This is a genomic window from Dyadobacter flavalbus (genome assembly GCF_006149045.1).
In the GTDB taxonomy this organism is placed as follows: domain Bacteria; phylum Bacteroidota; class Bacteroidia; order Cytophagales; family Spirosomataceae; genus Dyadobacter; species Dyadobacter flavalbus.
The window spans coordinates 1-57,671 of the sequence record NZ_VBSN01000022.1 but is presented as its reverse complement, the minus strand read 5'-3'; the positions used below and the strand labels follow the sequence as shown (position 1 = coordinate 57,671).

Annotated in this window: 46 protein-coding genes (1 of these 46 running past the window's edge); 13 read left to right on the top strand and 33 right to left on the bottom strand. The window is 41.9% G+C overall.

Features of this window, described 5'->3' with window-relative positions; translation table 11 throughout:
- From FEM33_RS03445 to FEM33_RS03425, 5 genes are all read right to left on the bottom strand, one after another.
- Window positions 1-138: the start of a polysaccharide pyruvyl transferase family protein gene (locus tag FEM33_RS03445; RefSeq protein ID WP_229214068.1), read on the bottom strand. It extends 1,185 nt beyond the left edge of the window; 138 of the gene's 1,323 nt are visible here — the first part of the coding sequence; its start codon is at window positions 136-138; its stop codon lies off the left edge, out of view.
- 593 nt (window positions 139-731) lie between these two features.
- Complete coding sequence (locus tag FEM33_RS03440) at window positions 732-1,526, bottom strand: LytR/AlgR family response regulator transcription factor (protein ID WP_139010713.1); 795 nt, start codon at window positions 1,524-1,526, stop codon at window positions 732-734.
- Window positions 1,527-1,964: 438 nt separating this feature from the next.
- The gene (locus FEM33_RS03435; RefSeq protein ID WP_139010712.1) at window positions 1,965-2,555 is read right to left on the bottom strand and encodes a T9SS type A sorting domain-containing protein; all 591 of its coding nucleotides are present in this window, start codon (window positions 2,553-2,555) and stop codon (window positions 1,965-1,967) included.
- Window positions 2,556-2,921: 366 nt separating this feature from the next.
- Entirely contained in the window at window positions 2,922-3,311 is a 390-nt protein-coding gene (locus FEM33_RS03430) for a hypothetical protein (protein WP_139010711.1), read from the bottom strand.
- Window positions 3,304-5,538, bottom strand: a complete 2,235-nt coding sequence (locus FEM33_RS03425; protein WP_139010710.1) for a phage head spike fiber domain-containing protein — start codon at window positions 5,536-5,538, stop codon at window positions 3,304-3,306. Before FEM33_RS03425 ends, FEM33_RS03430 begins: the two co-directional genes overlap by 8 nt.
- Before the next feature lie 789 nt (window positions 5,539-6,327).
- Here FEM33_RS03425 and FEM33_RS03420 point away from each other — a divergent pair.
- Window positions 6,328-7,677 carry a DUF5723 family protein gene (locus FEM33_RS03420; RefSeq protein WP_139010709.1) on the top strand — a complete coding sequence of 450 codons (1,350 nt, stop codon included), beginning with the start codon at window positions 6,328-6,330 and terminating at the stop codon, window positions 7,675-7,677.
- A gap of 131 nt (window positions 7,678-7,808) precedes the next feature.
- Here the strand turns inward: FEM33_RS03420 and FEM33_RS03415 are convergent, their stop codons facing one another.
- The 19 genes from FEM33_RS03415 to FEM33_RS03325 all read right to left on the bottom strand — a co-directional run bounded on the left by FEM33_RS03415 (window position 7,809) and on the right by FEM33_RS03325 (window position 33,149).
- Window positions 7,809-8,414, bottom strand: a complete 606-nt coding sequence (locus FEM33_RS03415) for a T9SS type A sorting domain-containing protein (protein ID WP_139010708.1) — start codon at window positions 8,412-8,414, stop codon at window positions 7,809-7,811.
- Between the two features lie 24 nt (window positions 8,415-8,438).
- Entirely contained in the window at window positions 8,439-10,616 is a 2,178-nt protein-coding gene (locus tag FEM33_RS03410; RefSeq protein ID WP_161597062.1) for a phage head spike fiber domain-containing protein, read from the bottom strand.
- Between the two features lie 497 nt (window positions 10,617-11,113).
- Window positions 11,114-11,914, bottom strand: a complete 801-nt coding sequence (locus tag FEM33_RS03405) for a polysaccharide lyase family 20 protein (RefSeq protein WP_139010706.1) — start codon at window positions 11,912-11,914, stop codon at window positions 11,114-11,116.
- A gap of 34 nt (window positions 11,915-11,948) precedes the next feature.
- Complete coding sequence (locus FEM33_RS03400) at window positions 11,949-13,139, bottom strand: glycosyltransferase family 4 protein (RefSeq protein ID WP_139010705.1); 1,191 nt, start codon at window positions 13,137-13,139, stop codon at window positions 11,949-11,951.
- Window positions 13,140-13,171: 32 nt separating this feature from the next.
- Window positions 13,172-14,485, bottom strand: coding sequence for a nucleotide sugar dehydrogenase (locus FEM33_RS03395; protein WP_139010704.1), 1,314 nt, complete (start codon window positions 14,483-14,485; stop codon window positions 13,172-13,174).
- Complete coding sequence (locus FEM33_RS03390) at window positions 14,482-16,440, bottom strand: alginate lyase family protein (protein WP_139010703.1); 1,959 nt, start codon at window positions 16,438-16,440, stop codon at window positions 14,482-14,484. The genes FEM33_RS03395 and FEM33_RS03390 overlap by 4 nt, the downstream gene beginning before the upstream one ends.
- 28 nt (window positions 16,441-16,468) lie before the next feature.
- Window positions 16,469-17,617, bottom strand: coding sequence for a glycosyltransferase family 4 protein (locus FEM33_RS03385; RefSeq protein WP_139010702.1), 1,149 nt, complete (start codon window positions 17,615-17,617; stop codon window positions 16,469-16,471).
- Between the two features lie 59 nt (window positions 17,618-17,676).
- Window positions 17,677-18,780: a glycosyltransferase family 4 protein gene (locus tag FEM33_RS03380; protein ID WP_161597061.1), complete on the bottom strand. Its 1,104-nt coding sequence runs from the start codon at window positions 18,778-18,780 to the stop codon at window positions 17,677-17,679.
- A gap of 143 nt (window positions 18,781-18,923) precedes the next feature.
- Entirely contained in the window at window positions 18,924-20,174 is a 1,251-nt protein-coding gene (locus FEM33_RS03375; RefSeq protein ID WP_139010700.1) for a VpsF family polysaccharide biosynthesis protein, read from the bottom strand.
- A gap of 11 nt (window positions 20,175-20,185) precedes the next feature.
- Window positions 20,186-21,292 (bottom strand): glycosyltransferase, encoded by a 1,107-nt coding sequence (locus FEM33_RS03370; RefSeq protein ID WP_139010699.1) that lies wholly within the window; start codon window positions 21,290-21,292, stop codon window positions 20,186-20,188.
- Window positions 21,293-21,339: 47 nt separating this feature from the next.
- On the bottom strand, window positions 21,340-22,203 hold the full coding sequence (locus tag FEM33_RS03365) for a glycosyltransferase family 2 protein (RefSeq protein ID WP_161597060.1): 864 nt from the start codon (window positions 22,201-22,203) through the stop codon (window positions 21,340-21,342).
- Window positions 22,204-22,241: 38 nt separating this feature from the next.
- The gene (locus tag FEM33_RS03360) at window positions 22,242-23,174 is read right to left on the bottom strand and encodes a glycosyltransferase family 2 protein (RefSeq protein WP_139010697.1); all 933 of its coding nucleotides are present in this window, start codon (window positions 23,172-23,174) and stop codon (window positions 22,242-22,244) included.
- Window positions 23,175-23,209: 35 nt separating this feature from the next.
- Window positions 23,210-24,325 (bottom strand): polysaccharide pyruvyl transferase family protein, encoded by a 1,116-nt coding sequence (locus FEM33_RS03355; RefSeq protein WP_161597059.1) that lies wholly within the window; start codon window positions 24,323-24,325, stop codon window positions 23,210-23,212.
- Complete coding sequence (locus tag FEM33_RS03350) at window positions 24,322-25,842, bottom strand: lipopolysaccharide biosynthesis protein (protein WP_139010695.1); 1,521 nt, start codon at window positions 25,840-25,842, stop codon at window positions 24,322-24,324. The genes FEM33_RS03355 and FEM33_RS03350 overlap by 4 nt, the downstream gene beginning before the upstream one ends.
- 348 nt (window positions 25,843-26,190) lie before the next feature.
- Window positions 26,191-27,195 (bottom strand): mannose-1-phosphate guanylyltransferase, encoded by a 1,005-nt coding sequence (locus tag FEM33_RS03345; RefSeq protein WP_139010694.1) that lies wholly within the window; start codon window positions 27,193-27,195, stop codon window positions 26,191-26,193.
- 27 nt (window positions 27,196-27,222) lie between these two features.
- A complete protein-coding gene (locus FEM33_RS03340; RefSeq protein ID WP_139010693.1) occupies window positions 27,223-28,545 on the bottom strand; it encodes a UDP-glucose dehydrogenase family protein in 1,323 nt (440 codons plus the stop codon).
- 359 nt (window positions 28,546-28,904) lie between these two features.
- Window positions 28,905-31,289 carry a GumC family protein gene (locus FEM33_RS03335; RefSeq protein ID WP_139010692.1) on the bottom strand — a complete coding sequence of 795 codons (2,385 nt, stop codon included), beginning with the start codon at window positions 31,287-31,289 and terminating at the stop codon, window positions 28,905-28,907.
- Window positions 31,290-31,360: 71 nt separating this feature from the next.
- Window positions 31,361-32,176, bottom strand: a complete 816-nt coding sequence (locus FEM33_RS03330) for a polysaccharide biosynthesis/export family protein (RefSeq protein ID WP_139010691.1) — start codon at window positions 32,174-32,176, stop codon at window positions 31,361-31,363.
- Between the two features lie 235 nt (window positions 32,177-32,411).
- Window positions 32,412-33,149, bottom strand: coding sequence for a tyrosine-protein phosphatase (locus tag FEM33_RS03325; RefSeq protein ID WP_139010690.1), 738 nt, complete (start codon window positions 33,147-33,149; stop codon window positions 32,412-32,414).
- A 589-nt stretch (window positions 33,150-33,738) separates the two neighbouring features.
- On the opposite strand from FEM33_RS03325, the gene FEM33_RS03320 reads away from it, so the two are divergent.
- Window positions 33,739-34,380 (top strand): 3-keto-disaccharide hydrolase, encoded by a 642-nt coding sequence (locus FEM33_RS03320; protein WP_139010689.1) that lies wholly within the window; start codon window positions 33,739-33,741, stop codon window positions 34,378-34,380.
- A gap of 551 nt (window positions 34,381-34,931) precedes the next feature.
- Here the strand turns inward: FEM33_RS03320 and FEM33_RS03315 are convergent.
- Together FEM33_RS03315 and FEM33_RS03310 are read right to left on the bottom strand one after the other, a co-directional pair.
- A complete protein-coding gene (locus FEM33_RS03315) occupies window positions 34,932-35,735 on the bottom strand; it encodes a LytR/AlgR family response regulator transcription factor (protein WP_161597057.1) in 804 nt (267 codons plus the stop codon).
- A gap of 930 nt (window positions 35,736-36,665) precedes the next feature.
- Complete coding sequence (locus tag FEM33_RS03310; protein ID WP_139010688.1) at window positions 36,666-37,598, bottom strand: AraC family transcriptional regulator; 933 nt, start codon at window positions 37,596-37,598, stop codon at window positions 36,666-36,668.
- Between the two features lie 174 nt (window positions 37,599-37,772).
- On the opposite strand from FEM33_RS03310, the gene FEM33_RS03305 reads away from it, so the two are divergent.
- The 4 genes from FEM33_RS03305 (at window position 37,773) to FEM33_RS03290 (ending at window position 42,048) form a co-directional block, all read left to right on the top strand.
- Entirely contained in the window at window positions 37,773-39,326 is a 1,554-nt protein-coding gene (locus tag FEM33_RS03305) for an aldehyde dehydrogenase family protein (RefSeq protein WP_229214067.1), read from the top strand.
- Between the two features lie 12 nt (window positions 39,327-39,338).
- On the top strand, window positions 39,339-39,713 hold the full coding sequence (locus FEM33_RS03300; protein ID WP_139010687.1) for a DUF779 domain-containing protein: 375 nt from the start codon (window positions 39,339-39,341) through the stop codon (window positions 39,711-39,713).
- A gap of 181 nt (window positions 39,714-39,894) precedes the next feature.
- Window positions 39,895-41,169: a DEAD/DEAH box helicase gene (locus FEM33_RS03295; protein WP_310588803.1), complete on the top strand. Its 1,275-nt coding sequence runs from the start codon at window positions 39,895-39,897 to the stop codon at window positions 41,167-41,169.
- 327 nt (window positions 41,170-41,496) lie between these two features.
- Entirely contained in the window at window positions 41,497-42,048 is a 552-nt protein-coding gene (locus FEM33_RS03290) for a DUF1361 domain-containing protein (protein WP_229214066.1), read from the top strand.
- 33 nt (window positions 42,049-42,081) lie between these two features.
- Here the strand turns inward: FEM33_RS03290 and FEM33_RS03285 are convergent, their stop codons facing one another.
- The gene (locus FEM33_RS03285; protein ID WP_139010685.1) at window positions 42,082-43,896 is read right to left on the bottom strand and encodes a T9SS type A sorting domain-containing protein; all 1,815 of its coding nucleotides are present in this window, start codon (window positions 43,894-43,896) and stop codon (window positions 42,082-42,084) included.
- A 151-nt stretch (window positions 43,897-44,047) separates the two neighbouring features.
- Between FEM33_RS03285 and FEM33_RS03280 the strand changes: the two genes are divergently transcribed.
- Window positions 44,048-44,749 (top strand): pseudouridine synthase, encoded by a 702-nt coding sequence (locus FEM33_RS03280; RefSeq protein WP_139010684.1) that lies wholly within the window; start codon window positions 44,048-44,050, stop codon window positions 44,747-44,749.
- A gap of 194 nt (window positions 44,750-44,943) precedes the next feature.
- On the opposite strand, the gene msrB is transcribed toward FEM33_RS03280, so the two are convergent.
- The 6 genes from msrB to FEM33_RS03250 all read right to left on the bottom strand — a co-directional run bounded on the left by msrB (window position 44,944) and on the right by FEM33_RS03250 (window position 51,120).
- Window positions 44,944-45,510, bottom strand: coding sequence for a peptide-methionine (R)-S-oxide reductase MsrB (gene msrB, locus FEM33_RS03275; RefSeq protein ID WP_139010749.1), 567 nt, complete (start codon window positions 45,508-45,510; stop codon window positions 44,944-44,946).
- Window positions 45,511-45,602: 92 nt separating this feature from the next.
- Complete coding sequence (bshB1, locus tag FEM33_RS03270; RefSeq protein WP_139010683.1) at window positions 45,603-46,331, bottom strand: bacillithiol biosynthesis deacetylase BshB1; 729 nt, start codon at window positions 46,329-46,331, stop codon at window positions 45,603-45,605.
- 5 nt (window positions 46,332-46,336) lie between these two features.
- Window positions 46,337-47,413 (bottom strand): M23 family metallopeptidase, encoded by a 1,077-nt coding sequence (locus tag FEM33_RS03265; RefSeq protein ID WP_201747692.1) that lies wholly within the window; start codon window positions 47,411-47,413, stop codon window positions 46,337-46,339.
- Window positions 47,414-47,495: 82 nt separating this feature from the next.
- Window positions 47,496-48,458, bottom strand: coding sequence for a thioredoxin-disulfide reductase (gene trxB / locus FEM33_RS03260; RefSeq protein WP_139010682.1), 963 nt, complete (start codon window positions 48,456-48,458; stop codon window positions 47,496-47,498).
- 179 nt (window positions 48,459-48,637) lie between these two features.
- Window positions 48,638-50,539 (bottom strand): OmpA family protein, encoded by a 1,902-nt coding sequence (locus FEM33_RS03255; RefSeq protein WP_139010681.1) that lies wholly within the window; start codon window positions 50,537-50,539, stop codon window positions 48,638-48,640.
- Window positions 50,539-51,120, bottom strand: coding sequence for a 7-carboxy-7-deazaguanine synthase QueE (locus FEM33_RS03250; protein WP_139010747.1), 582 nt, complete (start codon window positions 51,118-51,120; stop codon window positions 50,539-50,541). Before FEM33_RS03250 ends, FEM33_RS03255 begins: the two co-directional genes overlap by 1 nt.
- 168 nt (window positions 51,121-51,288) lie before the next feature.
- On the opposite strand from FEM33_RS03250, the gene mnmE reads away from it, so the two are divergent.
- The 6 genes from mnmE (at window position 51,289) to FEM33_RS03220 (ending at window position 57,287) form a co-directional block, all read left to right on the top strand.
- A complete protein-coding gene (mnmE, locus tag FEM33_RS03245; RefSeq protein WP_139010680.1) occupies window positions 51,289-52,656 on the top strand; it encodes a tRNA uridine-5-carboxymethylaminomethyl(34) synthesis GTPase MnmE in 1,368 nt (455 codons plus the stop codon).
- Window positions 52,657-52,924: 268 nt separating this feature from the next.
- A complete protein-coding gene (locus tag FEM33_RS26950) occupies window positions 52,925-53,290 on the top strand; it encodes a helix-turn-helix domain-containing protein (RefSeq protein WP_139010679.1) in 366 nt (121 codons plus the stop codon).
- Window positions 53,287-54,417, top strand: a complete 1,131-nt coding sequence (locus FEM33_RS03235) for a site-specific integrase (RefSeq protein ID WP_229214065.1) — start codon at window positions 53,287-53,289, stop codon at window positions 54,415-54,417. Before FEM33_RS26950 ends, FEM33_RS03235 begins: the two co-directional genes overlap by 4 nt.
- 4 nt (window positions 54,418-54,421) lie before the next feature.
- Window positions 54,422-55,591, top strand: a complete 1,170-nt coding sequence (locus FEM33_RS03230; protein ID WP_139010678.1) for a hypothetical protein — start codon at window positions 54,422-54,424, stop codon at window positions 55,589-55,591.
- Window position 55,592: 1 nt separating this feature from the next.
- On the top strand, window positions 55,593-55,970 hold the full coding sequence (locus tag FEM33_RS26945; protein WP_139010677.1) for a helix-turn-helix domain-containing protein: 378 nt from the start codon (window positions 55,593-55,595) through the stop codon (window positions 55,968-55,970).
- A 105-nt stretch (window positions 55,971-56,075) separates the two neighbouring features.
- Window positions 56,076-57,287 (top strand): VapE domain-containing protein, encoded by a 1,212-nt coding sequence (locus FEM33_RS03220; RefSeq protein WP_139010676.1) that lies wholly within the window; start codon window positions 56,076-56,078, stop codon window positions 57,285-57,287.
- The last annotated feature ends 384 nt before the right edge of the window (window positions 57,288-57,671 follow it).

Below are 57,671 nucleotides of genomic sequence, written 5' to 3'. Positions count from 1 at the left end.
GGAAACCAGCAATAAGGTCGGATTTGTCTTTTGCGTCATCTTCACGATGGAATTCGACAACAAAGCACCCGTTAAAATACCAGCATGCTGGAGAAAATTTCTGCGATCCATATTCTGTTTCTTTAAGAACAGTGTCATTCCTGTGGTTTACGTCAACTTCACTGCGTCGGAAAATTAGTGATAAAGATTGACTCAGCCGGTTATGATATTGTTAATTCGGCCCGTTTAATCCAAATCCGACATTTATTTATTATTTGGTGCAAATTCTGGTTTTATGAATTGAAATATCAATTCATGGGCAACTGGAAATTTACACAGCGCCTGAAAACATCAGGAAGATGCCAAGACTTTCTTTACATTAACTAAATTCTGAAAAATATAAGCTTGTCTAACTGTTTTCCGTATACGTTACGAACTAGTTCTAATATCTGTTCAAATCAAATCGTTTGTCATATAAACTGCAATCCCTTTTCCGGTTGCTATGACCGTATTTTTTATCCAGCCAAGCATTTGTCATCGGTTTCATGATTTGCAATCACATTTTCCTGGAATTATTTTATTGTAATTTATAACTAATTTAAGATGAATGAATTGTACAAATTCTATTATACCAAAGTAGTCAAAGTTAACGCAAAATTGGATTCTTACTAAATCAAATTTGCATAAATGCCAAAGTAAAACAAATGGTATTATTATAAGCCGGACAAATTGAACCTTGAAACGGACATTGTTTAGTGCATAACGCTATATTCCGGTACTTTGTTCAAACCTTCCACCCATTTGAGAAACTCCGAAGCATTGGCTTTGCTGATTATAACTGGTTCAGGAGTAGGAAATGAGGTTCCTACAAGCAATTTTCTGCCAAAATATTGCTGTATGCTTGTTACCGATTTCCGATGAATGATAAACTGCCTGTTTGCCCGGAAAAAATCATGCGGGTTCAGTGAATTAATTATACTATTCAATGTATCGCGGGTTTCATACTGCGTATTTTGCGTGTGTACATTTACTTGGTAATTATTGTAATATATGAAGTCCAGCTTATCCAGACTTATCGGAATGATTTTGTCCTGATAATAAACCAGCAATGAACTTTTGTACTTGTTGACGCTGGACACAGCATGGTTGAAATCCTGTTTCTGGGAAATGGTTTCCCGGCCAAATACCTGTTTGAACTGTTCGAATTTTTTCAGACTTTTCTGCAATCTGTCGCTGCTGAACGGCTTCACCAGATAATCAATTCCGTTATTTTCAAAAGCCTTAAGCGCATGTTCCTGGCCATTGGCGCAAAAAATGACTGGCGCTGCTATCGTTAGGCTGCCAAATATATCAAAGCCGGAACCGTCAGGTAACTGAATGTCGCAAAAGATGAGTTGCGGTGCTTTGTTGTTCATGATCCAGTTTCGGGCATCCCTAACCGAATTTACTGTTCCGCAAACATTAAGTTCGGAACCGATCTGCTCTATCATCCGCTTCAATGCAGCGGCATCCTGCGGCTTACTTTCAATAATCAGTACATTCGTCATATCAAGGAGGGTATTCTGCTAACAAAACCTGATTCTGTAAGGTGTCCAATCTGCATTTCGGAGCATTTCGAAAACGTTACAGGACCAAGCCTTGTTAGAACTATTTAGGATCGTTGAGTAATTATAACTTGTAAAATATTTTTCATCAATCGTTCGCCTGATTGACAATACAAAGAAAGCCAATGCAAATGGAATGTCTAAAATTATGGGGTACAATGCCTTTATTCTGGGGTATCAGGTATAACTGCTTAAACTGCAGGCAAAATGCGGTTTAGAGAGACAATCTGCTCCGTACAATTACTATGATCGGTCAAGCCTTCAAATGTGCCTATTTTGATTGTTAACCAACAAAAAAGGTCATAAAATACTTCTTACTGCAAAGAAGTACTTTATAACCTGCCTATTCAGCAAACCTGCTCGTTGCCGAATGTACTTTTATCAGTTTGTGTGCAATACTTTCAATGTCTGCGAGAAGTTGTCGCAGCTTACTTTTACAAGCAGGATGCCGGTCGAAAGCTGCGGCACATCCAGCGTGTAAGATTCGGTTGCCTGGTTTTTTGCAACCTGTTTTTTCACCAGTGAACGTCCCTGCAAATCGTAGATTTCGATGGTCGGGTTGCTGTTCATCGGGCCTGTGATCTGCGTCATTACCTTTCCTGCACGTACCGGATTGCCCAGGATCACGGCTTCCCATTCTGCCTCTACTTCGCTTTCATTGGCCTGAACGGCCGGCAAAAGAAAGGATCTGGATGTTTCCTGCTCGATGAAAACCGTCAGGTTCGTAACGCCGTCTTCGGCCGTGTAGCGGATCACGCAGGGTTCTGCCGGGATCTGAAGCCTGCCGGTTTCGTTGCTGATTTCGACAACCTGTTTTTTGCCGTCTACGACAAAAGCGTACTTGCCGTCAGCTACGGGCATCTGGATGGTCAGCGGTTTTGTTTTGGTAAATAAAGGAGCACTGAAAGAGGAGGATACAGCTGTAACAATCAATAAAACAATGAAGAGGAGGTTTTTACGTGCAGTGTTCATGTCAGTAATATTAGCAGGTGTTGTTTGATTTGATGATTCAAAATTAGGCACAAGCCCGACCTGAAAACATGACCTACATCATACTGAAAACTAACTTTGATTGACTTGTCGAAATTCTTCTTAAAGCGAAGTTTTACGCCGGGATCTTTAATCGAAAAGCAGCATTTTGGATGAAATTAAATGCTGCTCAATGCATTTTAAACGTCATAACAAGCTTAAAAAAAAGCCTGCAAGAGCTTTGGTAAGCTGTTGCAGGCAATGCGGAATGCTATTTAAATCTTGCTATGCTGTATTCTTTTAATTAAGCGTCAAACCTTGAACATCAAATAAGGAAAAGTGTAAAATAAGCGGTTGTGTATGCCTGAACTACGATTGACCTGTAATGTCAAAAGATGTTTCGGATAAACCGGGTACCAAACGTAACTGTTGCGTATCTTCATCGGTATGAACAGTCAGATTTGTTTTTCCGTCAGCAGCAAGATATGTTATCTCGCATGAATGTACAGGCGTAAAAAGCTGGCCTTCTCCGTCAACAATATCCACGATTTGCTTTTTGCCATCTACATAAAAAATGTATTTACCCTTACCGGAATGCATTTGTAAAGACAGCGGCTTTGTATATGAGTCCATTTCTGCATCGCCGGAATCACGTAATTTAAATCCTGCCAGCACAGTTGTAAGACCTAAGGAAGCAAACTGAATGAAATTTCTGCGTTTGATATCCATATTAGTAAAGTTTTGATTATGATTATACAATTAACAGCGGGTTTGTAATGCGTGATTCAAGCGATGAAGTATACTGAACTTCCATATTTGCATATTCAACAACTAATTTTCTTGGCATGGGCGATCTGTAAATGCCAAATTTCCAGTACGGGCCGGTTGCATCAGGGTATCCGATTCCTACGTTGTCAATGTTCAACAGTTCCTTCCCGTCTTTCCACCATTGCAGCTGGCCTTTTGTAGGAGAGAAGCGTATGCGCATCACATTTTTGTGCCAGATTCCGCGCGTAAATTGCGTGGTTCCTCTCAGTACTGATTTCGGACTTCTTGTATGCGGGTTGTCCAGGGTTGCGCATGTGTAAACATTGGCAGTATCCATGTCAGTAAGTCTGATTCCAAGTACCGGCGGCGAGCTGATGTCACCCGGATCTTCGCTGGCATGAAACTGGCCGATATAACAGAAATCGGACGGTGCCAGAACCAAGGGTTCTCCGGGTTCTATTCTGATAGCAAATGAAAGCCAGACATCCCTGTCGTACGGCATCTGGTAATTTTTCAGATAAAATTCCGAGCGCTCTCTGTACTGATTGGTGTAATCACCCGTCCAGACTTCACCTGCATTTACTTCCATTCGGTAAACCGGTGACGATTTATTTATAGCTTTCTGAAGTGACCACTGTTTGTTCGGCGTCTGGGTATTGTACAGTTTATCAAACATCGTAATCATTGACCCGCTAACGCCTACGGAGGCATATTGTTCAGGAAACAGGGTATGCGCCGTTTCTTCATGAAGGTCGTTTATTTCACTTGGTTCGTAAAAGTTGATAACCTGAATCTCATTTTCGGATGGCAGCACTTCATAGCTGGCAGTAACCTGTTTTACCCAGCTGCCGCCGTTTTTCCTTTGTATAAAAACATCAAATGAATCGCCTGAACTCGGTTTGGAAAGCGTAACTACATCTGCTTTGCGTGTTACAGGTGTTGCGCCCGTCCGGATATAGCTTGTTGCAGTCTCGCTGTTTTCAAGCTGTATGCCCCAGATCAGAATCCCGCTCGAACCGTCACCGGCATAGGATTGTTTGCCATTGCTTATTTCAAGGCCGATAACCGTAGAGGTGTTTGAGGAAGAAGCAATAAAAGTTGCGGAACATCTGAACCAGCCTTTTCCTGCATTCTCTATTGCTGAATCAATATATACACTGCTTTTGTTACCGATAATTCCGTTGGCAATATCAAAGTGGATTGTCAGGCCATTTACATTGAAATAAGCCCACTGACGTTCAGCTGCTTTGAAAAAGACACTTAAAGTATAAGTTCTACCGGCTGCGGTAGCTATGGTCGGATTCGGGACAATGTAGTGCGAACTGGTGGAAGTGTTTTCTCTTAACTTGTAGCCATTTGTTGCGCCATCCGGTGATTTCGTAGTTGCTGCTGCAATGGTGGCAGATTGTTTACGCCAGGCTGCAACTTCAAACTGTTGTGAGTACGGCACCAGATTGGTTCCGGCAGGCTCGATCAAGGCACCTACAAGCGTCGGAGTAGATTCGGCAAGACTGTAATTGTACCTCAGGCCCATATATGGAGCATCCAATGTAGGGGTATAAGTTGTCATGTCACGCCCAGGTTCCATCTGAGCGCCCCATGCGTAGATATATTTATCAGGACTTCCCGCATAGCCGATGGTGTTGTTGTCATTCAACAAATAAATATGGAAACCAGAAACAACACCAAGGTCGGGCATGGCCGTTATTTGAAGTCTCCACCAGCCGTTCCCGCTATCAGTTGCCTTGTAATTTACCAGATTGGAGCTTCTGGATATGAAAACGCCGGTTGCAAGATTAAACTTTACCGTCGGGTTGCCGCCCGTATAGGTTGTGGCATTTGAAAAACTGAGCTGTACCCGGCTCCGGGTTCCGGCCTTAAGATAAACACTGACCGTGACAGGCTGGCCTTGAGGCACATTCAGGTTTCGTGAAATCCGGTGCTCTCCGTTGGCAGTTGTTTCTGCAATCTTGTTTGCAGTAGCAGTTCCGTCAACTGCCATGACATCACTCGTTATAGAAGGCGTAACCCGTACATTAACCCACGGAATTTTACTGCAGTTCTGACTCTGCGCAAGCCAGTTTATGCCGGATTGGGCAAAGTGCAAATAACCGTCAGAGCCATAATAGGAAGCTTCACTTTCTCTTAAAAAAGAAATGTTGCTGTTAAAAGTGGATGGCTCTTCTCTAAAATCGAAAATTTGAATAGGTGTCGACATTTTCAATACATTTAGGGAATAAACTTTAAATAAATTCAAACAGGTATCGAAAAGAGCTTAGAGTAAATTAAATTTTATAGAACCTCTGTTAGTTTTATATAGTATAAATTTTACAAAATCTTTACGTATTTATTTGCCTTTAAATATTAATTAAAGCTATATAACAAAAGTTAATATTCAAAATATATTTTACAAACTAGTATTACAAAGGAATTGTTTCTGCTTTATCAGTCTTGATTATTTTGAATATGTATTTAGTTAAATTGTTGTTGAAAAAGGCCTGTATATGTGCTTAAAGCTAAGCCGTGCAAGCTATAATTACCTAACTGGAGGATCGGGCCTGTAAATAGGTGAAAGGATAAACTGAAATGAAGTAATCGAGTATAAGATTGTAGTATATATGCTACAAAAATGCGTGTTTGCAGCTTTGCTGATAAGGAGTTTACAAGTCTAACCGCATTTTAATATCAGAGAGGAAGTATTCGGTTACTTTTGCATTAAAACATAGGGGAACGCTTTTGAGAATGCATGCAATCTGGTATAAAGCAGTTCAGCAAATTGTAACTGCCGGGTCTTTGATTCAGATTGATAATCAAATGCACATTACGGGAATGTTAAACTATATTCCGGACTATGACAATTCTGTGAAATTGCAAGGTTTGGAGACAGATTTTTTCCATAACTTACAAATACGCTGTACATTGCTTCCGGGCAGAAGAAAGCAGCGCCGGTATTAAGGAGGCACTGGAACCTATGTTGAAAACCTTTATCAAACATCTGTAATCTTTCATGAAAAGATTGTACTTCTTTTTCTTAATGCTTGCAGGCAGCAGTTCATTTGCTCAGTTCAGCACGACAGAATTCAACCGGTATGAATTAACCAATACTTTCTATAATCCTGCTGTCCTGCAAGTTCCTGAATCACACAAATGGTCTGCACATTATGCGTCTTTGTATTTCAGGTCTTCTGCCAATACAGCCAGATTTTCCTTATTTACAGTCTTTCACAATGATCTTTTACGCGGAAGTATTCTCGGAATAAAAAAACCGTCATCCGGATACGCCGAAATCGGATTGATCGGGCCTTCGTTTGCAATCCGTCTCGATGAGAAAACAAGTATTGCAGTTACAACCCGTTCACGAGTTGTAGCCAATTATTCAGACGTAATCGGCCGGCTGATTTCAGAAATCGGTGAAACGGCAAAGAAGGTTTACACGTATCCAAGCCATATTGTCGCCGAAAAGGACATGCGCATGAATACCGCAGTATTCAATGATCTGGGGCTGTCGGTTTCCAGAACGTTATTGTCGGGCGAGCATGTGAAAATCCGCGGAGGAGCTACTTTAAGATACATCAATGGCGTTGCAAACAGTTCAATGCTTGCGTCGGATCTGGTAGGAACCATCAAGAAAAACAAAACGAAGGGAAGTTACTTTACGGATGCAACGGGTAAAGTTTCTGCGCAGACATCCGGAAATTTTCTTGCAGAATTTGGCCTGCTGGGTTTTTTAAAGCCACGGAAAGCAAGTGTTGGTGCTGATTTCGGACTGGTTTATGAATATTACGAAGATTTGAAACAGGCCCCGAAACTGACCATTATGGCTTCTGTAACCGATATCGGGAAAGTTCGTTACAAGCCCGATCCGCAATACAGCAAATCTTATGATATCGGTATTCCTTCCAACATGAGGCTTTATTTTAACAACAGCATCAAGTTTTCTTCATTCAGCCATACGACCAAAATTTACGATAAATACAGCAAGTTTTTCAAGCAGACTGATATTTCCAGCAAGCAGTATTCATACAAACTGCCCATGATGATCCGTTTCAAACTGCATTATGCTATAAATGATACTTACAGCGTGCTTGTTGATGCCGGTACAGATCCCAGGGAAAAAGACTTTGCGTATAACCTGCATAGTCCGGCTTATGCGGGAATTGTGCCCACCTGGAGAAATCACAAGTTCCGTTTATCGGTACCCGTTTCCTATCAGGAATATGCAGGGATCAATATCGGGGCAGGTGTGAAGTATAAAAGATTTTATTTTGGCAGCAGCAGCCTGATTTCCGCATTGTTCCGATCGAAGCAGATTGATGCGCAAATTGGTATGTCATTGGTTTCAGGAAATTTCAAATAAAATGCGTTTGCCAGATTTGACTAACCATTTACTGAGTCCGGCGGTTTGTTGTAAAATACTTCAGATCTGATAAAAGTATTTTACAACAATCGGCTTTGGGCCGTTCCGCCATAACTTTTCAAAGCGTTGTCTCAGTTTACATGCAGAACTTTCATAGTGCGGGTAAATTCATCGCTGCTTACTTTTACCAGTAACATGCCTTTTGCAAAACGCTGCACATCCAGCGTAAATGCTTCCACCGACTTGGTTTTATTTACTGTTTCTTTAATCAGGGAACGACCCTGAAGATCAAGGACTTCAATCACTGCATTGGTGTTGACCGGGCCGGAGATCTGAGTGGACAGTTTTCCTTCGCGGATCGGGTTGCCGAGTATAACTGCATTCCATTCGGAATCATTTTCAACATCCGGTAACGGTACCCCGGGCAGCAGATGCGACTTGGCGGTATCCTGATCAATGTAAACGGACAATTTGGTTACGCCGTCAGCTGCAATATATTTGATAATACACGAATGTGTAGGAATTCTCAAGATGCCTTTTTCATTTGTAATCTGGAGCAGTTGTTTTTGCCCGTCAACAAAGAATACATATTTGCCGTCACGAGAAGGCATAATGATATCCAGCGTTTTGGTATCCGGAGGAGTTGGTTTTTCCGGAAGTGCTACCTTAAATCCTGATGCTACAGTTGCCAGACCTAATGAAACGACCTGAATAAAGTTCCTGCGTTTAAGTATCATGTTTGTTTTATTAAGCAAAGATTTTTATGATATTATAAGTGGATTATTGATGCGGGATGATAGTGAATTTACAGATTCAACTTCCATGTTAGCATATTCAACAGCAATTGTATTTGACATTGGCGACCGGTAAATACCAAATTTCCAGTATGGCCCCACTTCATCAGGATAGCCGATTCCTATACCTGAAAGATTAACCAGTTCTACTCCGTCTTTCCACCACTGCAATTGTCCGTTGGTAGTAGAAAAACGAATACGCATTACGTTTTTGTGCCATATTCCTCGTTCAAACTGGCTTGTACCTCTCAGTATTGATTTCGGGCTTTTGTAATGCGGGTTATCGGTAGTCGAACAGGTGAATACCTTTATGGTATCCAGCCCTTCCAGCCTTAATCCAAGCACCGGCGGAGAACTGATGTCACGATCATCTTCGCTGGCATGAAACTGTCCGAGGTAGCAGAAGTCCGCAGATTCAAGGTTCAGCGCGGTGCCCGGCGCAATTCTGATGGCAAATGAAAGCCATATATCACGGTTAAAAGGAAGGTTTGCGTTTTTAAGATAAAGCTCCGAGCGTTCGCGATCCTGGTTGTTGGCATCCCCTGACCATACATCATTCGAATTGACCTGTGCACGGTATATCGGGGCTGTTTTGTTCACCGCCTTTTGCATGGACCATGACTTGCTTGGCGACTGTGTATAATACAATTCCTTAAACAACGGAACTATTGTACCGCTAATGCCTACAGATTCATATACCTGCGGGAACAATGCCTGAACACTTTCTTCCTTTTCACGTATCGTTATACCGGAATTATACAAGTTGATCAGAAGTATTTCACTGATTGAAGTTTCAACCTCGAAACTGCCGCTTTTGCCATTTACCCAGGTTCCGCCCTGTGACCGCTGGATAAATACATCGTAAACACTGCTGGAATCCGGTGAGCCCAGTGTCACAATATCTGCACCTCTGGTTACAGCGCTTCCGCTGGTACGAATATAACTGGTTGGAACCACACTTTTTTCCAATTGTACGCCCCATACCAAAATTCCGCTGTTGCCGTCGCCGCCATAAGACTGCTGTCCATTGTATTTTTCAGGACCGATGTAAATGGAAGTGGAAGAAGATGAGGCTATGAATGTGGCACTGCAGCGGAACCATCCGTTTCCGGCATTTTCAATCCTCCAGGAAATGAAAAGGTTATTCTTGTTACCGATAATGCCGTTGTTCAGATCAAAGTGAATGGACGATCCGTTTACATTAAAATAGCCCCAGTCGCGTTCAGCTTCACGCAGGAAGGCACTCAATGTATAGGTGCTTCCGGAAGAAGTAGTGAGGTTTGAGACGGGTGCAATGTTATGTGTGGCACTCGAAGTGTTTTCTTTTATTTTATATGCACTGCTTACGCCATCAGGGGATTTGGTGCCGGACGTAACTACTGTTGAATTTCTCTTGTTCCAGGCACTTATGTCAAATTTCTGGGAATAGGGAATCAGGTTGGTGGATTCAGGTTCGATCAGTGCGCCGGCGAGTGTAGGCGTGGACCCGGAAAGGTTGTAGTTGAACCGCAAACTAGTACCATACAAAGGAGCTACCGTAGTAGGTATATATGTTGACATATTACTTCCGGCTTCCATCTGTGCGCCCCATGCATAAATGTATTTGTCACTACCTCCGCTGTAATTGATTCCGTTGGAATCATTTACTACATACAAATGAAATCCGGAAGCAGTTCCAAGGTCGGGCATTCCGGTGAGTTTGATTCTCCACCATCCGTTTCCGCTGTTAACAGCCTGTGAACTGACAACATTGGAGCTTATGGAAGTGAAAGTACCGGTGGCTAAATTAAACTTCACAGTAGGATTACCGCCCGTGTACGACGAACCGTTTGAAAAGCTGAACTGTATCCTGCTTCGGGTGCCGGCCTTTACGTAGATGCTCAGCGTGACAGCTTCTCCTTTTGTTACGGAGAGGTTTCTGGACATTCTGTGCTCCCCTGTAACCTGATTTTCAGAGATTTTATTGGCAGTAAACGTACCGTCAGGTGCTGCAATGCTGTTGGGGGTACTTACCGACACCCCGACACTGATCCAGGGCTTGACAGCCAGGTTCTGGCTTTGCATGAGCCAGTTCTGACCCAGTTGTGAAAAATGCAAAAGACCGTCAGCTCCGTAATAGGATGCTTCGCCTTTGCGAGAGAACATGATGTTACTGTTTGTAAATGTAGATTCCTGCCTAAAATCAAAGACACTTAGCGGGGTTAACTCATTCAAAAGCATTGTAGGTTAAGTATAGTTTAAGTCAGATAGTAATAAGCTATAAGTGAAAAACAAACCCATTTATTATACTATAAGCAAGTAGAATCTATTACACAAACAAGATAGATTACACAGACAATTCAAAAAATTATGTCTACATGACATATTTAATGATCATCCGGACTTTTAGTATTCCAAAGTTAAATTAAGAGGTTCTGCTTTTAAGACTTTCAATTATCCTGCGGCAGAGACGTTGAACTTTACAAAAAGCAATTTTTAGAGAAAGGAAAGTTAAGCAAAAACAGGCATATTAGCCATGATTATAGCTTAAAATTTAGATGAAAATTGTACTTTTTTTGTTTTTAACAAATGAAATAGGACAATTTAAATAATAAATTGTCCTATAATATATTAATAGATGTTAGAGCTGAAGTGTAGAACTTCTAATCTTTCATGGAATCAAAACTTGCATGTTCATTTCCAACTTTCACATCAGAAAAATAAACGACTCTGTTGGTTACGATCGAGTTGTTCCTGTAAAATTTCCAGGGAGTTTTATAAATACCGATTTTAAAAAATGGTCCTGTTTTATCGTTGTAGTAGTTGGGCCCTTTATAATCAACAACCATTTTGTCATTTTCCCAGACTTCCAGAACGCCGTCCTCCTGATAAGAGAACCGGATATGAAAAAGCCAGTCTGTCCACACACCTTTTTTAATGTCACCTAATTCGATGGTCTTTTTCAAACTAATTGTCTTATCGGTATTGACCGGATCGCTGGCGGAATTAATGCATATTCTCCATTTTTCCTTATCAGTCTGAAGGGAAATTGGTGCGGAACGCCATTTTTCCCCCAATGAAAAATCAGGAACTTCATGCCACTGCGCCAGTACTTCAAATGTTGAATCAATTTCGTAATCCGCAGGAAGGAAAATACTGAATTTGTACCAGCGTTCAATATCAGCCGTTTTTTCCTTGGCCATCCGGAGTTCGGAACGATAACCGTTATTGACTTTCTGATCATTGCGGTCTACTTCAAAACGAATGGCGTTTCTTCCCGCGACCTGATCAGCACCCGTAAGCAGCTTCATGGAATGCGGGCAGCAGCTTTCGGCCTTTTCCCAGTTTTTCCTGTAATCCTTGTTTTGGAAAAAGTCCCGAAGAATAACGTCATTTCGCTGGGCAATAACTTTTCCTGACAAAACACAACCTGTAAAAAGCAAGATACTGACCAATTTCTTCATTACAACTCCGGTTCAGCTGCACAAGCTTTATGGATTAAAGCAGCAGTCTTTTATAAAAATCAATTAAAACTTTACTCTCAAATTCCCAGGAAAGCTCTCTTACAACCCTGCTGTAACCAAATGCAGACATTTTTTTGCGTTCTTCAGGATTGTCCAGAAGCCACATGATCTTTTCAGCAAAGTCCGTTGTATTTGTATTATCTGCATATAAGGAAGCCTGCTGAGCAGAAAAACGTCCTTCTTTCAGATCATATTGTACAATCGGTTTCTGAAGAGCCATATATTCCATAATTTTATTCATTGTGGAAAGCTGGTTCATGGTTGTAGGCCGGTCCGGGTTCACGCAAACATCCGCAGTATTCAGGATATCCACCAGCAGTTCATCCGAAACCCTTCCGTAAAAATCTACGTAATCGCCCAATCCCATTTCCAGGGAAAGTGCCTTCAGGCTTTCAACGCTGGTTCCGCCGCCTACGATGGCAAGTTGAACATCTTTTCTTCTTTCAACAATGTATTTAAATGATTCCAGCAGCAGGTCAATGCCTTCCTGATCACCGATTACACCCAGATATCCGATCAGATAAGTACGTCCTTTTTTATAGACCGGATTGCCGGCCGTTATTTTGAGACGGTCCAGTTTCGGGCCGCTTCGTACAACGGTAACTTTCGCAGGATTCATGCCTCCGCGCTGAATGGCGATGTTCCGGTACGATTCGTTGGTTGCAATGCTTGCATCAGCCGTTTTAAAGGTCAGTTTCTCAAAAAAGACCATCAGTTTGTAAAACCAGTCTTTCTTGTTGAATTTGGCCTCATACAATTCCGGGTTAATGTCGTGGTGATCAAATACATATTTGACGCCCAGCAACTTGAACGGCAGGGCAATAAGGAAAATCAGGTCGGGCGGATTACAGCCCTGAATGACATGAAAGCGTTTTTTGCTATATATACGGATCGCTAATACCAGTTCCCAGAAAAGCGCAGCCCCGTATTCCATCAGATAACCCAATGCGCCGCTCGCTTCAAGCGGAAGCGGATGACGGTATATTTCGATACCGTCAATCACTTCTCTGCTCTGGGTATATCCTTTCATTTTAGGGCAAATAATGGAGATTTTTGCGCCTTGCTCTTTTAATGTATTTGCTTCCTGCCATACGCGCCGGTCGAACGGAACGGGAAGGTTTTCAACGACAATTAAAATATGCTTTCCTAAAAGGTCATTGTTCATCACTTATATTCTTTGGGTGCGATTATTCGGGTTTACCAGTTTATTCCGTGGTAAGTATTTTCTGCTTTAACTTCGTTGTGCGCCGGCAGACGAACCAGATCCACAATGGTTTTTCCTTTTATTGAAGAAAGCTTCTGAATAAACTCTTTTTCCTTATTGCACACAACCAGCACGTCGCTTTTGTCAATTACGTAATCCAGGTTATCGACAAGCAGTTTGGAAAGGTGCGGAATGCGGCTTTCGATGTAATCCTTGTTTTTACCCGTCAGTTTGGCAATCTGGATATTGGAGTCGTAAATCGAAATATCAAATCCTTTTCCGATCAGTGTTTCCACCAGTTCAACGGACGGACTGTTTCTCAAATCATCTGTTCCCGCTTTAAAGCTCAGACCAAGAATCGCAATCCTTTTTCCAAAGAACTTGCTCAGCAAACTTACGGCACGCTGGATCTGAATAACATTGGTTTGGTCGATGCTTTCGATCAAAGGCACTTTTACGTATAAATCGTGCGCAAGCGTCTGCAAACCTTTCAAATCCTTCGGCAAGCAGGAACCGCCGTATGCAAATCCAGGCTTGAAGTAATACGGAGAAATGTTAAGCTGCTTGTCCTTGCAGAAAATCTCCATTACTTTATGCGAATCAATGCCCAGTGCGCTTGAAATGTTTCCAACTTCATTGGCAAATGAGATTTTCAGTGCATGAAACGTATTGTTGACATACTTCATGATTTCCGCAGTCTTTGTATCGGTTACAATTACTTCTGCCGGAAGCTGCTCGTAAAGGCTTGAAATCAGTGAAGTCGCTTTTTCGCTTTCACCACCGATCAGAGTCAATGGCGGATTGTAATAATCTTCCACTGCAGTTCCTTCTCTTAAGAATTCCGGATTGTCAACAACTGCAAAATCCACATTGCTTTTTTTGCCGGAAGCATCTTCAATAATATGTGCAAATTTTTCGCAGGTTCCCGGCAAAACAGTGGAACGAAGCGCAACCACATGAAATGCTTCTTTTTCTTTCAGCACTTCGCCGATATTGCGGGCTACATTAAAAATATAATCCAGATTCAAATGTCCTTTTGCGCTGGAAGGCGTTCCTACGGCTACAATGGAAACCTCAGTCTGGAAAATAGCCGCCTTGAAATCCGTAGTGGCACTGATTCTTCCTGCTTTATGCTGATCTGCGATAATTTCGTCAATATCTTTTTCAACGATTGTAGCCTGTCCTTTGTTGATCTGATCAACTTTATCCTGACTTACATCGACACCAATTACTGTGTGTCCATTTTTTGAAAGACATCCAAGGCTTACGCAGCCTACATACCCCAAACCGAAAATACTAATGTTCATAACGTTGATAAAATTTTAATTTTAGTTGCGAGAGAAATAGATTTACTTGATTTAATACTTCCTAATACAAGCGAGGAAGGCACTTTTACCATAAAAGTAGGAGAGTACCAGCCCAGCGGATTTTCTTCTTTTGCTTTATAGATTTCGTAATTCAGCTGCGAAGATAGTTCAATGTGAATTCTTAATTCAGTATCGCCGGGCCTTGACAAAATAAAATTTACCGGGTCAATCTGTTCGATCTGCACCGAAGGGTGTACATGGAAAGGCATTCTGAGCTGCGTTTCCCTTGTTCCTTCCAATGTGATTTCATCATAAATCCTGAATTCAGATTGCTTTTTGTCGAATTCAAAAGTCCTTTTATGCTGCACGCCAAGTTTCAGGTAACCATCATGACTGGCAACCACTTTTTCCGTATTTCCTTTTTTATCAAATGATTCGACGCTGCTTTTAAAATGCTGAAGCCACATCGTCGGTCCGGCCAGTTTCGCCTGATCGTCATCATCGACAGCAATGGTGTTATGCGCCAGCGTGCTTACAAAATACTTGCGCCATTCCGGATGCGTATGATACGTAAATGTGCCGGGATCAACGAGAAACGGAAATCCGTCGAGATTGATAAAATACGACAGTGAATCCGCATGGCCGTGCGCTGCGATGGACAGAAATCCAAGCGGCGCCGCATCAAGGTGTGCATAAATTTCCTTTCCTGTGTCGGTTGCGCTTTTGAAGTAAAAATGTCCTTCTTCTGGATAAAACTTGCTTTCAAGCGGTAGATTCGAAGGCGTGATTTTATTCCAGTACGCTTTGCCGTTCCGGTATGCAGTCAGCAATTCCGATTTGATGTCCCATTCCGAATCCGGCCTTTTCCATTCAGGTTTTTGAAAAAGTACAGCCGCAGTATTCAGAATCGATATGAAGTTGTTGCTGTGCGTATCAAAATCAGGAAGGATTACGCGGCCGTCGTCTTCATCACCATATTTGGGAAAATTGCCTTTTGCGTCCAGAAAATGGTAAATGTAATCACAAATCTTGCTCAGCATGTTGGCATAAGACGTTGAAAACTTGATTCCATGCTGTTCGCCGACGACATAGCTGATCAGAAAGAAATCCGTAATAAACTGGATGTATTCCGCAGCTTCCTCTTTGTTGACGCCGTTTGCAGAATGCTGAACCAGAATTTCCTTTTCCAGCCCTTTTACGGCAAATTCGAGCCATTTGTCCGATTCTTCAAATTTCCACAGACAATTGGCAATGAACAATCCGGCATATTCCGAAATCAAATGGTTGTTTGCAGAGGAATAATAAGACGGATTGTTATGCGCATAAAAGCAATGCTGATAAATCAGCGGCAGCCATATTTCGTCTGTAAACGTCTTGTAATCCGAACTTGAAGTCCATTTTTTATCATCCGCGAGCAGCAGCCAGCACCAGTACCAGTTGATCAGCCGGATATTGACCTCAATGTTACTGTACCAGTTTACACCCTTCAGGTACGGATTCTGCGCATTCCAGTCGGTCATGATCCGGACAAACTGATCCAGAAATGACTGGTCGCCGGTTTGTCTGTATTTGATCAGAATCGGTAAAAGAAACTGCAACCGGTTAACCTCCCAAACTACTTTTGCGCTTCCGAATGCATCTGAACGGATATTGATATCTTTTGAAAAAGACATCGGGAAATCCTTTCCGGATGAAATATCATGATGAAAATTGATCGGTTTGTCCAGATCAATTTCCAGACCGAAAAAATGGAATTTATCCGTTTCCGGCATTTCAAACGCACTAAAATCAAAGGTCTTGAAGGAAGACAGATCCGCCGTACGGATTAAAGTGGATTTAGGAACAGTTAGCCTCTTCTTTTCAATTTTTTTCTTTACAAACTGACTGGTTCTGAACTGGATTTCACCAGCACTCATCGTTTTCAGACGATTGATCAACCATTTTACATCAGCCATATTTATGGTAATTCTTTTGAAATAATAATTATTGAGTAATTGCCGTATTCATTCTTTCCACCATCAGATCAATGCTGGCTTCTTCCTGAATCGTTTTCAATGCATTGGTGCTCAGTTGCTGCAACAGAGCCTTGTCGCTGAGCAAATGAAGGATTTTGTCGGCAAGCTGCTTTTCATCATTTTCCTTCACAAAATAGCCGTTCTGACCGTCGTGCAGCAACTGGATTTCAGGACTGTGAAAGTCAATGTCTTCGGTAATAAGCGGAAGTCCGTAAGAAAATGCATGTACAATCGCCAGCCCGACATAACCCGGCATGATGAAAATGTCCGATGCAAGAAAGTATTTTCCGACGATCGTTTCTTCAAAAATATAGCCTGTAAAATGTACCTTGTTCTGAATGTTCAGGGAAATGGCCAGTTCTTTCAGCAAAGTCATCTGGTCGCCGTCACCGACTACAATCAAATGGATATTCGGGTCTTGTTTGTTGAGCAGCGCCATGGCACGAATGATGGCGTCTACTTTTTTAAACTTGTTGAGCCTTCCGGAAAAAATAATAACCTTGGAATTCTCGTTCATTTCCGGAGAAATGGTTTTCAGGAACGAAGTACGATCAAAACCTACTTTAATTTTTTCCTTGATGGCCAACAGTCGGTTGGTATCCAGCGTGTTGGGCGCAACATGTATTTTTTCCTTCGGAAACCCTTTTTCAATCAGATAATCTCTTCCTGCGTAGGAAAAAGTCACAATCGAATCAGCGAGTGTAAAGAAATAGTAATTCTGTGCCGCCTTAAAAAGCTTTTTAAGCGGATTGGTAATGGGTTTGTGATCATACGCATGCGTCCACGCAATGAACTTGATTCCGGCCAGTTTGCAAAGCAGGATTCCGATATATTCCGTAAGCTGCGTTCCGTTATTCAGACCAAGCACATAGCCGGGCTTGTTTTTAAGCATGTAGGACAAAGCGCCGGGAAAGAAACTTTTTTTGGCCTCATCCGAAAATACATTTTTGAAAATTTTATACTTCAGACGGTCATTTTCGTGAAGATAAGGTTTCAGCTGGCCTGTGGTCAGAATTTCCACCTGATAATCGTGCTTGTTGGCAAGATAGGTAAGAACTTCATTGCGGTAATGCTGCCAGTTGGCATCCCGTGAAATGAAATATAGCTTTTTACTCATATAATTTGAAAGTAGAGTGTTTTCAGTAGATGATAGATTCAGTGTTTACGGAGGTTGTTTTATAGTATTTCTTTGTATATGTTGAAAAAGTGCTCTGCGGTAATTTCCATGTTAAATTGTTCGGCAAAGGTTTTGCGTTTTTTCCTGTATTCGTCCGAAAGCAGATTACGATTTTGATAATATTTGTCAAAAGCACCTGCAAGTGCGTTAACATCACTGACAACATTTTCCGGTTCTACTTTTTCAATAAGTTCGGTAATGCCGCCGCCATCTTTGAAAACGAGAACAGGCTTTCCGAGATACAGGCATTCAATAGCAACCAGACCGAATGCTTCAGTTGTAGAAGGGAACACACAAACGTCCATTAATGACTGATAATGTGTCACATTGGTCGTATATCCGGTAAATGTAACCTTGTTTTCGATATTGAGTTCCTTTACAAGCTTTTTCAGGTTGTCCATTTCAGTGCCGTCACCAACAAGCAGCAATGTAACATCCTCTTTGCCAGCCTGAAACAAAGCAAATGAACGGATCAGCAGATCAACGCGCTTCCAGGGAATAAACCGGGAAGATGTTCCGATTACAAAATGATTTTTGTTTACCGGAAGAATAGGTTCCGCACTGTTTTTTGGCGCTGTATCCGCTGCAAATGTGACACCGTTGTAAACGACTTGGTTATGATCGTTGGTTATGCCTCTTTCTTTCCAGAACTGTTTGGTATAATGTGAATTATAAGTAACATAATCGACTTTTGTATTCAGGAAATTCCTGAGCATCATTCTTTTCAGGAAATCGGTTTTTTTGGTTACCCGACCAATCCCGTCAACGCTGTGCTGTGTAAAAATCCTTTTTGATCCGGATCTGGATGCAAGCAAATCGCGGATCGGAAGAAATGTATGAAAATGCAGAATATCAAAATCCAGTGAAATCTTTTTAAACGCTGCATATTTATTGATGTCAAGATCAAATGGTTTGATATTCAGAAAAAAACATTTAACGCCTGTGGCAATAAACATTTCTTTCAGGTTGCCGTCTGGTCTTGAAAACAACAGGGAAATATCAAGCTGAGGATTATTTTGCTGTACTTTGGTTAAATAGTAAACAAAAGTTTCAATGCCGCCAATAGACGGGTTATTAAGAATATGCAATACTTTAATTTTCATATAAATTCTTAAAACGTTGAGCATTGTCTGAACAGATTATGTCGGCATTATTCCATGTAACCGGCATTTTGTAATCTGTCGCAGCAAAAATAATTACTCTTAATCAGCTGCAAATTTTTTGTAAATCCTGAAAGTTACAGCCCTTAATTAATAGCAATACTTTCCACTTGTTTAGGGCGTACCATTCTGGCAGCTTTTTCCATTTTTTCTTTTTTATCCGCATGCAAAATCCTGAATTGTGCCATGCATAAAATGGTCATGGCATTCATAACCATTGTATTTACTGCGAGCGAATTATTAGATGATGCAGCAATCAAAAAGCATCCGAGTACAGCATAGCGATTATATAATCCCCACGGAAAACCCAGTTTTGTAATCCTGAAAAGGAAAAGAATAAAGAAAATGGCAAGATAGATCGTAAATACAATACCGTATTTAAGTACCCAGATAATCCAGAAGTTTTCAATGATTTTGATATCATAGATATACATTAAATAATCGATCAGTTCCTGTGGTGTGCCCCAGATAATTTCATTCCATGAAACACCCAGAAACAAACTGTAAGCTCCGAAACGAACCTCTGTACTGTTATCCTGAAAGCTTCCGACAGCTGTAATCCTTGTACCGAGTGAGGTATAAAATACAATGTAAATAACGCTTACAAACAGAATGACAAGCGTGGCAATATTCTTCATTGAAAAGTTTATTTTTCCATTTTCAACGAGTTTCAAACTCAGTAAAGTAATACCTAATGAAAATGCAACCAATCCTGATCTTACACCAAAACTTGCAAGTGCTCCGACAGTGAGTGCAATGATAATCATCTGTCTGATAAAGTTCTTTTCGTAAGCATAAAAGAACAGACCAAAAAATATCAAAAACAGCGAGTTGTTCAGCGGATGGCCCTGAAATGCATTTGACCGGAACAGAATTGCCGTTTCGTTAATCGGGAATAGTTTGAAGCGAAATACATTTTCCAGAATGGCAAGAATACAATCCGAATAAAAAAACACTTTCAGGATAAGCATCACCTGTCTCCATCTTTTAATATCCATGAACTGGAAATTGTACACAATAAGAGCAGGGCAGAACAGTACGTTGAACAAAAACAGGTTACCCTTGGAAGTACCGTAAGTTAATGAATAAATAAGTACGATTCCGACGCAGATTGTATAACTCCAGTAATCTTTAAAGATTCCTACAAAATAATTGTATTTGATTACATTATAAATCGTAAGCAAAATCAGAAAATAACCCAGCGGATGGATACGGAAAATAGCCGAACCGCCTGCGTCAGACTGCGGATACCCGATGAAAAGTAAAACACCTGGCCCGCCAAACATGCAGAGCATGGTTGCTATTATCGGAAACCATTTTTTATCAAATATTGCCATAAGTGTGGTATTTATATAATGCTGAGAAGTTGTTCTGCTCTTTTTTCACTCGAATTCAGTGATGCCATGTATTTGGCTTTTTCTGTAAAATCCGCTCCGTTTCTGATCTTCTGAATCATTAATCCAAGCTGCTCTACAAACTCGGCAGAACCGGTTACACCTACGGCAACTTCTTTCAGCGATTCGTAATCATTGTGATTTTTTTGAAAAACAACCGGCTTTCCAAGTGCCAGATACTGATACATTTTATTATGGTGATGATAAGATGCATGTTCACTGATGGCATCAATCATAATGCATATATCCCAGGTCATTACTTCCTGCGGAAGTTGTGTGTAATGAATATAGCCTTTATAATTTACATTTGGCGCACTGATTATTTTTTGAAATACTTCTTTTTCCGGAGCATTTGCAGGAAAATTATCTTTTCCGGCCAGAATGAAAGTCACATTTTTCATTTTTTGTACCACTTCATAAAGCAAATGAATATCGGTTGCTTCCATAAAGTTTCCGGCAAAGCCAACTATGATTTCATCGTTTAATGATCTGGATTTCTTTCCATTCAGTTTCTTGGGATCCCACACTTCAAGATCTACGCAATTGGGCCAGTAAACGATTTCCTTATTCGTAATTGAATAATATTTTTGTACGTATACTTCTTTCAGGGCCATGCTTGTAGCCATAATAACATCGGCCATTTCTATGACTTTTCTGGTTTCATCCAGCGTATTTCCCATTGTATGATACGCATCGCTCAAAATTACAATCTTCTTTTTGTCTTTGATATATGGCCCGAAAATATGATTGTGCGGACGTGAAAGAATCACGGTATCAAAATCTTCCAGATGAAAGTTTTTGCGCATGCGGTTAATCATGAAATTGATATAATTCAGAATCCTGAATCTTCTGATTAACTGATACGGGAAATAATAGAAAAACGGTGTAATTTCAAGATGGTCACTGTGCAGTCTCAGCTCCTGCGGAAACCAGTATGAAACGGTTGAAATGCACTTCGTCCCCGGTGACAATTTGGCAATTGACTCCAGCGTAGCTCTTCTGGTATAAGCCGTAAAATCAAAAACATTACACAGAATAAGTATTTTATGAGCTTGATTCATTCCTTTTACTGATAAATAAATCCGTTGAGTTGCATTCAATTTTTTAATTATTCCCTGTTAGCCTGGTTACCGTAAGAAATCCTTATTTTTTCTACACTGCAGGTAATTGCCAGATAGTATTTAATGGAATAAACTTTAATTTTCTGGCTGAAAGACAAGTCGCTTCCGTACTTTTTGATCTGATGAAAAGCAATTCGCAACGGTGGTTTCAGGTTTTTCATCAAGTCCAAAATGGCCATGGTTTTTGACAGATTATCGCCTCCAACCACACGCTTTGTTTTCTTGATCAGATCCGACATTTTGTAACGTGCCGGATGTTTTATAACCACATTATGGCCATAAACAATTTTGAAACCTGCATTCGAAGCTCGTTTGGACCATTCGTAATCACCGCCGGAAAGCAGCTCTTCATTAAATATGCCGACCTTGTCAAATACATGTTTGTAAGTAAACATATTGCCGGTAACACTCAGTCCGCTTTTGACAATTTCTTCCTGTTTGAAAGCGTATACTTTTTCGTATAATTCAGCAGGAGTAAGGTCGTTGCTTTTGAAAAACAACTCTATATTTCCTGCTATTCTGCTTACATCCTTATGCTTTTTCAGGTAATCAACTGCATTGTAAATCCAGTCTTTTGCAGGAATGCAATCCGAGTCGGTAAAACCTATAATATCGCCTTTTGCCAATCTGATTCCCGCATTTCTGGCAGCATAGGAACCCGGTCTAGCTTCCGTTACAATCTGGCAGTTAGCAGGAGCCGGATAATTTTCAGGAACCAGGTCGGCGGGATTATTATTGATTACAATAATTTCAAAATCACTTGCAGGAAAAGTTTGCTCTTCCAATGCTTTCAGGCATAGTAAAAGACGGTCCCAATCCTTATATGTCGGTATAATAATGGATACTAGCACGATGCTTATATTTTAATCTGAAAGATCATACTGCTATTTTATCTGCTTGTTTTACTGCCTTTTATTAAAGATTTAACGTTGCTTTTAAGCATGCGTTTTGTATCATTCCAGTAGGCATTAAACCTGAGATTGTAAGGAACATTTATGGAAAAACCTTTGAGCTTTTCCGATTGATATTCCTTTACATCAATCCTGTTTCCAGCAAGTTCCTGATAAATATACTTGTGAATCATGGCTTCCCTTTTTTTCGTAAGCTGACCGGTTTCCTTCAGGTATTCGAAAATCTGTAATCTCAGATTAATCCTGTTGTCAATGATTTTAAGCATTTTACTTTTATCAGGGTTTTTTGAAATAGCACTGTCTGTTTTATGAATCAGCGTATTTGTGCTTTCGTCAAAAATTACCTTACCTCCGGCTTTCAGCATTCTGAACATCATATCGTATTCCTGCGATGATGTCAGCTGTTCATTCCAGCCGTTGATCTTGTCAAGTATTTCCTTTTTCCAGAGAATGGCACTTGTAATTCCAAGCTGCGAAGTAGTTAACCCGATCCAGATGTCAGCAGCGTAGAGAGGCCTTATGCTTTTTACGGTTTTTCCGCCTTTTTTCTCGATTAGTTCAGCATTTCCGATAACACAGTCGGCAGTGTTTGCTTTTGCTAGAATCAACTGCTTTTCTATTTTATCGGGCAGTAATTCGTCATCTGCATCAAGATATTGAACCCATTTTCCTTTTGCATTCTGAAGTCCTTTGTTTCTTGCAGCCGGAGCACCTTTTTTGTTTTCCTGAAAAATAAATATGCGTTCCGGATTTTTGCTTTGACAAAGTTCAAGTACTTTCTGTGTGTTGTCCGTAGAATTATTATTTACCAACAGAAGTTCCCAGTCATTAAAAGTCTGCTTGATAACACTATCGATGGCACGATTAATGAAACCTTCACAATTGTAGCATGGGATAATAATGGATACCATGTTGATAATTTAAATAATCCGGTTTTGTAATGTTACTAGCTGAAAATACTGTTCAGTTTGTCTTCAATCACTTTTTTGTTTCCGGCCTGAATTGTTTTGAATTCAGCCATAATCTCATTGCTTTTTGAAAGTCCTTTTTTCAGCCTTTCTGCGTTTGAATTTGCATTTTCCTTCACATCAAGGATCAGTTCTTTCAGATTATTATCGTGAAAAATACTGGTTATCTTCTTATTATCTTTCTGATCAACCAATGCAAAAGACAAACCTCCGCATTTTAGTGCAAGCAGCAAAACATGGAGCCTGTTGCTTACAATAAATTTGGCGCTGCCATAAATTTTATTTGCCTCTTTAAGCGTCAGTTTGCTGTCAACGAATTCACAATTGAATTCATTTTTCAGGTTTTCGTATAATTCGACACACGCATCTCTGTCGTATTTTACCTGATAGGTAATCATTACTTTCAGTGATTGCTGGCCGGCATTGATCAGCAATTCCCTGAACTTTGCAATAAGCGGCTGAAGGTAAGCCGAATCATGTTCCTTTCCGTAAGCATTGGAACGCAGGCTGATCACCACGTAATCACCGGCTTGTTTTTCTATTTTTTCAGGCGCATATGCCCACGCAAGGTCCGGAAAATACTGCGGATCTTTGAAATTGTATTGCTGCGCAATTTTCAGTGATTCATGATCTCTCAGGGCATAGTAATGATAAGCACGCGACCCGATGGATTCTGCCCAGCCATTCGGAACATCTACGGGGCCGATTGAAAAACCGATTCTGCAGATACGCAGCCCCAGCATTTTCAGCAGATTCATTTTCAGATTCAGCTTCAGCGTTGAAATGGCAAGGTCCTTGCCGGTTCTTGAAGTGTGGCCTGGCTGTATGAACAAATAGTACTGGTTTTTTTTAGAAAACAATTGCTTCACCAGCAGCGAAGAAAGCGTTTTCAATAACTGGTTTCCTGAAATTTTAGATAAACGCTGATCTGCGGGAGAAGTACTGATTTCATCAACAAACCAGGAAGGAGCTGAAAGATCGTCTACTACAATCTGACCATATGGACGCAGCAATTCAACTTCCACCAGATTGATCAGCAGATCTCCGATATTTTCAGTTTGCTTCGCAGGTTTAAAAAAAATAATATTTTTCACTTTGATTTGGTTTTTTTTAATACGGTGTTCAGGATCATCTTTCTTTCTGCCTGATTCAGTAACAGGAACGAAATACCGGCAAATATCAGAAACAGAATGCCGCTGTGAAGAATCAGATGAAACCAGTCGGTGATTACAAAGAAATTGAAATAAACAAGGCTTGTTCCAACCGCTATAGCCAGCAGGAGCATTGTACTCAGGGATGCTTTAAAGAAAGTCAGCTTGTTGATGCCCATGTTGCTCGCAACATAAATAGGCATAAAAATGAAATTTTTAAAAGTAAGTACAATCCCGCTTGCTGCTGCCACGCCATACAGCTTCAGGCTTGTTTCGCCAACCAGATACATGGCCAGAAAAAGGTTGCAGGCTCCCATTATGACCGTGTAAATCCCCGGAACGCGTAATTTGTTGTAAGCCCGGTTGAGTGAAAACAAAGGTAAAACGCCCAGATTTATTGGTAATGGAAGCAATACAAGCATAAACAGCCATTTGAGCGAGGCGTACTCAGGACCGATCCAGATGGAAAGCAATGCCGGTGCAATAATGCAAAGTACGCTTACCATACAGCCGATAAAAAGCGAAAGGACTTTGTTCGACATCTGTGTCAAACGGATCATTTGATCAAACTCTTTCTTGGCATAGAGATTCAGGATCAGAGGTCCGAGCGAACCGGAAAGTGCAATGGCGAGTGTTCGGATGATATGGCTCCATCCAAGGATAATCCCGTACTTTCCCGCCTGTACGTTTCCGAGCAATTTGTTGATAACCAGCAGATCGATTTGTAAAAACAGAATACTTCCGAGCTGAATTACAATCAGCCACCAACCCATCGAAAGCATTTCACCCAAAACAGATTTGTCAAAAAGCTTGAAATCAATTTTGATAGTGGGCGTAAATTTCCTGAACAGATAGAAGCTGTAAGAACTGGAGATAATACTGGCGATCAGAATGGAAGTTCCGTAACCCGTTAGGGAAACATTGATTAAAAGAAATATAAAGAGGATTAAAATTACCCTTGTGTATGTATTGATTACAGAAACCCGGTTAACGAGATCCAGCCTGTTTGCAATGTAAGCGGATGAGTTGAATATGGATGTAAAAGCCGACATGATAAAACCGACACTTACACACATAAACAGGATGGAAGCATCATGCCCCAGCCCTTCGGGTATTGAAATGAATTTGGAAATATTGAACGAAAATATAAACAGACATGGCGCAAGAAGCGCCAGCAGAGTAAATAAAGAGGTAAAAGCGGTATTGAAAGTTCTGTTGGCGGCTGTATAATTCTCATTGGTAAGGTCAAGCGCCAGAAATCTGGAAACGGAGCTGTTGATGGCAACGGTTATAATCGCTGCATATCCGATCATGGAAGTAGAGAGCGGAATGAGACCATAAGCACCGATCCCGAGTTTTTTTACCAGAAACGGAGGCAACCAGAAACTGATTATTCCGTTTAAAACGAACAGCAATATATTTGAAATTAAATTTTTCTTTAATGCACTGGCAGTATTCATCACATCATTTTTACTTGGAGGAATTTAATTGGCTTGCCTTGAAGAATCAGTTTTTACCATCAGGCAAACAGGCCGCAAACTGTTATAATGACTTAAAATCGCATGCTGATGAAGTGAAGGAAAGTGCGGCTTTCTGAAAACGCAAACAGATGCCGGAAAGTAAAAACATGATTTAAAGAATGCCAATTTGATGCAAGTAAGGCTGGCAGGAATGTAGCAAAGCTTTTCGCGTTGAGTAACATTTTGCTTTGTTAATAATTTTGGTAGTATTATTTTAAGATACTGTAAAAGTGCGAATTGTGCCGGTAAGTAAAAAACGATTGCAGATTAACTTTGTGTTTTTAATCGTTAATTAACCAGTTCCGGCTTTTCCTTTTCCAGTCTTTCATAAATCTTTTTCACATCCTGTGAACTTCCTTTCGCCAGAACCAGAATGGCATCATTCGTTTCGACAAGAACGAGGTTGTCAACCCCGAGAAATTCAACATGCTTGCTGGAACCTACGACACAGTTGTTTTTTACAAACCGGTGATTTTCACCCTGACCTTCCCAATGTTCCCAGATGGATTCAAACGAACCCAGATCAGACCATCCGAAACTTGCTTTTACAACCTTGATCTTATCCGAGCGTTCCATTACGGCATAATCTATGCTTTTGGAAGGGATCAGCATGCTTTCTTCTGTTGGAAGAAAATCGCCGGACCTTAGAGAAAATGCTGCAAGCGAAGCTTCATAAATTTCCGGTTCAAACTTTTTCAGCTCGTCCAGATAGGCACCTGCCTGAAAACAGAACATGCCGCTGTTCCAGAGAAAATTTCCTGATTCCAGAAACGATTTGGCCGTATCCGAATCCGGTTTTTCCCTGAAAGACAATACGTCATTTTCATCACATTCAATGTAGCCGTAACCGGTTTCAGGTTTGGTTGGCGCTATTCCGAAGGTTACTAGGTAACCTTCGGAAGCAAAACCAACTGCCTCGGAAATAGCCTGGGCATAAGCATTTTCATTTGTTATAATGTGATCGGATGGAGTAACCAGCATTATATCATCTGACTGGACCGCAAATGCGGCGAAAGCAACTGCTGCCGCCGTATTGCGCGGTAACGCTTCAATTATTTCATCGTAAAAACCAATGTCAGCTCTGACCATATCCGCCTGTGACAGCAAATAATTCTCCTTGTTTCCAACTACAAGCGCCTGGCTTACCAAATGCTTGTTACGCTCGGCGCTGAGCTGAAACAGGGATTTGTCACCAAACATTGGAATGTACTGCTTGGGCATGGATTTGCGGGATACAGGCCATAAACGGCTTCCTACTCCTCCTGATAATATGACATGTATGAGCTTTGACATAGTATGGCTTTTACGATTGTCGGGTAACTAAACCAGTTCTTTTACGTTTAACGCTTCCCGTCCTATGCTGTAATAAGTAAATCCGTTATCACGCATCTGATCCAGTTCGTACAGGTTTCTTCCGTCGAAAATCACTTTTTCTTTAAGAAGTTTACCCATTTTCTCGAAATCAGGGGTACGGAACTGAGGCCATTCTGTAAAGATCATCAAAGCATCAGCATCGTCCAGTGCAGCATAAGCTGTGTGGCAGTAAGTAATTCCCGGAATCAGGCGTTTTACGTTATCCATCGCTTCCGGATCGTAAACAGTCACTTTTGCACCTGCGTCAAGCAGTGCCTGGATGTTTTCCAATGCCGGCGCTTCACGGATGTCATCTGTGTAAGGCTTGAATGCAAGACCCCAAACTGCGATTGTTTTATCTTTAAGATCTCCGTCAAAATATTCCTTAACAACAGGGATCAGTTTTTTCTTTTGATCATCGTTAACAGCCATAACTGATTTCAGTGTACGGAAGTCATATCCGTAGTCTTCTGAAGTTTTGGCAAGTGCCTGAACGTCTTTCGGGAAGCAGCTTCCGCCATAACCGATACCGGCAAAAAGGAAACGTTTTCCGATACGGCTGTCTGTACCGATTCCGCGGCGGATATCATCAACATTTGCGCCTACTTTTTCACAAAGGTTAGCGATTTCGTTCATGAACGTAATTTTCAGTGCAAGGAATGAATTGGCTGCATATTTCGTCATTTCAGCGGAACGCTCGTCCATGAAAATGATCGGATTTCCCTGACGTACCAACGGAGCGTACAGTTTTTCCATTACTTTCTGAGCTTTTTCAGACGTTGTACCGATGACAACGCGATCCGGCTTCATAAAGTCCTCAACTGCAACGCCTTCTCTTAAAAACTCAGGATTGGAAATAACGTCAAAGTCAACCTTTGCATTCTTTGCAATGGCTGCATGCACTTTTTCAGCAGTTCCAACCGGAACAGTACTTTTGTCGATAATCACAGCATAAGATTCAAGGATTGGACCCAGATCGTTGGCAACGCCAAGAATATACTTAAGGTCAGCTGATCCGTCTTCTCCCGGAGGTGTAGGAAGTGCAAGGAAAATAACTTCCGCATCTTTGATCCCTTCCTGAAGGCTGGTTGTAAATGTTAAACGGCCTTCGGCAACGTTTCTGTCAAACAAAACATCAAGACCTGGCTCATAAATAGGAATCTCGCCATTTCTAAGACGTTCAACTTTGTTGATGTCGATATCAACACAAGTAACCTGGTTTCCTGTTTCAGCAAAGCACGTGCCTGTTACCAGGCCAACATACCCTGTTCCAACTACTGCTAGTTTCATAATTTGATAAATAAGATGTAATAAAATTCAGTGAGAGATCCGGTTTTTTAAGAACATGTAACCTGCATTTGGAATGCACGGAAAATACATCGATCCGGATTTTGTCGGGAGATAAGCAAAGACTTTTTCATGTTATAACGTTGAGTTGATTAATGATTTTTTCTAAACCGGATTAGGGTAAAAATGCAATCATTTCATTTGAGTATCTGAAAATAGTACAATTTTCAGTACTGCGCAATTTTAATTTGAAAATTCATCAAGAAGTGAAGAAGTATCTTGTTTTTATCTATCAATCTTCGCTAAAAATCAAATTCAGGGAAAATCTGATGATAAAAACAAGATAATTTCAAACCTTCATGCTATGAACTTCTGGTAAGCATTTTTCTAACCTTTGTGCCGAAGTTCGGCGCTTTCGTATCTGCATCTTCGGAGTAATAGCCGTAGCCATAACCACCGTATCCGTAGCTTCCATAACCGTATCCGCCGCCATATTTAACGCCGTTGAAAATCACAGACAAATTGGCAAAACGATGCGTACGTTGCAGTTCTCCGATTCGCTTAAGATGATCTTGCAAAGTGTAGTTATGACGCACAACATAAAGCGTGGCATCCACATATTTGGCAATCAGGGATGAATCCGTAACCAGACCGAACGGCGGTGAATCAATCAGGATGTAATCGTAACGTTCACGCAATTCAGCCAGCAATACAGGCAGTCGCCCGTTGCTCAGCAATTCAGAAGGGTTTGGCGGAATCGGCCCGCTTGTCAGTACGTCAAATTTCGGATGTATACCTGTTGACTGAATAAAATCAACTGTATTTCCCTGACCGATCAGACAGTTTGATGCACCGAATTTATTGGAAACATGCAAACGTTCGTGAAGCGTAGGCTTGCGCAAATCCAGTCCGATCAGCAACACTCTTTTATCGGAATAAGCCAAACTTGCAGCAAGGTTGATACTTACAAAACTTTTTCCTTCACCGCCGATTGAAGAGGTAAACATAATAATCCGGCATGTTCCGTCGCCCAGATACTGAAGGTTAGTTCGTAGTGCCCTGAACTGCTCGGCAACTGCACTGCGGCTTGTCATCTTAATGATGGCTTCTTCTCCAGGCTGGTCACCGGTTGTTTTCATATGACCGATTTCACCGATTACCGAAGACTGAGACATTTTAACGATTTCATCGCGTGTCTGAACAGTATTGCTGAAAAGCAGCAGCAGATTGATCAGCAGAACCGGCAACATGATTCCGGCCAATCCGGCTCCAAGCCATACCAACGGTTTCTGAGGTTTTATCGGCAAATAAGCGGCTTGCGGCGCATCAACAAGTCTGCTGTCTGTAACAGTTGCAGCATATCCCAATGCCGTTTCTTCTCTCTTCTGAAGCAGATACAGATACAAGCCTTCTTTAATGGTTTGCTGACGCTTGATGCCGACGTATTCGCGTTCTTTCTGAGGAATGCTTCTTAAACCTGCGGAGAATCGGGAATTTACGGCTTCAAGGCTTTTCTTTGTCACATCCAGTCCACGGCGCAGATTCTGAAGGTTCTCCGTAATTGCCTGACGGGTATTTGCAATCTGCGTGTTGATTGTACCCAGCAACGGGTTATTGGCCTGTGTTGTCTGTGCGTACTTTTCTCTTTGTAACTGCAGATCGTTGTATCTTGTCAATAAAGCAACAAGAACCGGATCATTAATCAGATACGTAGCAGGAGCAGGAGAACCGGCATCCGCATTTTTGATGTAATTGTCAACACTTTCCAGAACGGAAATTTTAATGTTCACATCATTCAACTGCGTATCGTTTTCTTTGATGTTCTGAAGATACAGATTTGATTCAGCACCGATGTCCGTCAGACCCTGCGTTGTTTTGTAAGATTCAACATCCCTTTCCACATCGCCGAGTTCACCGGTAATCAGGCCAAGCCTCGATTCTATAAATTTCAGCGTATTGCTTGCTTCATTGTTTTTGTCATTCAGGGAAGACTGCACATATACATCCAGAAGCTTGTTCAGAACGTCTTTTCCTCTTTGAATTGAAGTATCTTCAAAACTCAGTTCAAGTACCGTACTCTTCGGGTTCGGGGCTGCAATTTCCAGCCTTCCAAGCATTCCCGCAGTCATGCTGGCAATGTTGTAGAACTTTACGGTAATATCGCTGTACAGCGATTCAGTTCCTTTTGTTACCGTGAAAACACCCCAGGCATTACGCAGTTTCTGTCCGTATTTGTGAGATGTATCTTCATCATTGATAGTGAATTCCGAATCGCTTTTAACATGAATGACCAACGGATTCTGGTAGGCATATTCAGAAATCAGTTCAGGTTGTACATTGACCGGACTTGCTTTGTAAAGATCAATGGTTTTAAGCCCGTCTTTTGCTTCATAATTGACATCAAGCTGCAATTCACTTGCAGTTTGTTCCATCAAGGTCTGAGATTTCAGGATTTCAATTTCGTTTTCAACCAGTTTGTTTCCGCCAAACTGAGTCATTTGCTCGAAAATGTCACCCGAACTTCCGGAAATTCCTTTTTTCTCATCTTTTATCAGCAGCGTAGCTTTTGCCAGATATACCGGCTGCGTAATCTGCAGGTAAAAGAATGCAGCTGTTAACGTCAGAACAAGAAAGATAGGGAACAGAAACCAATATCTCAGATATCCTCTGACATAGTTATGTATGTCAAATTTCTTTTCCTGCTCCTCAATTTGTTCCTGATAAAAATCAATACTTTGATTGCTCATAACTAAATTTTTCTTCTTTAGAGTTTATCAATTGGACCGTTGAGTATGTTTATTGTATTCAAAATTTACTGTTATAACCTCAGTCTGTAAATCAGCAGGGCTAGGGCAGTTACCATACTTACAAACAAAGGAGCCAACTGAACTGCCCTGTCTGTAGTGTTCATTTTTGCTTTAATCGGTTCTACATATATTACATCGTTTTTGTGCATATAATAGAAAGGCGATTCGAAGATTTTTCTGGAAGTAAGATCAACACGTGCATATTGTCTTTCTCCTTTTTCTTCCCTGATAATCATTACGTTGTTCCTTCTTCCGTAAATCGTCAGGTCGCCTGCAAGACTGAGGATTTCAGGGAGGGTGATTTTTTCATCAGGGACAACATAAACCGCCGGCCTGTTCACTTCTCCAAGCACTGAAACCTTGAAGTTGATATTCTTGATGTTGACAGACGGCTCTTTAAGATACATCTGTAGTCTTCCGCGGATGGTGTCCGCTGCAATCGGTGTTGTAAGTCCTTCCACTTTGATTTTTCCAACCAGCGGAAGTTCAATGTTTCCGTCCCTGTCAACAAGATAACCGAAAGGCTGGCGACCCGAGCTGCTTCCGGAACCGTAACTGGTAGATGTCGTTGCATATTCGTTTGCAGAGTTGAATATGGCGTTGGCTTCCTGGTTTAAGCTTCCGACCACAATGGAAAGCATGTCGTTACTCTCGATAACCGGCACATAGCTTTGTTGTATTTTGGCTCTTGAAATGCTCGCGGTGTCTCCCTGGAAATAAATGATTGATTGCGGCGATACGCATGAAGTGGTTCCTCCCACAATAGCAATGTACGCAAGCGATAAAAATACTAGTAATCTAACAGGCAAAAAGCGGTGTATTTTCATGTAAAAACGGTGAGTAAAAAGTTTTGTTGGTGAGAAATGAATTTTGGGTTGAAACTTCGGATTTTTTTGAAAAAATAACTCTGGATTTGGTAAGGACCGGTCGCCAGTTTGAAAGTGTAACTATAAGTTATACACTCATTTGCGATTTCTTTTTTTCTTGATGGTACAAAATATTATACTAATACAATTCAATTAATAATTTATTACAAATGTAGAATAAATTCAATTATCAATATCAAATATTAATAAGTTTTTCGTTTTGAAAAGGATATTTTGTAAGCCACTTATTTTTGTTGCTTTTCACGATCAGTTCAACGTGCTGAATCTTGTGCGCATCGGTTCCGAGATAGGAGATCAGGTCATGCCGCAAAAGCCATTCTGCCATTTTGTTGACATTTTCTCCGTAGTGATTGCTCAGGGAAAGAATGTTCACCTGCAGTTCACATCCTTGGTCTGCAAGTTTTTTATAAACCGAAGGATCGGAATAGAAATAGGTATAACGTTCCGGATGCGCCAGAACCGGCTGATATCCTTTTTCAATAATGGAAAAAAGCGTCTCAGACGTGTTCATCAAAGGAGTAGTATAAGGAAGTTCGACCAGAAGCCTGTTTCCCGGTAATGTCATGAGCTCCTGTCCGGTTGTCAGAAGATCAATAAAGTGTTCATCTATAAAGTATTCCGCTGCTGCATTGATCTGTATGGTCAGGCCGGCTTCTTTTGCTGCATTTCTTACATCTTCCAGACCTGCTGATATAATTTCGGGTGTGTTTTTGTAACAATCCCACATCACGTGCGGAGTTGTAAACATGCGTGAGTAACCAAATTCCTGCATTTTTTTGGCCATTGCAACCGATTCTTCAATCGTTTCAACACCGTCATCAATGCCCGGAATAATATGGGAATGGATATCGATCCCGATTCGGGACAAATCCAGTTCCTCTTTCTTTTTAGTGTCAAATAACCAGTTGAGCATAATAATTTCGGTTGTATAACATTGAAGCAGTAATCGGCAGCAACATTTTTAAACCGGAATTTTGTTGTTTTATAAAGTTGGACAAATTTAAGATAAAAAAAACAAGAGTTAGCAGAATGTTACCCGGATTTTTTTTTAAATTAACAAAAATGTAAAATTGGATTATTCAATTGTATGATTCCTGTAATAGAGTGTGTATCAGTTTTTAGTTGTAAATATTTATTAAAATTTAATAGTTGAACGGCTTTGATACTGGTCAGAAACAGGCCGTACGGTACTTTGAATTTATAATTTAACCGTGTAACGATTTTTATTTTATGCTTCCAAAACCCCGGTATGGACCTTTGAAAAAATAACTCGATTAGTATGGTTATGCCGTTTTCCGGTAAGTAACCGATTTTTTTGCCTTCCTGAAACAGCTCCCGGCACCATATCGCATAAACGCAATCGTTTATAATCCGTTCCTTACCGCGCATTTTTCATCTGAATACTTTACTGAAGAGGAGTAGTTTTGTTCCTGTTTGAGATTTACTTGCTGTACTGTAATTCTTATTGCCACATTTTATAAACAGTTAATCATAAAGCATTCATGAAAAAAGTTTCGGGTAAATTAATGATGAGCCTCATGATCAGCCTTTCGGCCAGTTTTTCCGTCATGGCGCAGGACGGCTGGGTTTCATTGTTCAATGGCAAAAATCTGGATGGCTGGAAAGTCGGAGCCAATGCTTCCTCGTTTTCGGTCGTGGACGGTGCCATTCAGGTTGCCGGGCCGCGCGCGCATTTGTTCTACGACGGGCCTGTGAAAAATCACATGTTCAAAAACTTTGAGTTCAAAGCGCAGGTGAAAACCAGACCGGGCGCAAATTCCGGAATTTACATTCATACCGCTTATGAAGAAGACAACTGGCCATCCAAGGGTTACGAAGTGCAGGTTAACAATTCGCATACGGACTGGAAGCGAACCGGAAGTTTATACAACATAAAAGATGTGAAGGAAACCTACGTGAAAGACGACGAATGGTACACGGAATACATCAAGGTGGAAGGGAAGCATATAACAATCAAAATCAATGACAAAACGGTTGTGGATTACGAAGAAACCGATGCGGACCAGAGACCGGGCGATATGAAAAACCGGATTCTGAGCAGCGGTACATTTGCTTTGCAGGCACATGATCCTAAAAGCGTTGTCTTTTTTAAAGACATTCAGGTTAAGCCACTGACTGAGTAATACTGTAAAAAAGCCGCAATCTTTTACATGATTGCGGCTTTAACGCTCAGTTCGAAGTGCATTCGCAGTGATCTCATACCGGCTGCATTGGCACGTTTACATAATTAGGTAGTATTAAAAATCGTCTGGTCAAAAGAAGTATGTACAAGGTGAAAAAAGCATGGCCATAATCCCGCTAGCTTGTTTCGCCACTTCTCCGCAGTTGACTTAATATTCTTTTTGAGTAAAATCAGACATCATATTATTCCATTAATTTTTTAGTTTTTGTAGTGCAGCAGGCTTTGATATACAAGTCTGAGGCAGTTGATGTATGAACCGGTAAATAAGTTACAGGCAGTAACTTAGAACTATTTTAACCAATACCTATATACGTTGTAAACAGTTTCTACAATAAAAAATAATGTTTCTTTGCTTTCGTCAGGCGAATAAAAGTCGGAAGCAATATAAAAATTTCATAATGCCGTCTAATAATTTATTGTATTGTTGATCGCGGGATCAAAAGTCTGTAAAGATTATTCACAGTCAAATAATGCCGGCACCAATCAGACAAGTTAATTGATAAAACGGGCATTTTCCAGCATCAGCGGCAAAGGTGTCTGATAGTTAACGCCCTCAACCCATTTCAGGAATTCACTGGAATTTGCCTTGCTGATAATGACAGGTTCCGGCGTAGGCGATGATATTCCGATCAGTAATTTTCTCCCAAAGTACTGTTGAATGCTAGTAACAGCTTTCCTGTGAACAATGAATTGCCTGTTTGCCCTGAAAAAATCCCTTGGATTGAGAGTTGTAATGATATTGTTTAAAGTATCGCGTGTTTCATATTGTGCGGTTTGAGTGTGAACGGTTACGTGATAATTGTTGTAATAGATAAAATCCAGTTTATCCAAGCTGATCGGAATAATTTTGTCCTGATAATAAACGAGCAGCGAACTTTTATAGCCATTCATATAAGAAACTGCATTGCTGTTCCGCTTGTTGAACAGTGCATTCTCCTCGGTAAAAATTTCTTTCAGCTGCAGAAACTTCTTCAGGCTCCGGTTAAGTCGCGCATTGTCTATCGGTTTGATCAGATAATCTATGCCATTATTTTCAAAAGCCTTGAGTGCATACTCGTGATAGGAAGTGCAGAAAATCACTGGCGCAACTACCGGAAGATTACGGAAAATTTCAAAACCCAGTCCATCCTTAAGATGAATGTCGCAGAAAATAAGCTGAGGTGCTTTGTTGTTCATCAGCCATACTCTTGCATCAAGAACAGAATGAAGAATGCTGCATACTTTGAAGTTGCTGTTGCTTTGCTCGATCATGAACTTAAGCTCATTGGCAACTTTCACTTCATCCTCAATAATCATAACGTTTGTCATAGCAGTGTAAATTTTAGCTATCAGAATTTTATAGTAGGGGAATTAAATTTTAAATGTTTGTCATCATCTGTCGTAAATGATTCTGGAATAAATTCTCTGTTTGCCATGCCTGAACCTTTATATCCTTGAATCCGATGAGGATTGATCCTTTGAATCGGCATGGTTAAACTCTTATACATCGTATTCGGCTGCAATCAGGCGGTTTGAAGTAAAACTTAAACCTGCAGTAACAAGGCTTGAAAAACCCGGAACGTTACCATCACGGAAAGCAGCGCCACCTTGGCCTTGCAACCTGAAAAACGTATTTTACAGTTTTAAAACTGACATTTCCAGTCGTACGTAACATGTAATTAACTGATTATCAATTACAATTTTGATTGTTTGGATTGTAAAATCAATCGAATTGCAGGTTTTGCAATCATATTTTACAATACAGGTTATATCAGAAGGATTTGTTAAGCAAATATATAAATAAAATTTCTTGCAAATGATCAAATGGTATTTTATTAAGATTTAAAAAAGATCAATGCAGAATTTAATATGAGGATAACCCCTGTTTCGGAAAATTTATTGATTGCAACGGATTGATTATGAGGTATATATTTTAACGTTTGTATTTTGGGGTTAACTTTGATATACAATACAAACGGATAATAATTTTTCAAAGAATTATCTAACGGTAAGTAAGCGGTTCAACGCGGCTGTGAATATCCAGCGATAACTGAATTACATTCCAAGGAAATTGCCTCATCTGTTTTCCGGAAGCCAATAGCGGCCGCAAAAAGCCTCAATGTGTCAAAACCCGTTAAATATAACGGTATGAAAGTAGAAGTTACTTATCAATGTTAAAACTAAATAGGAACTAATATGTATATACGTAATAAATTAGTTCTACATGGGCGAAATGTGTCACAGAATTTATTTTTCGCCATGCATATTGGAAACCATGCGGTACTGAGAAGGGGAAATTCCTTCGGATTTCTTGAACTGTCTTCCGAAATAGTTCAGGTCAGAAAAACCGAGTTGATAGCAAACATCTGAAATACTGGTTTTTGTTTCCGACAGCATCTGCTTCGCCTTTTTGATTTTTTCCTTCAGGATAAACTCCAGCGGACTGATGCTGAATTCCCTTTTGAATGCACGATAAAATGAAGTCCTGCTCATGCATGCTTTTTCGCTGAGTTCATCCACCTGAATTTTCTCGCTGATATTGGCCTGAATGTAACTGATTACATAGGCAAGCGGACTGTCTTCTTTGCCGTAAGAAAAATGGGCGGCCGACTCAAGATTCTGCTTTTGAATAATATGCACGATCAGTTCCTGAAGTGTCAGATCGGCCAGAACATCTTTGCTTATTTTTGAACTTGAACAGATGTTAATGAGTTTGTTCATGCTCTGCGCCAGTTCAAGGTTGTTCAGGAAGTGATATTCATGATGATCCAGTTTCCAGTATTCGTCGCTTCCTTCCCGCGGATATTCTTCATTCAGCCGGTTCACAATCTGCCGGATTTTGGCCTGGTCCAGTGAAAGTGCAATGCATTGCGTCGGATTTGTGGGATTAGCATCCGGAAAATCTATTTTCATCGTCACATTTGCCGGCACCAGAACCGTTTCACCGGGTAAATAATCGAAGCCCGGCCTGTCAAAAAGATGCATTACTTTTTTTCCGCGGAGCATGCTCGTAATAACCAGATCATTGAAAGTAAGCGGCACAAGAAGCGAAGGCTGGAATGTTTCAAAAATGTTCAGTTCACAATTTTGAAGCGTAAAGGCGCGGCGGTTTTCTACAAGTGTCTTGAGTGACTTCTCTTCTGAAACCATAATCTGGTTCAATCGGTGTCCTGTTGCCATTACTGCTGAGTCCGGGTTAATTGAGGTTTGCCAAAAATGGAGATAAGCTATAAATATAATTCTTTTTTGATTAAATGAGATAATAGTGCTACTAAATGGAACAATTGTGCCAATGATTGGCTGGCTTACGAATTAGGTTTGTGTCATTATTCATTTTAAATCAATGTTCAGGATATGGATACAATCACCGGGAGCGCAGCTGTTGAAAGCAAAGCTTATGCAAGTGAAAGCCTGGCTAAAAGGCCGGAATTCAAGGAACGTTACGGTAACTTTATTGACGGCCGGTTTGAAGAGCCGGTTAAAGGTGAATATTTCGAAAATGTTTCTCCGATAGACGGACAGGTTTTTACAAAAGCAGCACGTTCCACAAAGGAAGACGTAGAAAAAGCATTGGATGCTGCGCACAGGGCATTTCCTTCATGGAGCAAAACAGCTGCAACTTACCGCAGTAATCTGCTTCTTAAAATTGCGCAGGTCATTGAAGATAATCTGGAATATCTGGCTATTGTTGAAACCGTCGACAATGGCAAAGCCATCCGTGAAACACGTGCGGCAGACCTTCCGTTATGCGTGGATCATTTCAGGTATTTTGCCGGCGTAATCCGTGCAGAAGAAGGCAGCGTTTCGGAGCACGATGAAAATACGGTTTGCATCAACCTGCATGAACCGCTCGGCGTTGTTGCACAGATTATTCCGTGGAATTTTCCTTTGCTGATGGCAACCTGGAAAATCGCTCCCGCTTTGGCAGCCGGCTGCTGCGTGGTCGTTAAGCCGGCCGAGCAAACGCCAACTTCCATCATGATCCTGATGGAACTGATCGGTGATATTTTACCTGCCGGAGTCCTGAATATCGTGACAGGGTTTGGCGTGGAAGCAGGAAAACCGCTTGCATCTTCACCGAGAGTAGCGAAAGTGGCTTTTACGGGCGAAACAACAACCGGCCGCCTGATTATGCAGTATGCTTCCGACAATCTCATCCCGGTGACAATGGAACTTGGCGGAAAATCACCGAATATTTTCTTTCCCTCCGTTGCGGACGAGGATGACGCGTTTTTCGACAAAGCCATTGAAGGCGCCGTGCTCTTTGCTTTGAACCAGGGCGAAGTATGTACATGTCCGTCCAGAATGCTGGTGCATGAGTCTATTTATGAAAAATTCATGAGCCGCGTTATTGAAAGGACCAATGCGATTAAAATGGGCCATCCGCTGGACAGTTCAACGATGATGGGCGCGCAGGCTTCCAATGATCAGTATGAAAAAATTCTTTCGTACCTGAAAATTGGTAAGGAAGAAGGAGCGGAAGTACTTGCAGGCGGCGACGCGCAGATTTTTGAAAACGGGATTTCAGGCGGATATTACATCAAGCCGACTATTTTCAAGGGACATAATAAAATGAGGATTTTTCAGGAAGAGATTTTTGGCCCGGTTGTCTGCGTAACCACTTTCAAAACTACTGAAGAAGCCATTGCCATTGCAAACGATACGTTGTATGGCCTGGGCGCAGGCGTGTGGACACGCGATGCACACGAGATTTATCAGGTTCCGCGTGCCATTCAGGCGGGCAGGGTATGGGTCAATAATTACCATGCATATCCGGCACATGCACCTTTCGGCGGTTACAAAAAGTCAGGATTCGGACGCGAAAACCATAAAATGATGCTTGGCTATTACCGACAGACCAAAAACATGCTGATTTCTTACGACAAGAACAAACTGGGCTTCTTTTGAAATAAACGAGAAATGACAACATCCAGAGTACTGATCACTCCCGAAGCCGAAAAAATTGTCAATACGCTGAAAGAAAGTTTTGGCGAGCTAATGTTCCATCAGAGCGGCGGCTGCTGCGACGGCTCGCAGCCGATGTGTTTTGAAAAAGGTGAATTCAGAACTTCTCAAAGCGATGTGCTTCTTGGAGAAATTGCAGGCTGTGAATTTTTCATGAGCCGTGACCAGTTCGAATACTGGAAGCATACGCAGCTTACTATAGATGTTACCAAAGGCCGCGGAGCAAGTTTTTCTCTGGAAATTCCACTGGGCGTAAGGTTTATTACAAAATCCAGATTGTACACGGATGAAGAAACGGCTGATCTGGCGCCTGTTCCGGCATATGAATGAAGATGGACGGTCGTGAACAGGGATTGAACAGGTATGCTGCATACTTGTTCAATCCCTTCTTTTATTTTAGACGGAAATTTATTATATTTGTTAAAATCAAGCGGTTTGCTGACAGGAAAATGAAAGTCAGCTCTTTATCAACTTCCTGAGACAAGTGTTTCCGGACTATACAAGCTGAATTTTGAATTTCAATGAATTTGAACTCCACGAAGACGTACTCAACGCCGTGGATTCCATGAACTACCAACAGGCCACGCCCATTCAGGAACAGGCCATTCCTTCTATTCTTAGTGGTAAAGACCTTCTAGCCTGCGCTCAGACAGGAACCGGCAAGACAGCCGCATATCTTATCCCGATTCTTGACAAAGTCGCTCACGAATCCAGCCAGCAAACCGGAGCGCTGATACTGGTTCCGACGCGCGAGCTTGCCGTTCAGATCGATCAGCAGATTCAGGGGCTTGGCTATTTTGTAGGAGCTACGAGTATTGCCGTTTATGGCGGTAACAAAGGTCCGGAATGGGACCAGCAGAAAAAAGCGCTTACACAAGGAGCAGATATTATTATTGCCACGCCCGGACGGCTTATTGCGCATCTGCAGTTGGGTTACGTCAGTTTCAGCGATGTAAAGCATCTGGTGCTGGATGAAGCCGACCGCATGCTGGATATGGGATTTTTGGGAGACATACTGAAAATCATGAGCTATTTGCCTGCCAAAAGGCAGACGCTGATGTTTTCGGCAACGATGCCTCCGAAAATCAATGACCTTGCCAAACGCATCCTGCAAAATCCGGAGGAAATCAGGCTGGCCGTGTCGCGTCCGGCAGACCGGATCGACCAGCAGTTTTATCTTGCCAAGGACGAGCAGAAGCTGCCTTTGCTGCTTCATTTGCTTTCGCAGGTGCAAAGTACAAGCATGGTGCTCTTTACTTCCAGAAAATCCACTGTTGAACCGATTGTCCGTTCTCTCCGCAAGCTGGGGCTTTCGGCAAGAGGAATTTCATCGGATTCCGAACAGGCAGAAAGGGAAATTGTTTTAAGAGATTTTAAAAACAGGACTTTTCCTGTCCTTGTTGCTACCGACGTACTGTCAAGAGGAATCGACATTGATAACCTGAGCCACGTTGTAAATTACGATGTGCCGCGCGATCCGGAGGATTATGTACACCGAATCGGCCGTACAGCACGTGCCGAATCAAAAGGAACGGCCATTACCTTTATCAATGAATCGGATCAGAAGTATGTTCTGAAAATAGAAAAGCTTTTTGAAAAAGAAGTTGAAAAGCAAGCCATTACAAAAGAACTTGGCCTTGGAGAAGCACCTGTGTTTGAAGTCCGGCGTTCCCGGTCAAAGGGACCGAGGAAAAGTAAGCCCAATAATCCTGCTTCTTCAAAGTCATCCGGAAGAAATAAAAGGCGCAGGCCCAAACAAGAACAAAAGAATCCAACCCAGGCATAACCCCGTCAGAGTTTGTCAGACGTAAGCAGCACCAATCAGGGAGATATTGAAATTACACCTGTGTCAATTATTCGTTAGGATATAGGTCTGGTATGCGTTTTTTTATTTTCATTTGCTTTGCATTTTAAGCCGTCATGCATGAACTAAAATGAAGTACTATTGGATCGTTTGATAGATTGGATAAGAAATCACAAGTTTAGCGTATCAGATCCTGCCATCATTTCAATGGAAGGATTGTTTTCGCTGTTACTGCTGTTACTGTTAAGCTTCGTTGCTGTATTTTTTCATCTTATCCGTATTTTGTTTAATTCCCCCGTTGATTTTTCAATGGACTGGAATTTATTCCTAAGCTGGATTCCGCTGATCATTGCTTTTTTTGCAGATAACTTTACAAAGCGTTTTGGCAAAATTCCTGTTGTACTCATTCTGCTGAGTGTTGTATGGCTGGCTTTTTTTCCCAATGCGCCTTACATGATCACGGATCTCGCGCATCTGACCGTCGATTATGAACGGGACCTTACGTGGCATGATGTCATTATGCTGTTTTTCTATGCAGAAGTCAGTCTGTTCAATGGCCTTGTTTCATTGTACTGGATCCACCGTTCCTGGCGGCGCGTTTTCAATCGTGTAACAAGTAATACTTTCCTTTTGGCAAGTTTGCCGCTTGCGGGTTTTGGCGTATACCTTGGAAGGGTCAGGCGAATGAACAGCTGGGATATTATCCATGACCCGCGATTGATCCTGAAGAATCTGCTGGAAAGTGCGGTGGATCGTACAGCGTTGGTTTTCAGTATGGAAATTGGTGTGCTGCTGGGCATATTATACCTTGTACTTTGGGTAATTGTCCGCTTCCGGATCAGATACAACAGGAAAAGCTGATTCCTGTCGTATCCGGCCGAATGCATGAATTTATCAGTTGCTGATAATTACCCTGAATACTTCGCTTCCGATTGTTATCAGATATAATCCGTTTTCAAGTTCGCTGGTATCCAGCGGTTTGGCTGGAAGTACGGCAGCTTCTTTTACTGTAATACCGTTATTGTTTCTGATACTGTATGCAAGGTTCCTGTTTTCAGCTTCTATAAAAAGCTCACCGTTTGCAGGGTTCGGGAATATTTTTACGGCATGCTGCGCAGCGTTCTGTTTGACAGAAATAATCCGGGAATAAGTAATTGCATTGTCAAGATCAGTTTGCCTCAGCCTGTAATAGGTAATTTCAAATGGATTCGGGTCTGCAAACCTGTAATGATACAGTTGTCTGGAATTTCCCTGACCTTTCAAAAAGGCTAGTTCTTCAAAAGTCCGCGCGTCGCTGCTTTTCTCGAGTAAAAATCCTGCATTATTTGTTTCCGATGCCGTTTGCCACGAAACAATATTGCCTTCTACCGAACTTTTCCCCGTAAAACTTACAAGATCGACAGGCAATGCAGTCTGACATGATGAAGAACTTGCCACTTCTGTCTGCGAAGCGCAGCCCGGCGCGTTGCCTTCCAGATTATAATTGGTGCCGGAAGTAAGGAACTGGCAGATGCTTTTGACACCGCAAATGGCTAGCTGGTCATTATCCTTGATCTGCAGAAATTCAATGGAGGAATTATTGATATTGTCAAGGCCGGCAAGGTTCGTTAATGCATCGTTGTCTTCAATATTCAGATATCCGGAAATTGTAGTCAGCTTGTTCAATCCTGCCAGGCTGGTCAGAGCTGGATTTCTTCCGATGTAAACGAACCCGCCGATGTAAGTTACTCCGCTCAATCCGTCCAGATTTTTCAAGCTGTCATTAGCTGCAATGGCAACAGCACTGTTGATGGCGTTGATGCCTTCCAGTCCGTGGAGGTCGGGCAATGAAGCATTGCGTCCAATGGAAAGCAGCCCGTTTATAGTTGTAAGTTTCTGCAGCGAAGCAATACTTTTCAGCGCATCATTTGCTGCAATCCGGAGATTGCCGCCTGCGGAAGTCAGCGATTCAAGTCCCGATAAGTCAACCAAGAGCGGGTTGTTGTTGATATTGATATAGCCAAGAACTTTGGAAAGCCGGGACAAACCCTGCATGTTTTTAAGAACAGCATTGTTGCTGATTTCCAGGAAGCCGTTAATGTTGGTAAGAGAGTCGAGTGACGAAAAGCTTTTCAGTACATTGTTTTCTGCAATTCTCAGATTGCCTCCGACCATCTGCAGGGATTCAAGTCCGGAGAGGCTCGTAAGCAACGGATTCTGTGAAATTTCAACGTAGCCAAATACCTGTGCAAGTGCACCGAATCCGTTGAGGTTTGGAAGAACATCATTTTTGCTGATCTCAAGAGAACTTTTGATTGTTGTGAGTTTACTCAGGGCCGAAATGCTCTTGAGTGCGGCATTGTTTGCCAGCTTGATGCTGTTTCCTGCAATCGCCAATGATTCCAGTCCGGCCAGACTGACGAGAGACTTGTTGTTGCTTATTTCAATGTAGCCCGATACTTTGGTAAGTCCGGATAATCCGTTTACATTCGTGAGCAGCGGATTGATGCTGATATCCAGGTATCCATTGATTTCCTTGATTCCTGAAAGTCCGTCCAGATTCGTAATGTCGGCTCCGGAAATTTTCAGGTTTCCAATGGCGCAATCCGGAGTTTTGGGAAAATCGTCGATACTTTGCTGACTTGTTAAGACATAATCCGTGGAGCAGTTCTGGGCTTTTAAATAGGAGCAGTTTACAAACAGGGTAAAAAGTAAAAGTTTAAATTTCATAACGAATTAAAAAATAAGTAGGTTAATAAGACAAAAGTTAGAATGAGGTTTGTGAAAGCGTTCAAGATAGAAACAAATCGTTGTTTAAAATTGAAATGATTACAAATAAATAATTAATAAAGTCATCGAAAGTCCAGTATTACTTAACACTATTTCTACGCTTCAGGTTATCTATCAGGATCTCAACCTTGTAGCGGTAAACAAACCGCATGGCCTGCTTGTGCACCGGTCATTGATCGCAGCCGATGCGGAAATGTTCGCTGTTCAGCTGCTGCGCGACCAGTTGGGCCGGAAAGTATTTCCCGTTCATCGTCTGGACAGGAAAACGGCCGGTGTATTGTTATTTGCATTGAATGAAGCAGTTAACAGTACGATGCAGAAGCTGTTTATGGAAGGCGCGGTGAAAAAAAAGTATCATGCCATACTCAGGGGTTTTACAGAAGACAGCGGAGAAATAGATTATGCATTGAAAAAAGAAGACGGCACTGTTCAGGAAGCTTTTACGGCTTACACAACACTGAAAAGGGTAGAAGTACCTTTTAAAATCGGCAAACATGCAACTTCGCGTTATTCACTTATAGAACTGAAACCTTTGACCGGACGCATGCATCAGTTAAGAAAGCATATGGCGCATATTTTTCATCCGATTATCGGTGACCGGCCATATGGATGCAATAAACAAAACCGGTATTTCAAGAAAGAACTGCAGATGACAACGATGCTGCTGCATGCGGCTGAACTGGAATTTGTTCATCCTTTATCGCAGGAACCTGTTCTGATCCATGCCGATTATCAGCTGGAGTTTGAAAAGATGCTGGAAATGCTGGGGTTTTTTGTGAAAGGTGAAAGGTAAAATGTAAAATGTAAAATGTAAAATGTAAAATGTAAAATGTAAAATGTAAAATGTAAAATGTTTTTTTGTAGAAAATAAAAATGCCACAACCGGAATTATTTCCGGATATGGCACTTTCAAATAGTCGTTTTCTTACTAACTCAAAGCTAATGCTTGTTGCTTAAAGCTGATCGCCAAAAGCTATCCTAAACAAGTTAACTGCCGCTGTTTGAATTTTTCTTGTTGTTGTAAGTCTTTTCGGCCGTTTTGGCCTTTTCGAAATCCAGTACAACGCCGTTGATACAATAACGCAGGCCGGTTGGCGGCGGTCCGTCATCAAATACATGGCCAAGATGCGATTTGCATCTTCCGCACATTACCTCGGTTCTCCGCATCCCGTAACTGTTGTCAGCTGCTTCAATGATGGATTTTTTGCTGATCGGTTCAAAGAAGCTCGGCCAGCCGCAGCCGCTTTCATATTTGGCGTCACTTTTAAAAAGTGCATTGCCGCAAACGGCGCAATAGAATGTTCCTACTTCTTTGGAATGCTCATATTTACTGGTAAAAGGCCTTTCGGTTCCTTTCAGGCGTGCCACTTCATACACTTCCGGCGAAAGTATTTTTTGCCAGTCCTTGTTGCTTTTATTTACCGGCTCGGTATCGGTGTGAGAGTATTCCGTACTTTTTTTCTCATTTTGCCCGGCCGGTGAAGTCTGCCCGTAGCAACTTTGCAGAAAGCATGTAAATACACCCGACAGCAGCAATGCAATTGCTCTTTTCATCATGTTCCTATTTGTTTTTTCCTATATACGAATTGCAGCAGGCAAAAGTTGAATTGCTTGGCTTTTTAATAACAATATCGTTGAAGAAAAAATTAAATGAACACCGATAAATCTCTCACGCCGAGTTTCCGTGCTGTCGTGAAACCTTCACCGAACGTCGCACCGATTGCATGGCCCATTTCCCTTGCGCGTGCTATCACGAATTCCAGGAATTCCGGTGTGGAAATATAGCTCTGAGGTTCGCCTTCTCCTGTATATTCCGGTACATGAAACTGACTTTTAAATGCACGGATTGCTTCCAGTTTCTGCTCGTGAAATGCTGTAATATCAACAATGAAATCTGGAGAAACATAACGGTCCTGCACCGTATGAAAAACCTGTTTCGGGCGCCATGCTTCCTGTTCATTTCCCTGTTCATCAAAGGTTTTGACCATTCGCAAACCGGAATAAAAACAGCTGTCTGAAACAAGTTTGCCGCCTCTTCCGTGATCCGGATGCCGGTCGTCGACTGCATTGGTGATGACAATATCCGGCTGGTATTTACGTATAAACGGAATGATGGCTTTCTGATGTGCTTCATTATTGGCAAAGAAGCCGTCTGCAAGCCCCACATTGTCTCTTACCTGTACATTCAGGATTTTTGCGGCGTTCTGTGCTTCCTGCAATCTTCCTTCCGGCGTTCCTCTTGTGCCCAGTTCACCGCGTGTAAGATCCACAATACCTACTTTTTTGCCGAGTGCAATCTGTGACAGCAAAGTTCCGGCGCAGCATAGCTCCACATCGTCGGGATGCGCGGTTATGGCAAGAATATCTAGTTTCATAATGATTATTTAATGCGGAGCTTCTGTCCGATTCTTAATGTCGAACGGCTTGACATACGGTTTCTGCGTGCAATGGAAGAAATGCTGACGCCGTATTTTCCTGCAATGGAGGAAAGTGTATCGCCGGAACGTACTTTATGTAAAATGGAGCGCGATACAGAGACTGGCGCTGCATCGCCGGATTCAAATTCACTTTTGTTGGATTTTCCCCGAAGATGGCCCCATACATTGCTGGTTAAAAGAAAATGGTCCGAGCGGATCATTTTATTGTCCCAGTCAAAAATATGTCTCGGATCGAACGGGTTTCCTTCGTAACGGTTTTCATAATGAAGATGCGAGCCTGTACTGCGGCCTGTGTTTCCGCCAAGCCCGATTACTTCGCCTGCTTTTACAATCTGACCGGATTCAACAAGTTGCTTTGATAAATGCCCGTAAAGTGTTTCAAGGCCATTATAATGCCTTACAACTACAAAACGGCCGTATCCGCTTCCGTCCCATGCTACAATGCGAACCATTCCGTCGTAAGTGGAACGGACCGTATCGCCGGTTTCAAGGTCAAGGTCGCTGCCATTGTGCCATCTTCCCCATCTGTATCCGAACTGGGAAGTAGGTTTGGTTACAGCCAGCGGCGTACTCCACATACGCTTGGCAGCTTCATCATATAAGGTAAGGTCAACGGGCTCATCAAATTCAAGCGGGCTCAGGCCATACGGATTAATGGTGCGGGCATCCCAGATTACGTAGTATTCAGCTGCTTTTACCCATTCATCGGCGACAAGCAGGGAATCCACAACTTCCACTACTTCGGTTTCACCTTCGTCAATGGTCGTCGTATCCTCGCTGACTAGCGGATTCAATGGTTTTACAGGTTCAAACTGGCTCTGGAATTTCAAATTGGATGTTTCGACCTGATATTCGTCTTCGGGCTGGGGCGTTGCAATTCTTGTAGGTCCTTCGTTGGCGTTGTTTCCGGACTGGTTTATTTTCGGATTTTTCTTGAATTTTCCTCGCTCTTGCGCTTGCGTGTTCCGGGAGATCAAACACACGATCATTAGCAAACTTACAATAAGCTTTATTTTCATCATAGGTTGTAAAACTGGATCAGACTGTACGGTTCATAAAACAAGCCGTACAGTCTGATAAATTATTGATTCCGGTATTTTGTTAGGCCGCAGCTTCTTCTGCAAGAATTTCGACTTCACGCTCCATTAAAAATCTTTCTGCGTCAAGCGCAGCCATACAGCCCGTTCCGGCAGCCGTAATGGCTTGTCTGTAAACATTGTCCTGTGCATCGCCGCAGGCAAAAACACCTTTTATATTGGTACATGCACTTCCTTTTACAGTTTGAATGTAGCCGGTTTCGTCCATGTTCAGGTATCCTTTGAAGATTTCGGTATTCGGTTTATGTCCGATGGCAACAAAAAATCCGGTTGCGTTCAAAAGCTGCTCTTCACCGGTTTTTGTATTTTTAACCAGCACCGATTCCAGACCTTCGTCGCCGTTCAGTTTTACCGTTTCCGTATTCCAGAGAATTTCGATGTTCGGCAGCATTTCCACCCGTTTCTGCATGATTTTGGAAGCCCTCATTTCGTCACGGCGAACAAGCAGATAAACTTTACGTGCCAGTTTTGCAAGATAACTTGCTTCTTCGGCAGCAGTATCGCCTGCACCTACAACGACAACATCCTGTCCGCGGAAAAAGAACCCGTCACAAACTGCACACGCCGAAACGCCGCGTCCGTTCAGACGGTCTTCTCCTTCAATGCCCAGCCATTTGGCCGAAGCACCTGTCGAAACAATAACGGCATCGGCGGTTATTTCATGTTTGTTGTCAATGATTACTTTCAGCGGATAGCATGTAAAATCCACTTCCGTAGCCATACCATAACGGATATCCGTTCCGAAGCGCTTTGCCTGCTTTTCGAAATTCATCATCATTTCAGGCCCTGTTATGCCGTCGGGATAGCCTGGATAATTGTCAACTTCCGTCGTAATGGTGAGCTGACCGCCCGGCTGTGCGCCCTGGTACAAAACCGGGTTCAGTCCGGCGCGTGAAGCATATATAGCAGCTGTATATCCGGCAGGGCCGGAGCCGATAATCAAACAAGAAACTTTTTCAGATGTCATGTTATTATAAATACTAATTGTTAACGACGTATGTTGTAAACCTGTGTTTTAAAAAAATGAGGGTCAGAATCAGGCATTGAACAGGATTTTTACCGAAGCAATACAATGATTGTGCTCGTCATATACAACAATACGTCATGGACAAAAGTGCGAAATTTCAGCTCTTTATGCAAATCGGTTCAGCGAATGCGCCATTCAATTCTTCTGTTTTTCTGACGGTTTTCCTGTGAGTCGTTAGGCGCTACCGGCTTTGTTTCGCCATAACCTTTGGCCAGAATCCTTTCTGCCGCAATTCCCGACTGTTGTAAATATTGTTGTACGGACTGCGCCCGTCTTCTGGAAAGTTCCATATTTTCGGTATCCGAGCCAACATCGTCCGTGTGTCCGGAAATTTCAATCTGAACCGTTTTGTTGTCTGTCAAAAAATCAGCCATTTTTTTCAGCTCGACTTTTGATTTTTCATCCAGCTCGTATGCTCCGGTTTTGAAAAATATATTATTGAGCACTTCGGCGCGGTCTTTTTCAATTGGTTCCAACGGAATGTCCAGATTAACATAAGAAGTAGTGTCACTGACTGTAAAAGTCAGGCTTTTAAAAAGATAGCCAGCTTTGGAAACGTAAAATGCATATTCGCCGCCACTGTTCAGGACAGTCAGGAAAGATCCGTTTTTGCTGTCGGATGTAAATGCGCCGACTTTCTGCTGCGTTTTCAGATCATAAAGGTCAATGTCAGTCGAAAGTGGTGCCGAGGTTTTTTTGTCAAAAACCTTTCCTTTTGCATAGCGTGCCGGCACAATCTGTTTCTGGATCGTTTCCGGCAATTTAAAGGTATAAATCAGCGAACGGCCGCTTTTTTTATCCGAATTGTCATCCGTATAATACGCCTTCTGCCCGTCCGAAGCAATGAACAATCCGACCTGATCCGAAACCGTATTGATCGGATAGCCGATATTTACAGCCTGCGACCAGACTGTATCCATTTGCTGCGACATAAAAATATCCAGTCCGCCCATGCCCGGAAAGCCGTTGGAAGCATAAAACAAAGTCCGTCCGTTGGCATGAATAAACGGCGCATTTTCGTCATCGGCAGAATTAATTGCCGTGCCCAGGTTTTTCGGCTCCGTCCACTCTTTTCTGGCATCCAGTGTCGTAACCCAGATATCTCTTTTCCCGATTCCGCCTTTGCGGTCGGAAGCAAAATAAAGCGTATGTCCGTCTGCCGAAAGAGAAGGCTGTGATTCCCAGTCTCTTGAATTTACGTTCTGGCCGAGGTTCAGCGGCGCACTCCATTCCTTGCCTTCTTTTCTGGAAATGTAAAGGTCGCAGCTTCCGTAGCCGTCCTGGCGGTTGCAGGCTGTGAACACAAGCGTTCTGCCGTCGGCGGAAACGCTGCATGTTCCTTCATTATTGGTGGTATTAATGGCGCTTGAAATTTCTTCCGGCACATCCCAGCCGTTTTGCCTGCGGTGCGCTATGTAAATATTTTCATCCCGGTTTTCGGTAAGTCCGGTAAAAATAAGCGTTTCATCATCCGCGGTTGCAACAGGAAAATATTGCGTATGCAGAAAGTTGATTGTGTCGCCAAGCGAGACTTTTTGTATGCTCAAAGGGTTTTTAACGGCATTCCGGGCAAACTTTGATGAGGCGATCAATTTCTCCGTCAATCTGGAAAGACTTGATTTTACAGGAAAAAGCGCAATTGACTTTTCAAAATAAACCTGCGCGGAATCGTACCTTTCCGAATCAAAATGATAGCGGCCAAGCCAGTGGAATGCAGCCGCGGATTGCGGAGAAGCAGGTTTCAGCTGAACGGCAGCCGAATAGTGCTTTTTTGTAAGATCCTGATTTTTCTGAAGCTCGTAAATCTGGCCAAGCCTCAGATGCGTGTCATAGCTATCCGGCTCCTGTTCGAGTACTTTTTCAAAAAGAGCAATCGCTTCCGGAAGCTGCCGTCCCTGCCATGCTTTTTGCGCCTTTTCGTAATTTTCACGCGCTTTTTTTGACAATGGCGCTTCCTGCGCGATGATCCGGTTTGAAATAATCAGACTTGCAAGCAAAATAACGAAAAAGGCACGTTGCATTATGGAATGTTCATGTACTTGTGAGTCTGTAACGACATTTTCCATTTGGGATTGTCTTTGATATAGTCGATTATCAAAGGCAGCATCTGCGTATGCTTACTCCATTCCGGCTGCATCAGCAGCGTACAATCCGGCGAAACCAGCCCCGCATGCGATTCGGCAAACTCGAAATCGCTTTTGTTGTAAATAATTGATTTCAGCTCATTTGCATTTTTATAAATGTCCGGATGCGGATTTTTGAATTTCTTCGGAGAAAAACAGACCCAGTCCCAGTAACCCGTAAAAGGATATACACCTGACGTTTCGATGTTTGTTTTAAAACCCGCATGCTTAAGAGCGGCAGTGAGTGCATCCAGATTATACATCAGCGGCTCGCCGCCCGTGATCACCGCAAGCCGGCCGGGATATTGCAGAGCGCCTTCCACAATGGAATCAATGGAAAAGCTGGGATGCAGATCGGCATTCCAGGATTCTTTTACGTCACACCAGTGACAGCCGACATCACATCCGCCCAGACGAATAAAATAGGCAGCACGCCCGCTATGCTGCCCTTCACCCTGCAGGGTGTAAAAGGCCTCCATGACGGGAAGCTGAGTGGTGACAATCGGCAAAGTTTCAGTAAGCAAAGTTCAAAAAGGAAATGTTCAAAAAAGGTAACAAACAAATGTTACGAAAAATGCCACAAATGTAAGAAATTCAAAATGCACCGTTTCCATGTTCAATCGTTGATTTAGTCGCATATTTGTAATATGAACACGATTCAAATCCAACAGCAGGAAGTTATTTGCGCGCTTGCAACGCCGTCGGGCGTGGGTGCCATTGCCGTAATCAGGGTTTCCGGACTGGGCTCCATTGCCCTCGTAAATACCGTTTTCAAAGGAAAAAATCTTGAAAATGCCGAAAGCCACACGGTGCATTTCGGTACGATACAGCATGCCGGGGAAATTATCGATGAAGTTTTGGTAACGGTTTTCAAAACGCCGAAATCTTTTACAAAAGAAGATTCCGTTGAAATTTCCTGCCACGGCTCGGATTATATCATCCGGCAGATTCTAAAATTACTGATTACAAAAGGCGCAAGAATTGCAAAGCCGGGCGAATTTACCCAGCGTGCTTTTCTGAACGGCCAGTTTGACCTTGTGCAAGCCGAAGCCGTTGCCGACCTGATCGCTGCCGATTCACAGGCAAGTCATAAAACTGCTTTGAACCAGTTAAGGGGCGGTTTTTCAAAGAAACTGGCTTCACTCCGCAGCGAACTCATCCATTTTGCATCTTTAATCGAACTTGAACTGGATTTTGGCGAAGAAGACGTCGAATTTGCTCAGCGCGATGATTTGCGTCGTTTGATCAATGCCTTGCTGGAAGCCATTGAGCCGCTGATCAATTCATTTGATTTTGGAAACGCGATCAAGGAAGGCGTTCCTGTTGCCATTATCGGTTCACCGAATGTCGGCAAATCCACGTTACTGAATGCATTGCTCAACGAAGAAAAAGCGATTGTCACCAGCATTGCCGGAACGACGCGCGATGTCATTGAAGACACAATGGTTTTGGAGGGATTGAAATTCCGCTTCATCGACACCGCCGGAATCCGCGAAACAACCGATCTTGTAGAATCCATCGGCATCGAACGTTCCAAAGCGGCCATGGAAAAAGCCGACATGGTTATTTTCCTTTTTGACAGCGAAGAAACGTTTCAGGAAAACAAGGAACTGGCAAAATTACTCGCGCCCACAAAGCAGGTTTTGTATGTTTTAAATAAAATCGACATCAATCCATCCGAAGCAGAAAGACTGCAAAAGCTGGAAAATGAAATCATCGCCATTTCCGCCCAGACGCAAAAAGGTTTGCCTGATCTGACAAGAAAACTTGTTTCCATGGTGCACAAACAATCTGCCGGCGACACAGTGGTTACAAACCTGCGTCACTACGAACATCTGGTGAAAACCTATGATTCGTTAACGGATGTCATAAACGGTTTGTCACTCGGCATCACCGGCGATTTCCTTGCGCAGGATATAAGGCTGGCGCTGCATCATTTGGGCGAGATTACGGGAACGATTGTTACGGATGATTTGCTGGATAATATTTTCAGTAAGTTTTGTATCGGGAAGTAATTGGCTATAAATACCAATAAGAACCCATAAGTAAAATGAATAAAAACCGCATTTAGAGCGATCTGATGCGGTTTTTTGTTTTTCGGTATTTTTCGTTGCTACATATTTGATTTGTACCTTTTTGTACCTTTTATGGTATATTTAGCGCGAGGTACAAAAAGGTACAAATTTTCGCCCTTTAGGGGGGAAATGATGAAACATACTGAAACATATAGAAACATCCTGAAACGTTAGGAAACATCCTGAAACAATTAAAAATAATGGCGAAATGAGCTCATCTATTGAAACTGTACGGATTTGCCAGGAATGCAATAAAAGGTTCACTGCGCGGACCACGCAGACCCGATTCTGCTGCCTTAAGTGCAATAGGAGAAACTATAAAAAGCGAGTTCGCCAAGGCAAGGTAGAACAGAGCGAGAAGGAGACTGTGGAGCGAAGACAGGTATCGAAAAATAAAACGTCTGCGGGTGATACGTCCGCAAAAAATTATCTGTCTGTCCAAGATACCTGTTCCCTACTTACGATCAGTAGGACGACACTGTGGAGGCTTATCAGCGATCGAAAAATCAAATCTGTTAAATTGGGTCGCCGTATTGTAATATCTAGAAGTTCAATCGACAAATTGTTTATATGATGGAACGTACAAGAAGTGTAAAGCTCAGAGAAAAAGCGCTGGCCGATGGCAGGCTGAGTTTATATCTGGATTATTATCCGGCAATATATATTCCCGAGACTGGTAAGGAGACGAGAAGGGAATTTCTAAAAATATACCTCTATGATAAGCCCTCTAATTCGGCACAAAAGGAATACAATCGTATCAGTAAAGCAAAGGCCGAAAGTATCCGTTCTGAACGCGAAATTCAATTCATCAATCAAAACTTCGACTTCGCCGATCGGCTGAATTCAAAACGCGATTTCCTGGCCTACTTCAAGCAACAGATGATCAAGCGTAATAAGTCAAAAGGGAACTATGATAACTGGTATGGCACCTACAAGTACCTTTTGCTGTATACCAGAGGCAAATGCATATTTGGCCAAGTGGATGAAAAATTCTGTGAAGGTTTTAAGACCTTTCTGGCAACAGTCAAATCTCGAAAATCTGAGCACTCACGGCTTTCTGAAAATACCAAGTACACTTATTTCAACAAATTCCGGGCCTGTGTAAGAGATGCATTTATGGAAAAGTTGTTTGCCGTGAATCCAATTCTTCGCGTGAAGGGCGTTCCACAAGGGGAATCGCATCGCGAGTTTCTGACTCTGGAAGAATTAAAAGCCGTATACCAAACGGAATGCGAACACCCGGTTTTAAAACGTGCCGCTATTTTTTCGGCATTGTCCGGACTTCGTTGGTCGGATATGATCAAGTTAACCTGGAAGGAGGTCCAGCATTCGGAAATGGATGGTTACTTCATTCGCTTTACGCAGCAAAAGACAAAAGGCGCGGAAACGCTTCATATCTCTGATCAGGCCTTTGAACAAATGGGAGAAAGAGAAGATGATAAGGAGCGCGTTTTCAAAGGACTTAAATATTCTGCACATACAAACTTGCAGCTTGCGCGATGGATCATGAACGCAGGCATCACTAAGAAGATAACTTTTCACTGCTTCCGACACACCTACGCTACGCTTCAACTGACACTTGGAACGGACATTTACACAGTATCCAAATTGCTGGGGCACCGTCATTTGAAGACGACTGAGATATATACGAAGGTTATTGACAAAAAGAAGATGGAGGCGGCTAGCCGTATCAAATTGTAATGTAATGGAGAAAGATAGAAGCGCTTCTGAGGGGCCGAGAATTGACGGTTTAAATATTCATGATTATAAGCTCAGGGAATACATGTGTGTATTCGATCGGAAAGTGGACATACCTAACCGACTTCGAACCCTAACAATAGGATTGCAGTTGTATTTGAAGTACGGTTTGTCACGTGATCAGTTTATCGAATTTCATAAAAATCGCCAGTTCATTGTAAAAGCGACAATGGTCTCAATCATCACGCTTTTGATTTTTGTTGAGCTGTTGGTTTTGTATAAACTATCATTGTGGACAGGACGCGAGCTTAACTATGGAATTGGTACCTACATAGGTGCAGCATTTACTGCTTGGTTCATCTTCTATACAATCAGGACAATTTCAAAGACCATTCGAGCGAATTTCATACATATTAATACTGCCTTGTCATCAAGTAGGTGCCTTAAACGGATGCAATTATCATCCGTAGACGATCATTCATTTTTCCAAGATCTTGCGGAGAGAGTAAAGGAGGGAGATTTTGATAGTATCAGTGTTGACAAAAAATCAACTGGCGTTGGAAGCGTTGAGCCTGATTATGGTAGCGCATTGCTGAAAGAATTGGCTACTAATTCTCACACCATAAAATCAGAAAGGGACGACGACAATATGTTGGGGAATGAATTAATATTTGGTGAAACAATCTCACACAGAGAAAATGACACTGCTAGTTTCACTACGTTTCGTCACGAGCTGCTTCAAATAAGTACAAGAAAAAACAGATTTAATGGACTCCCAATGTCAGTAGTTATTGATTTCTTCAATATAATATGCTGTCCTGCTTGCAGCGATGAAGTACCGCAGTTATCAGAAATTGATTTTATCCGCTTTCTAAAAGTGGCGTTTTTAGGTGAGGAGATGGAGGCAAAGATCAAATTTCACAAAAACAGAATAATGATCACGAGAGAGATATTTCATCAATTTATGAGTAAGTCTATTCACTACCTCAATTTGCCTCAAACGGGACAGTCAGAAGAGTATATAAGCTTACTATGCGATCATTTCGAGGGGTTTGAGAAAGAAAAGACTGCTAACAATTTCCGAACCGAGGATAACAAACGATTAGATAAATTAAGAAACGATTACAAAACTGAATTACAATTCTTACAATTTATACAAACCGCTGTGAAACAGTGAAATGTGGCCCTACCATTGCAAAAACAAATTTTATCTGCAAATGGAAAATCCTTTTAGTGTCATCGACAAGAGGCTCGACAGAATCGAGTCTCTTGTCCTCGAATTAACCTCTAAGAGCGCTCAATCAATACTCCCAGACTCGCCCGATCTGCTATCTATTGACGAAGCGGTTTTATTGTTGAACCTCGCGAAGCCAACGGTCTACAATCTGGTTTCTTCGGGCAAAATACCTGTGATGAAAAAGTCGAAACGACTATATTTTTCGCGGGACGAACTGTTAAGATGGCTTCGAACAGGTAGAAGGAGAACGGTGGAAGAGATCGAAGAAGAAGCTCGCGCATACGTTATTGGTAACGATTATCGCAGATCAAAAAAGTAAAAGCGAACCCCGAAGGATTCGCTGCTACACTTGGAGATGGTATTCAACTTGTGGTGAGTCAAATATACCATTTCTGTTTTCGATTATCAATATCCGAACAGAAAGATGAAAAAGTATCAAGGAATAAAATCCATTGGTCCGAACTCAAAGAGCGCAACTGTAAATATGATCAGGTTCCTTTCATCCAAATACGACTTTCTTTACAATGTCATTTTGAATGAAGTATTTATACGTGAAAAGGGGCATGGAGAATATTTTAGCGTAAATCTTAACACCTTGTACATCGAGGCGCGAGAAGCTGGACATAAAACAAGTGTAGCCGAGATCAACACTTTCCTGTGTTCTGATTATGTACCCAGAATCAATCCCTTTGAAAGGTATTTTAATTCGGTTGCAGAGCGCTGGCAAGAGGAAGAGCATGGTGATTACATTGAACAGTTTGCTGGCTATATCCACGTCGATGACCCGGAACGCTTCAAAGTTCAGTTCAAAAAATGGTTGATCAGGTGCGTAGTATGCGCGTTGGATGATGACTATTTTAATAAGCAAGCGCTGATTTTTGTCCAGGACGCTCAAAACAGCGGTAAGACGACATTGACCAGATTCTTGATTCCAGAACAGTTGAAAGACTACCAAGCCGAAAATATTTCGGTGGATAAGGATAGTCTCATTGCGCTCTGCCAAAACTTCGCAATAATTCAGGACGAATTGTCTACGCTTTCCAAGACCGAAATCAATGCTCAGAAAACGTTGATGAGTAAGTCGTATATTAAGGTACGTCACCCATACGACCGACGGCCGAAAATGGAACCGAGGCGCGCTTCTATCTGGGGCTCAACTAACAAGGCTGAGTTTCTGGTGGATGAAACGGGAAGTGTACGGTGGTTGTGTTTCGGTGTCCGACATATCGATTGGGCTTACAAGAGCGACATTGATATCAACCTGGTTTGGTCGCAGGCATATCAATTATACAAAGTGGGGTATAGGTATGAAATGACAGTTCAGGAGATACAGGATAATGAGCTGGCAAACAGCAAGTATAAGACCATAACCGTGGAATTCGAGCTCATCCAGAAGTACTATTCCCCTGGCACGAAAGAACACCACGATCAATTCTTTACAGCTACCGATTTGTGTGAAAATCTCACAGGCAGAACAGAGGGGAAGTTAAAGATCAATCCCGTCGAAGTTGGAAAGGCATTGAAGTTCCTTGGCTTCACTCAAGCACAGCGCCGTGGACACGAGAACCAGTTCTTTCCTGTAAAAGGATACTATATTTCCTATAATGATCTTACTACTTACTACAAAAAGGACTAATGTTCTTTTGATCAGCTGTTTAAGTGTAGTAAGATAGATTTAATTGATCTTACTACATCTTACTACAAATCTGACCGTAGTAAGGTGGTCGTTAAAATGTAGTAAGATGGATAATTTGAGATTTATGGTTTATTGGTCTCATAACCAGTTTGTTGCCTCTATTTGTAGTAAGTAGTAGGTGTAGTAGCACCGTTTTTCGATTATTTACACTTTTGTCATGAACCGTGAAATTATAATCAGCCTTTTCGAGAAGAAGGTATGATACCTCGATTATGTTAGACCACTAATTTAGGTTTGTTAGTTGTTTTAGGCGCACATTTCAAACAGCTCTGCAGGCTTTTTTCGATCTATTCCCTGGTGCGCTCTGAAATGATATCTATCCAA

What these genes read in the sequence shown, in the direction of transcription:
- FEM33_RS03440 (WP_139010713.1), bottom strand. Translation starts at nt 1,526, where the DNA reads ATGACGAATGTACTGATTATTGAAAGTAAGCCGCAGGATGCCGCTGCA.
- FEM33_RS03435 (WP_139010712.1), bottom strand. Translation starts at nt 2,555, where the DNA reads ATGAACACTGCACGTAAAAACCTCCTCTTCATTGTTTTATTGATTGTT.
- FEM33_RS03425 (WP_139010710.1), bottom strand. Translation starts at nt 5,538, where the DNA reads ATGTCGACACCTATTCAAATTTTCGATTTTAGAGAAGAGCCATCCACT.
- FEM33_RS03420 (WP_139010709.1), top strand. Translation starts at nt 6,328, where the DNA reads ATGAAAAGATTGTACTTCTTTTTCTTAATGCTTGCAGGCAGCAGTTCA.
- FEM33_RS03415 (WP_139010708.1), bottom strand. Translation starts at nt 8,414, where the DNA reads ATGATACTTAAACGCAGGAACTTTATTCAGGTCGTTTCATTAGGTCTG.
- FEM33_RS03410 (WP_161597062.1), bottom strand. Translation starts at nt 10,616, where the DNA reads ATGTTCTCTCGCAAAGGCGAAGCATCCTATTACGGAGCTGACGGTCTT.
- FEM33_RS03405 (WP_139010706.1), bottom strand. Translation starts at nt 11,914, where the DNA reads ATGAAGAAATTGGTCAGTATCTTGCTTTTTACAGGTTGTGTTTTGTCA.
- FEM33_RS03400 (WP_139010705.1), bottom strand. Translation starts at nt 13,139, where the DNA reads ATGAACAATGACCTTTTAGGAAAGCATATTTTAATTGTCGTTGAAAAC.
- FEM33_RS03395 (WP_139010704.1), bottom strand. Translation starts at nt 14,485, where the DNA reads ATGAACATTAGTATTTTCGGTTTGGGGTATGTAGGCTGCGTAAGCCTT.
- FEM33_RS03390 (WP_139010703.1), bottom strand. Translation starts at nt 16,440, where the DNA reads ATGGCTGATGTAAAATGGTTGATCAATCGTCTGAAAACGATGAGTGCT.
- FEM33_RS03385 (WP_139010702.1), bottom strand. Translation starts at nt 17,617, where the DNA reads ATGAGTAAAAAGCTATATTTCATTTCACGGGATGCCAACTGGCAGCAT.
- FEM33_RS03380 (WP_161597061.1), bottom strand. Translation starts at nt 18,780, where the DNA reads ATGAAAATTAAAGTATTGCATATTCTTAATAACCCGTCTATTGGCGGC.
- FEM33_RS03375 (WP_139010700.1), bottom strand. Translation starts at nt 20,174, where the DNA reads ATGGCAATATTTGATAAAAAATGGTTTCCGATAATAGCAACCATGCTC.
- FEM33_RS03370 (WP_139010699.1), bottom strand. Translation starts at nt 21,292, where the DNA reads ATGAATCAAGCTCATAAAATACTTATTCTGTGTAATGTTTTTGATTTT.
- FEM33_RS03360 (WP_139010697.1), bottom strand. Translation starts at nt 23,174, where the DNA reads ATGGTATCCATTATTATCCCATGCTACAATTGTGAAGGTTTCATTAAT.
- FEM33_RS03350 (WP_139010695.1), bottom strand. Translation starts at nt 25,842, where the DNA reads ATGAATACTGCCAGTGCATTAAAGAAAAATTTAATTTCAAATATATTG.
- FEM33_RS03345 (WP_139010694.1), bottom strand. Translation starts at nt 27,195, where the DNA reads ATGTCAAAGCTCATACATGTCATATTATCAGGAGGAGTAGGAAGCCGT.
- FEM33_RS03340 (WP_139010693.1), bottom strand. Translation starts at nt 28,545, where the DNA reads ATGAAACTAGCAGTAGTTGGAACAGGGTATGTTGGCCTGGTAACAGGC.
- FEM33_RS03335 (WP_139010692.1), bottom strand. Translation starts at nt 31,289, where the DNA reads ATGAGCAATCAAAGTATTGATTTTTATCAGGAACAAATTGAGGAGCAG.
- FEM33_RS03330 (WP_139010691.1), bottom strand. Translation starts at nt 32,176, where the DNA reads ATGAAAATACACCGCTTTTTGCCTGTTAGATTACTAGTATTTTTATCG.
- FEM33_RS03325 (WP_139010690.1), bottom strand. Translation starts at nt 33,149, where the DNA reads ATGCTCAACTGGTTATTTGACACTAAAAAGAAAGAGGAACTGGATTTG.
- FEM33_RS03320 (WP_139010689.1), top strand. Translation starts at nt 33,739, where the DNA reads ATGAAAAAAGTTTCGGGTAAATTAATGATGAGCCTCATGATCAGCCTT.
- FEM33_RS03315 (WP_161597057.1), bottom strand. Translation starts at nt 35,735, where the DNA reads ATGATTATTGAGGATGAAGTGAAAGTTGCCAATGAGCTTAAGTTCATG.
- FEM33_RS03310 (WP_139010688.1), bottom strand. Translation starts at nt 37,598, where the DNA reads ATGGCAACAGGACACCGATTGAACCAGATTATGGTTTCAGAAGAGAAG.
- FEM33_RS03305 (WP_229214067.1), top strand. Translation starts at nt 37,773, where the DNA reads ATGGATACAATCACCGGGAGCGCAGCTGTTGAAAGCAAAGCTTATGCA.
- FEM33_RS03300 (WP_139010687.1), top strand. Translation starts at nt 39,339, where the DNA reads ATGACAACATCCAGAGTACTGATCACTCCCGAAGCCGAAAAAATTGTC.
- FEM33_RS03290 (WP_229214066.1), top strand. Translation starts at nt 41,497, where the DNA reads ATGGACTGGAATTTATTCCTAAGCTGGATTCCGCTGATCATTGCTTTT.
- FEM33_RS03285 (WP_139010685.1), bottom strand. Translation starts at nt 43,896, where the DNA reads ATGAAATTTAAACTTTTACTTTTTACCCTGTTTGTAAACTGCTCCTAT.
- msrB (WP_139010749.1), bottom strand. Translation starts at nt 45,510, where the DNA reads ATGAAAAGAGCAATTGCATTGCTGCTGTCGGGTGTATTTACATGCTTT.
- bshB1 (WP_139010683.1), bottom strand. Translation starts at nt 46,331, where the DNA reads ATGAAACTAGATATTCTTGCCATAACCGCGCATCCCGACGATGTGGAG.
- FEM33_RS03265 (WP_201747692.1), bottom strand. Translation starts at nt 47,413, where the DNA reads ATGAAAATAAAGCTTATTGTAAGTTTGCTAATGATCGTGTGTTTGATC.
- trxB (WP_139010682.1), bottom strand. Translation starts at nt 48,458, where the DNA reads ATGACATCTGAAAAAGTTTCTTGTTTGATTATCGGCTCCGGCCCTGCC.
- FEM33_RS03255 (WP_139010681.1), bottom strand. Translation starts at nt 50,539, where the DNA reads ATGCAACGTGCCTTTTTCGTTATTTTGCTTGCAAGTCTGATTATTTCA.
- FEM33_RS03250 (WP_139010747.1), bottom strand. Translation starts at nt 51,120, where the DNA reads ATGGAGGCCTTTTACACCCTGCAGGGTGAAGGGCAGCATAGCGGGCGT.
- mnmE (WP_139010680.1), top strand. Translation starts at nt 51,289, where the DNA reads ATGAACACGATTCAAATCCAACAGCAGGAAGTTATTTGCGCGCTTGCA.
- FEM33_RS26950 (WP_139010679.1), top strand. Translation starts at nt 52,925, where the DNA reads ATGAGCTCATCTATTGAAACTGTACGGATTTGCCAGGAATGCAATAAA.
- FEM33_RS03235 (WP_229214065.1), top strand. Translation starts at nt 53,287, where the DNA reads ATGATGGAACGTACAAGAAGTGTAAAGCTCAGAGAAAAAGCGCTGGCC.
- FEM33_RS03230 (WP_139010678.1), top strand. Translation starts at nt 54,422, where the DNA reads ATGGAGAAAGATAGAAGCGCTTCTGAGGGGCCGAGAATTGACGGTTTA.
- FEM33_RS26945 (WP_139010677.1), top strand. Translation starts at nt 55,593, where the DNA reads ATGTGGCCCTACCATTGCAAAAACAAATTTTATCTGCAAATGGAAAAT.
- FEM33_RS03220 (WP_139010676.1), top strand. Translation starts at nt 56,076, where the DNA reads ATGAAAAAGTATCAAGGAATAAAATCCATTGGTCCGAACTCAAAGAGC.